This window comes from Pseudotenacibaculum haliotis, from assembly GCF_042684245.1.
Lineage (GTDB): Bacteria > Bacteroidota > Bacteroidia > Flavobacteriales > Flavobacteriaceae > Polaribacter > Polaribacter haliotis_A.
The window spans coordinates 115344-173014 of sequence record NZ_JBHULH010000004.1; the positions used below are offsets into that span (position 1 = coordinate 115344).

Annotated in this window: 44 protein-coding genes (2 of these 44 cut by a window edge); 17 read left to right on the forward strand and 27 right to left on the reverse strand. The window is 35.2% G+C overall.

Translation table 11 applies throughout. The features are described 5' to 3' along the window. Positions 1-442, reverse strand: the 5' portion of a protein-coding gene (locus ACFSRZ_RS08620) for a SulP family inorganic anion transporter (protein WP_379666145.1). The gene continues 1751 nt to the left of window position 1, outside the view; 442 of the gene's 2193 nt are visible here — the first part of the coding sequence; it begins with the start codon at positions 440-442; the stop codon falls past the left edge of the window. Continuing rightward, positions 442-1275: a universal stress protein gene (locus ACFSRZ_RS08625; RefSeq protein WP_379666146.1), complete on the reverse strand. Its 834-nt coding sequence runs from the start codon at positions 1273-1275 to the stop codon at positions 442-444. Before ACFSRZ_RS08625 ends, ACFSRZ_RS08620 begins: the two co-directional genes overlap by 1 nt. A gap of 119 nt (positions 1276-1394) precedes the next feature. Between ACFSRZ_RS08625 and ACFSRZ_RS08630 the strand changes: the two genes are divergently transcribed. Then, positions 1395-3218 carry a cation:proton antiporter gene (locus ACFSRZ_RS08630; RefSeq protein WP_379666147.1) on the forward strand — a complete coding sequence of 608 codons (1824 nt, stop codon included), beginning with the start codon at positions 1395-1397 and terminating at the stop codon, positions 3216-3218. On the opposite strand, the gene ACFSRZ_RS08635 is transcribed toward ACFSRZ_RS08630, so the two are convergent. Beyond that, positions 3213-4934 carry a DNA polymerase III subunit gamma/tau gene (locus tag ACFSRZ_RS08635; protein WP_379666148.1) on the reverse strand — a complete coding sequence of 574 codons (1722 nt, stop codon included), beginning with the start codon at positions 4932-4934 and terminating at the stop codon, positions 3213-3215. The genes ACFSRZ_RS08630 and ACFSRZ_RS08635 overlap by 6 nt on opposite strands. Positions 4935-5074: 140 nt before the next feature. Here ACFSRZ_RS08635 and msrA point away from each other — a divergent pair, with 140 nt between their 5' ends. Next, complete coding sequence (gene msrA, locus ACFSRZ_RS08640) at positions 5075-5725, forward strand: peptide-methionine (S)-S-oxide reductase MsrA (RefSeq protein WP_379666149.1); 651 nt, start codon at positions 5075-5077, stop codon at positions 5723-5725. A 26-nt stretch (positions 5726-5751) separates the two neighbouring features. Here the strand turns inward: msrA and ACFSRZ_RS08645 are convergent, their stop codons facing one another. From ACFSRZ_RS08645 to ACFSRZ_RS08680, 8 genes are all read right to left on the reverse strand, one after another. Next, complete coding sequence (locus ACFSRZ_RS08645; protein ID WP_379666150.1) at positions 5752-7221, reverse strand: hypothetical protein; 1470 nt, start codon at positions 7219-7221, stop codon at positions 5752-5754. Further along, on the reverse strand, positions 7214-8866 hold the full coding sequence (locus ACFSRZ_RS08650) for a trypsin-like peptidase domain-containing protein (protein WP_379666151.1): 1653 nt from the start codon (positions 8864-8866) through the stop codon (positions 7214-7216). Before ACFSRZ_RS08650 ends, ACFSRZ_RS08645 begins: the two co-directional genes overlap by 8 nt. 309 nt (positions 8867-9175) lie before the next feature. After that, positions 9176-9865 carry a nitroreductase family protein gene (locus ACFSRZ_RS08655; RefSeq protein ID WP_379666152.1) on the reverse strand — a complete coding sequence of 230 codons (690 nt, stop codon included), beginning with the start codon at positions 9863-9865 and terminating at the stop codon, positions 9176-9178. Between the two features lie 151 nt (positions 9866-10016). Next, complete coding sequence (locus ACFSRZ_RS08660; RefSeq protein ID WP_379666153.1) at positions 10017-10844, reverse strand: hypothetical protein; 828 nt, start codon at positions 10842-10844, stop codon at positions 10017-10019. Between the two features lie 212 nt (positions 10845-11056). Further along, the gene (locus ACFSRZ_RS08665; protein ID WP_379666154.1) at positions 11057-12067 is read right to left on the reverse strand and encodes an alpha/beta hydrolase; all 1011 of its coding nucleotides are present in this window, start codon (positions 12065-12067) and stop codon (positions 11057-11059) included. A 282-nt stretch (positions 12068-12349) separates the two neighbouring features. Further along, a complete protein-coding gene (locus tag ACFSRZ_RS08670; protein ID WP_379666155.1) occupies positions 12350-14125 on the reverse strand; it encodes an AMP-dependent synthetase/ligase in 1776 nt (591 codons plus the stop codon). 86 nt (positions 14126-14211) lie between these two features. After that, the gene (locus ACFSRZ_RS08675; RefSeq protein ID WP_379666156.1) at positions 14212-15972 is read right to left on the reverse strand and encodes an AMP-dependent synthetase/ligase; all 1761 of its coding nucleotides are present in this window, start codon (positions 15970-15972) and stop codon (positions 14212-14214) included. A 162-nt stretch (positions 15973-16134) separates the two neighbouring features. Next, positions 16135-16854 (reverse strand): pentapeptide repeat-containing protein, encoded by a 720-nt coding sequence (locus tag ACFSRZ_RS08680; protein ID WP_379666157.1) that lies wholly within the window; start codon positions 16852-16854, stop codon positions 16135-16137. A gap of 216 nt (positions 16855-17070) precedes the next feature. Between ACFSRZ_RS08680 and ACFSRZ_RS08685 the strand changes: the two genes are divergently transcribed. The 3 genes from ACFSRZ_RS08685 (at position 17071) to ACFSRZ_RS08695 (ending at position 19369) form a co-directional block, all read left to right on the forward strand. Continuing rightward, a complete protein-coding gene (locus ACFSRZ_RS08685; RefSeq protein ID WP_379666158.1) occupies positions 17071-17274 on the forward strand; it encodes a DUF1843 domain-containing protein in 204 nt (67 codons plus the stop codon). A 73-nt stretch (positions 17275-17347) separates the two neighbouring features. Then, positions 17348-18790: a radical SAM protein gene (locus ACFSRZ_RS08690; protein WP_379666159.1), complete on the forward strand. Its 1443-nt coding sequence runs from the start codon at positions 17348-17350 to the stop codon at positions 18788-18790. Further along, positions 18791-19369 (forward strand): hypothetical protein, encoded by a 579-nt coding sequence (locus tag ACFSRZ_RS08695; protein WP_379666160.1) that lies wholly within the window; start codon positions 18791-18793, stop codon positions 19367-19369. It abuts the gene before it with no gap. Positions 19370-19375: 6 nt separating this feature from the next. Here ACFSRZ_RS08695 and purL read toward each other — a convergent pair whose 3' ends face one another. The 7 genes from purL to ACFSRZ_RS08730 all read right to left on the reverse strand — a co-directional run bounded on the left by purL (position 19376) and on the right by ACFSRZ_RS08730 (position 31946). Beyond that, on the reverse strand, positions 19376-23041 hold the full coding sequence (gene purL, locus ACFSRZ_RS08700; protein ID WP_379666161.1) for a phosphoribosylformylglycinamidine synthase: 3666 nt from the start codon (positions 23039-23041) through the stop codon (positions 19376-19378). Positions 23042-23179: 138 nt separating this feature from the next. Further along, positions 23180-25312 carry an endonuclease gene (locus tag ACFSRZ_RS08705; protein WP_379666162.1) on the reverse strand — a complete coding sequence of 711 codons (2133 nt, stop codon included), beginning with the start codon at positions 25310-25312 and terminating at the stop codon, positions 23180-23182. A gap of 7 nt (positions 25313-25319) precedes the next feature. Then, on the reverse strand, positions 25320-26534 hold the full coding sequence (locus ACFSRZ_RS08710; RefSeq protein WP_379666163.1) for an RsmB/NOP family class I SAM-dependent RNA methyltransferase: 1215 nt from the start codon (positions 26532-26534) through the stop codon (positions 25320-25322). A gap of 50 nt (positions 26535-26584) precedes the next feature. Continuing rightward, positions 26585-29572, reverse strand: coding sequence for a hypothetical protein (locus tag ACFSRZ_RS08715; RefSeq protein ID WP_379666164.1), 2988 nt, complete (start codon positions 29570-29572; stop codon positions 26585-26587). A gap of 2 nt (positions 29573-29574) precedes the next feature. After that, on the reverse strand, positions 29575-30195 hold the full coding sequence (locus ACFSRZ_RS08720; RefSeq protein WP_379666165.1) for a hypothetical protein: 621 nt from the start codon (positions 30193-30195) through the stop codon (positions 29575-29577). Between the two features lie 68 nt (positions 30196-30263). Next, entirely contained in the window at positions 30264-31049 is a 786-nt protein-coding gene (locus ACFSRZ_RS08725; protein ID WP_379666166.1) for a hypothetical protein, read from the reverse strand. 33 nt (positions 31050-31082) lie between these two features. Further along, positions 31083-31946 (reverse strand): hypothetical protein, encoded by an 864-nt coding sequence (locus tag ACFSRZ_RS08730; protein ID WP_379666167.1) that lies wholly within the window; start codon positions 31944-31946, stop codon positions 31083-31085. 115 nt (positions 31947-32061) lie between these two features. Here ACFSRZ_RS08730 and recG point away from each other — a divergent pair, with 115 nt between their 5' ends. The 3 genes from recG (at position 32062) to ACFSRZ_RS08745 (ending at position 35719) form a co-directional block, all read left to right on the forward strand. Continuing rightward, positions 32062-34158, forward strand: a complete 2097-nt coding sequence (gene recG / locus ACFSRZ_RS08735) for an ATP-dependent DNA helicase RecG (protein WP_379666168.1) — start codon at positions 32062-32064, stop codon at positions 34156-34158. A 170-nt stretch (positions 34159-34328) separates the two neighbouring features. Then, on the forward strand, positions 34329-34868 hold the full coding sequence (locus ACFSRZ_RS08740) for a hypothetical protein (protein ID WP_379666169.1): 540 nt from the start codon (positions 34329-34331) through the stop codon (positions 34866-34868). A 308-nt stretch (positions 34869-35176) separates the two neighbouring features. Then, positions 35177-35719 carry a hypothetical protein gene (locus ACFSRZ_RS08745; protein ID WP_379666170.1) on the forward strand — a complete coding sequence of 181 codons (543 nt, stop codon included), beginning with the start codon at positions 35177-35179 and terminating at the stop codon, positions 35717-35719. A gap of 74 nt (positions 35720-35793) precedes the next feature. Here ACFSRZ_RS08745 and ACFSRZ_RS08750 read toward each other — a convergent pair whose 3' ends face one another. The 7 genes from ACFSRZ_RS08750 to ACFSRZ_RS08780 all read right to left on the reverse strand — a co-directional run bounded on the left by ACFSRZ_RS08750 (position 35794) and on the right by ACFSRZ_RS08780 (position 44351). Then, positions 35794-36822 (reverse strand): aminotransferase class V-fold PLP-dependent enzyme, encoded by a 1029-nt coding sequence (locus ACFSRZ_RS08750; RefSeq protein WP_379666171.1) that lies wholly within the window; start codon positions 36820-36822, stop codon positions 35794-35796. Next, on the reverse strand, positions 36815-37336 hold the full coding sequence (locus ACFSRZ_RS08755) for a GNAT family N-acetyltransferase (protein WP_379666172.1): 522 nt from the start codon (positions 37334-37336) through the stop codon (positions 36815-36817). Before ACFSRZ_RS08755 ends, ACFSRZ_RS08750 begins: the two co-directional genes overlap by 8 nt. A gap of 7 nt (positions 37337-37343) precedes the next feature. Beyond that, positions 37344-37772: a hypothetical protein gene (locus tag ACFSRZ_RS08760; RefSeq protein ID WP_379666173.1), complete on the reverse strand. Its 429-nt coding sequence runs from the start codon at positions 37770-37772 to the stop codon at positions 37344-37346. 11 nt (positions 37773-37783) lie between these two features. Further along, complete coding sequence (locus ACFSRZ_RS08765) at positions 37784-38332, reverse strand: DNA-3-methyladenine glycosylase I (RefSeq protein WP_379666174.1); 549 nt, start codon at positions 38330-38332, stop codon at positions 37784-37786. Positions 38333-38447: 115 nt separating this feature from the next. Continuing rightward, positions 38448-39551, reverse strand: a complete 1104-nt coding sequence (locus tag ACFSRZ_RS08770; protein WP_379666175.1) for a DUF2911 domain-containing protein — start codon at positions 39549-39551, stop codon at positions 38448-38450. Positions 39552-39650: 99 nt separating this feature from the next. Continuing rightward, on the reverse strand, positions 39651-40862 hold the full coding sequence (locus ACFSRZ_RS08775) for a peroxiredoxin family protein (protein ID WP_379666176.1): 1212 nt from the start codon (positions 40860-40862) through the stop codon (positions 39651-39653). 102 nt (positions 40863-40964) lie between these two features. Further along, the gene (locus ACFSRZ_RS08780; protein ID WP_379666177.1) at positions 40965-44351 is read right to left on the reverse strand and encodes an endonuclease; all 3387 of its coding nucleotides are present in this window, start codon (positions 44349-44351) and stop codon (positions 40965-40967) included. A gap of 168 nt (positions 44352-44519) precedes the next feature. Here ACFSRZ_RS08780 and pheT point away from each other — a divergent pair, with 168 nt between their 5' ends. The 7 genes from pheT (at position 44520) to ACFSRZ_RS08815 (ending at position 53529) form a co-directional block, all read left to right on the forward strand. Continuing rightward, entirely contained in the window at positions 44520-46946 is a 2427-nt protein-coding gene (gene pheT / locus ACFSRZ_RS08785) for a phenylalanine--tRNA ligase subunit beta (RefSeq protein ID WP_379666178.1), read from the forward strand. A gap of 38 nt (positions 46947-46984) precedes the next feature. After that, positions 46985-48004: a quinone-dependent dihydroorotate dehydrogenase gene (locus ACFSRZ_RS08790; RefSeq protein WP_379666179.1), complete on the forward strand. Its 1020-nt coding sequence runs from the start codon at positions 46985-46987 to the stop codon at positions 48002-48004. After that, positions 48005-48622, forward strand: coding sequence for a LysE family translocator (locus ACFSRZ_RS08795; protein WP_379666180.1), 618 nt, complete (start codon positions 48005-48007; stop codon positions 48620-48622). 4 nt (positions 48623-48626) lie between these two features. Beyond that, entirely contained in the window at positions 48627-49373 is a 747-nt protein-coding gene (locus tag ACFSRZ_RS08800) for a hypothetical protein (protein ID WP_379666181.1), read from the forward strand. A gap of 357 nt (positions 49374-49730) precedes the next feature. Beyond that, the gene (locus ACFSRZ_RS08805) at positions 49731-50249 is read left to right on the forward strand and encodes an RNA polymerase sigma factor (RefSeq protein WP_379666182.1); all 519 of its coding nucleotides are present in this window, start codon (positions 49731-49733) and stop codon (positions 50247-50249) included. A gap of 47 nt (positions 50250-50296) precedes the next feature. After that, positions 50297-51208, forward strand: a complete 912-nt coding sequence (locus tag ACFSRZ_RS08810; RefSeq protein ID WP_379666183.1) for a FecR family protein — start codon at positions 50297-50299, stop codon at positions 51206-51208. Continuing rightward, entirely contained in the window at positions 51208-53529 is a 2322-nt protein-coding gene (locus ACFSRZ_RS08815) for a TonB-dependent receptor plug domain-containing protein (protein ID WP_379666184.1), read from the forward strand. Before ACFSRZ_RS08810 ends, ACFSRZ_RS08815 begins: the two co-directional genes overlap by 1 nt. Positions 53530-53532: 3 nt before the next feature. Here ACFSRZ_RS08815 and ACFSRZ_RS08820 read toward each other — a convergent pair whose 3' ends face one another. Then, a complete protein-coding gene (locus ACFSRZ_RS08820) occupies positions 53533-53781 on the reverse strand; it encodes a hypothetical protein (protein WP_379666185.1) in 249 nt (82 codons plus the stop codon). Positions 53782-53952: 171 nt separating this feature from the next. Between ACFSRZ_RS08820 and ACFSRZ_RS08825 the strand changes: the two genes are divergently transcribed. Beyond that, complete coding sequence (locus tag ACFSRZ_RS08825; protein ID WP_379666186.1) at positions 53953-54810, forward strand: hydroxymethylglutaryl-CoA lyase; 858 nt, start codon at positions 53953-53955, stop codon at positions 54808-54810. 75 nt (positions 54811-54885) lie between these two features. Next, on the forward strand, positions 54886-56382 hold the full coding sequence (locus ACFSRZ_RS08830; protein WP_379666187.1) for a bifunctional metallophosphatase/5'-nucleotidase: 1497 nt from the start codon (positions 54886-54888) through the stop codon (positions 56380-56382). Positions 56383-56444: 62 nt separating this feature from the next. Here ACFSRZ_RS08830 and ACFSRZ_RS08835 read toward each other — a convergent pair whose 3' ends face one another. Next, positions 56445-57671, reverse strand: partial view of a TonB-dependent receptor family protein gene (locus tag ACFSRZ_RS08835; protein ID WP_379666188.1) — the 3' portion only. It continues 1008 nt past the right edge of the window; only the last 1227 of its 2235 coding nucleotides appear in the window; its start codon lies off the right edge, out of view; it ends in the stop codon at positions 56445-56447.

A 57671-nucleotide genomic window follows, 5' to 3' on the forward strand; every position in this document is an offset into this window, starting at 1 on the left:
ACATTACATGAATCTGCTTGGCGAAAATTCCAATACCAATAGCGGCCAACATTCCTTGTATAGCAGAAGAAGGGAAGAAATTACTAAGAGAACCAAGTCTTAGAATCCCCAAAATAAACATGAGAATTCCTGAGATAACAATGGCAGCAAGTGTAAATAAATACCCTTGATACATATCGCCACTACCTAAAATAGTGATAGCACTTAAGATCACAACTACCAATCCATTTCCTGGTCCGGTAATTGTAACATTAGAACCTCCTAAAAGAGCACAAACCACACCTCCAACAATAGCAGCTATGATTCCAGAAATAGGAGGAGCACCCGAAGCTAGCGCCAGTCCTAACCCTAATGGTAATGCTACAAGTGATACTACAAATCCTGAAAATAAATTTCGAGGCATTTGACCTACAAATGTTTTTACAGCGTTTTCTTTCCTCATTATTTTACAATTAAAACATCGGTGGGTAATTCAGATAAAATATATTCCAGATCATGTCTAAAAACACGATCGATCAATCTGGTTTTTTTAGGAGCATTCATCACAAGAAGATCAGCGCGTTTTACTTTGGCATAATGGCCTATAGAATAACCGCGCCTTCCAAAGATACTTTGTGTTTTTACAGTTATCCCATTTGTATCGATACCTTCCAAAATCTTTTGTACTCTGGAATCTTCACGACGTTTGATCTTTTCTTTTTGCAATGTTGCCTTTCTTAAAGAGGCATCATCAGAAACTTTTACTTCAATTTCTTTTTGGCTAACCTCTTCTACAATTGTAACTCTTTTACAATCCAAACCTTTAGAGATCAAGAAGGAGGTTTCTATAGTTTCTTTGGTTTTATGATCTTCTAATCCGTTAACTACTATTTGTTTGCATAGCACTCTTTCAACAGAAGGTTTAATTAAAAGAAGTACAGAACAAGGAGCCTTACGAGTTAGTTCCCTTGCAACAGATCCTACATAATATTTGTAAAGATTTTCTTGCTGAAGAGCTCCCAAAATAAGCAAGTCTATCTGCTCATTCTGACAAGCTTTCAGAATAACCTCTATAGGTTTTCCTTCTTGCCAAACAGCTTTGAATGATTTTTTTAACGAAGGAACTTCTGAAATAAGTTGTTGTAGTTGTTCCTCTTTCTCCTTTGTTTTTTCACCAACATGAACCCCAACTAACTCTGCATCAAACATATTAGCCAGTCGAGTAGCCTCAAAAATATTGGGTTTTAAATTGGGTGAAAAAGCGATTCCGATAAGTATCTTTTTAATGCTTCTCAAACGATTGATCTCTAATTCTTAGCGGCACAAGATAGTAACTTTAAAAAAACTGCAAAAATTTACGAGAGAATACTGAGGGAAACCGATTTTTTGTATTTTAGGTTCTTAAGTTTTCAACTATGTTAGAGCTAGCAGGAATTATTATTTTAGGGATTTTAGCACAATGGTTTGCATGGCGTTTTAAGATCCCGGCTATTTTACCGTTAATATTAATTGGACTCTTAGTAGGCCCAATTGCAGCAGAGTTTTTTACAGAAGATAAATCAAAATACATTGAACCTATATGGAACGGGAAAAAAGGATTGTTTCCAGGTGAAGGCTTGTATTACTTCGTCTCGTTAGCTATTAGTATCATTCTTTTTGAAGGAGGTTTGACCTTAAAAAGAAGCGAAATTAAAAACGTAGGCCCTGTTATAACCAAGTTGATCACTTTAGGTTCTACTGTAACCTTTCTGGGAGCCGGAATTTTAGCTCATTATATCTTTGAACTGGGTTGGGAACTGTCTTTTTTGTTTTCAGCATTGATCATCGTAACCGGTCCTACAGTAATTACACCAATCTTAAGAAATATACCTTTAAAGAAGGATGTTTCTGCTGTTTTAAAATGGGAGGGAATACTAATCGACCCTATTGGAGCCTTAGTAGCTGTATTGGTATTTGAATTTATTAGTGTAGGAGGAGGTAGTGGTTTTACCAAAACAGCCTTAACAGAATTTGGAAAAATCTTACTGTTTGGTACCTCATTTGGATTCACTTTTGCACATGCTTTGGCTTTTGTGATCAATAAGAAATGGATTCCTCATTATTTATTGAATGTAGTATCCTTATCTACAGTACTGTTAGTATTTGTAGAATCTGAGATATTTGCTCACGAATCCGGTTTATTGGCGGTTGTAGTGATGGGTATGGTATTAGGAAACGGAAAACTAAAGAACTTAAAAGAGCTACTGTATTTTAAAGAGTCTTTAAGTGTATTGTTAATCTCTATCTTATTTATTCTATTGGCGGCCAACATCAATATGAAAGACCTGATGTTGCTCTATACATGGAAAACAGCAGGATTATTTGCACTTGTTGTATTCTTAATACGACCTTTGGCAGTATTCTTAAGTACACATAAATCCAAACTAAAAACCAACGAGAAATTATTCATTAGTTGGGTAGGTCCCCGAGGTATTGTAGCAGCAGGTATTGCTTCTTTATTTGGAGAAAAACTGGTAAAGCAAGGAGTAGAAGGAGCAGAGTACATTACACCTTTGGTGTTTATGATCGTTTTAGGAACCGTATTATTAAATGCAACTACAGCTAGATTGTTTGCTAAAGTTGCCGGAGTCTTCTTAAAAAACTCAGATGGAATCCTTATTGTTGGAGCTTCTAAATCTTCTCGATTGATTGGAGATTATCTACAAAAATTTGGGAAGAGAATTGTATTGATAGATTCCAATAAGATGTTCATAGAAAAAGCCAACAATGAAGGGTTGGAAGCTTATGAAGTGAATATTTATGATGATGATCTAACAGACAATATTGAGTTAAATGATATAGGATACCTGATTGCAATGACTGGTAGTGATGCTGTAAATGAATACGCACTTAAAAACTTATCTAAAGCTTTTGGTGAACACGGAGCTTTCCGTTTGGCAACAGCTAGTGAGGTAAAAGAGCAAGACTTTGAACAAAAGAATATTTTCTTTTCGCCTAAAGACGATTATATCAATTTAAGTGAGACAGTACGTGATTATCCGGATATCTATGAAATTCCGGTAGCTTCTCAAGAAGATTATCAACAAACATTGGAGAAATTACATGCTCAAATAGAATCTGTTCCTTTATTTGTAATTACAAAGGATAAGAATATTTACTTGATCTCTGAGTTTGAATCGAAAGAACTATCGCCGGAAAAAGCGAAGTTGGTGTATGTAGGAAATAAGGTGGATTTATAGATCGAGCTGAAAAGATTCTCGTAATTTTTCAATAAGAGGATTCTTTTCCTTCAACTTATTGTATTTCTCTAGCGGAGTATAAGCAAACTTCTTTTCTACTGTTTCATTTACTACTACATCTAGTACAATACCGTAGTTGTTGAGTGATTCTCGCAGATGTTTTAACAGCTTAGGCTTTCCAAATTTTAACTGATCTTCCATAAGCTTATTGGGAAGACTGAATTGAATAGTAAAGCCTTCTTCCAAAGTAGGTTCATCAGCAGCTAAGATAGCGGCAATACTTTTCTCACCTTTCTTTTGCAGTTTTTGATGATAGATAGTCCATGCCTCAACCAGTTGTTCTTGCGTAAAAGAATCTTTTGGGTGATTGTCGAAATTCTCTTCCTCTACTTTTTTTGTAGTTTTTTTCTTTTCGTGAATGCTCTTTAGTGAAAAAGCAGAAGGTCTTCTTTGAACGTTTCTCAAAGAAGGAGTCTTAGAAACATTACTCTTAGCAGCAGTTTCTGTTTTAGGAGCTTCAGTAACCTGAGGTGTTTTTAAAACAGGTTTTTCTACAGACTTTTGTGGTTTCGTAGTTTTAGAGACCTCTTTGGCAGCCGGACTCAATGCCGTAAAGAAAGTTGCAGGAATTATGTAGTTAGCTGACTTTTTTTTTTCTCCATCAAAAGTGATAGAGGCAATTTGCATTAAAGTAAGTTCTACTAACAAACGTTGATTTTTACTAGCTCTGTAATTCAGATCACATTCATTGGCCTTATCAATAGCCTTTATCAGAAAAGGAATTCCAGCCTTTGTAGATTGATCTAAATATTTCTTCTTCGCATTGTCACCCACTTCCAATAAGTCTACAGTAGCCTTGTCTTTGGCTACTAACAGATCTCTAAAGTGAGACGCAAGACCATTGATAAAGTGATGCCCTTCAAATCCTTTGGATAAGATAGTGTTGAAATGATTTAAAACATCCGGAATTTTATTGCTCAACAAAAGGTCAGTCATTTCAAAATAAGTATCGTAATCCAATACATTTAAGTTTTGAGTTACTGCTTCTCTCGTTAGGTTATTTCCGGAAAAACTTACAACTCTATCAAAGATAGACAGTGCATCACGCATAGCTCCGTCTGCTTTTTGTGCAATTATATGCAAAGCATCGTCATCAGCTGTGATATTCTCTTTCTCACAAATGGTCTTTAAATAGTTCTTTGCATCGAGAACAGTGATCCTTTTGAAATCAAAGATTTGACAACGAGATAAGATTGTAGGAATGATCTTGTGTTTTTCTGTAGTTGCCAAAATGAAAATAGCATGAGCAGGAGGTTCTTCAAGAGTCTTTAAAAAAGCATTAAAGGCCGCTTGAGATAACATGTGAACCTCATCAATGATATACACTTTGTATTTTCCTGTTTGAGGAGGAATACGTACCTGATCAGTCAAACTTCTGATATCATCAACAGAATTATTGGATGCTGCATCCAACTCAAAGATGTTAAAAGCAAAATCTTCATCTTCTGAAGTACTGTCTTCTTGATTGATCCTTTTGGCTAAGATTCTGGCACAAGATGTCTTTCCAACTCCTCTTGGCCCGGTAAATAATAATGCCTGAGCCAGATGGTTGTTTTTAATTGCATTTTCAAGCGTATTAGTAATAGCTTGTTGTCCAACAACATCAGAAAAATTTTGAGGTCTGTATTTACGTGCAGAAACGATAAAATGCTCCATCCAGTATACTTATCTTTGTACAAACAAAAGTAAGTATCTGCAATAGGATTTACAATAAGGTTTCTCAACAAAATAATAAAGTTGTAAACAATTGTAGGGTTTTTACTTTTTTTGAGACTGATGTTAAAAATAGAGGTATTATGAAGATCTTAAAATTAGTTTTTGTGATTTTGATCACTGCTTATATCAGTGTATCATTTGCGTTTTCTGTAAAAGAGCATCGCAATTCGTTAAAAGTAAAAGAAGTTGTAGAGAAAGATAAGGTAGCTTATTTTGCTAGTGGTTGTTTTTGGTGTGTAGAAGCAATCTTTGAAAGTGTAGAAGGAGTTAGTGAGGCTATATCAGGATATGCAGGAGGTCATACAGACAATCCAACATATAAATCTATTGGAACAGGGAGAACGGGGCATGCAGAGACGGTGGCTGTTTATTACGACCCTCAAAAAGTGAGTTTTAAAACATTGGTTGATGTATTCTTTGGATCACACAACCCAACAACTAAGAACGGTCAACATCCCGATTATGGAACTCAATATAGATCTATTGCTTTTTACGATAGCGATAGAGAAAAGAGGATCATTGAAGACGCCATTAAAAAGTTAAACAAAGAAAAATACAACGGTAAAATAGTAACTGAGGTTACCAAGCACAAGAAATTTTATGAGGCAGAAGCCTATCATCAGAATTATGAAAGGCGCAACCCTAATAATAGCTATGTGAGAAATGTATCGATTCCTAGACTAAATCGATTCAAGAAAAAGTTTCCACATCTCTTAAAGAAAGACCATTAAAAAAGCCGCTTTGAGCGGCTTTTTTATTAATCATTACTTCCTGCTAGACTGGAGATAAGCTTAAATGCAACTCTAGTATCTATGACCACACCAAAATAGAATCCGGCTTGCCATTCTTTTTTGATGACCAATTCAGGCAGATCAAAGATTTCGGTGCCGAAATCAAAATCTTCTTTTCCTGCGATATAATTTCTTCTTCCATAATGCACTCCGGCAGAGATGGAACTTCCCCATGTGATGTCATATGACAATCCTAAGAAAAAGTTTTCAGTAAGTTTATCATTCACTTGAGTTCCCACCTGAATACCTATTCTATCCATAAAAGGGGTATTTCTGTCTGGTGGAAATAAAAAACTCCTTTCCCTAGGGTAAAAAGTAGCCATTAAAGTAATAGCGCCTCTAGAATTAGGGTTATCGGCTACTAAGGTTGAATCTCCAGATGCTAAGGCAATTTTTTGAATATTCTCAGGGTTTTTTAGAGTAGATGAGAATAAACCTGTTGATATAGAAACTTGATATGACTTGGCTATTTTTACTTCATGATCTAACAACTTCTCAACTTCTTTAGCATTTTCATATTTGTATAATTTTATATCAAACTTATCTGTATAGGGGCCATTAACAGAATATGTTATATCAATGATTTTTGGTTTGTTTTTTGCCCCATCTTCTTTTACTAGAGAATTCCCTTCTGTATTGGAAGTATCGTTGATATTAAATGTTGGTTTAAACTCCCCGTCTATTTGGAACTTATATTGAGCTTTATTAATGTTTCCTTGCTCAACAAGTAAGTGTAATTGATATAAATATTTTTTAGTAGCAGTAGTAGGTAAACCTGTTTTAATCAAGTTTCCATTCTCATCAATGAAAATATGAACAATATTGTCTTTGAGGTATAAATTCCTTTTCTTATCATGATATTTATTAGAATAGTTATTATCAACATAAGTTATTGCTGCTTCCATTATTTCTAGTGGACTAAAGTTCTTTCTTACCACTACTTTTTCAACAGGATTTATATCAAATGAAGAAGAGTAAGTTTTATTGGCGTCTAATAATCCATAAGATGCACCACCTGTATATTTTATAGTATAGTAAATTCTTGCTCCTTTACTTTTTAAAATTTCATTTAAGTCACTGGCTCCTGAGATTTTAAAAGATGCAGAATTATTAGAACTATCGTAATTGCTTCTAGTTTGGTCAATTAAAGAATTGAGATTAGAGATTTTAGAACTATAAATTTCTTGATTATCTGAAATGATTTTGGTGACTTCAAGTGTAAACTTATCTGATTCTGTCTCATTAGGAGTTCCTTTAATGACAAATTCGGTATCTGAAAGTTTTTCATAGTTAATATCCTCAATTATTTTTTGACTTGCATCGTTTTCAGCTTTTGTAATGTTAAATACTGAGTTTTCTTGTGCGTAAGTAAAAAAACAAGAGACTAATAGTATGACAAATACAATTCGCTTTGGTTGAAAATTAAAATTATACATGATGAATTTTTAAATTAAAGTTGATTAAAATTTCTGATATTGGAATTATGTATGATTTGAGATCATTTGAAGCAAAAACAATACCTATTACTTTTCCGTAGCTGTCTAATACAGCAGAGCCAGAATCTCCATGATTAGATATTTTTGTAACAGGAATAACATCTTTAAAATAATAGTCATACCCATTAATTGTAACCCATTTATTTGTCTTTCTTGCCACTATTTTTCCAGTTACTTTTCTGCTTTCTGTGTAACTATGAGAAAAAACAGAAATTTCATTCATTACATCATCAGTAGAAATGATTCGAATTCCTCTTTTTGGAGATCTAGTGAAGGACTTAATTTTAGGTGATAAATTAATATTCGAATCAATTTTACATAAAGCGGCATCCATATAATTATCCAAATAGCCTTGAGTTACTTCCCCTAACTTAATATCTCCTTTTTCAGAAAAGATTCCTTTTTGCCCACTCGAAGGATCAAATGTGGTTGTTTGGTTATTATTTAATTCAACACTACAGAAAACATGATAACAGCTTAGAAGATAATCTGTCTGATTGCCATCATCATCTGTTTTATATACTTTTAATCCTAATGTACCAATAGAGTTGGTGCCTTCTCTGTAAATGCCATCGCCTAATTGAATGGAAGAAGAATCTTGAGTAGGCATGTCTTCCTCTAATACATCTGTAGGGACCTTATACCCATCTACATGTATAAAATCAGGAATATCTTTGTGTTGAGTTTGAGATTGATCTTGTTTGTTTGCAACAGAGAATTGTAGACAAGGAATTTTCTTTGTTTGACCTTTTTCTACCTTAAGAGCAGCCATTACTGAGTCAGCGTTAAATTTTTTCAACCATTCGTCTTCATGCGTCTCTATTAGATTTTCAATAACATCAAGGGTTACAGGCTTTTCTTCTTTCTTTTCTCTAATATCTGTTGGAATCTGATAGGTTTTTTCTTGATAGGTATGTGAAATAAATTTAGGAATCTGTACAGAAGTATCTGATTGTTCAGCTTTTTTAGCAACGATAAAGACAATGCAGTTCATATCAAACTTATCTCCATCGGATTCTTTTTTACCTAGCTTAACATCTTCACAGTTGTATTTTTTCTTCCAATCAGCTTTATTTTTATTAATGGCATCCTGAATGGCTTCAATTGGAGTCTTCCCAAAAAATTGATTGGAATTGGCAAAGACTTTAGTAGCAACATCAACCCCTTGTTGTGTGGCTTTGGCACTAAAATAAAAGGCAGAAACCGCTACAACTAAGGTTCCTAATATGGTAAGTATATTTTCGGCTAGCTTTAATCTTTCTTTATCACCTACTGTTTGATAAAAGTAAACGGCAGTTAGTATGAATAGTACAGTTACAGCCAATGCTATAATGGCTCTAACAGATCCAACGGGCAATCCTAATGCGTGTTTGGCATCAGATTTACTTTTCAATCCTGCAAACATAGAAAAGACAAGCACCAAGACAGCTATGATAACAATGGCGTAGATAAGAGCACTATTTATAGAAAATACAGAGGTATTATGTACCTTGATAAAATTGGCCAATAGAATCCCAATCACCAAACCAATGATGATGAAAAAGGGGGCTTGATACTTCTTTAAAAAAAGAAAAAACTTGTTCACAACATTTTGATTTCCATAAAGTTATGGAGGTTCAATTTCTTGAATTTGCGCATTTCTGCAGTTTAAAATGCGTATTTCTGCACTTTTCACTGATTTTCAATATGTTGCAAATAAAATAGACCCCATTACTGGAGTCTATTTGTTAGTACTCTGTTTTCCTACCAAACAGGGAGATAGTAAGAATTGAACAAGAGTTTGAGTTTGGTTAATTGAGTACGCAAATTTATGAAATCGTATGCAGGAGAAAATGCATAAAACCACATTTAAAAATGCGGATTTATGTATCTAATTTGTTGTCTTTTAAAAGTTTTACTCGAAAAAGATGGCTACATCTTCCAATTCTTTTCGTTTAAGATCGGGAACATAAGCAGGATCTTTAGGATATCCGACAGGAAGTAATAAAAAGGCTCTTTCGTTTTTGGGGCGATCTAGAATTTTAGAAAGAAAATTCATGGGACTGGGAGTATGGGTTAAGGTAACTAAACCAGCATCATGAATAGCAGAAATAAGCATGCCACATGAAATTCCTATAGATTCATTTACATAGTAATTATTGTGCTTGGCACCAGTTTCATCAAATTCATAAACCTTTTTAAAAGCAATGATCAACCAAGGAGCAGTTTCCAAAAAAGGTTTGTGCATGTCTGTTGCCAAAGGAGCAAGATCTTTTTTCCATCGCTCACTCATTCTGTTCTCATAGTTTTCTTTTTCTTCAATTTCAGCAGCTACTCGAATTTTACTTTTTAACTCGCTATTTGATACTGCGCAAAAAGTCCAAGGTTGTTTATGAGCACCGGAAGGTGCTGTAGAAGCACTCTTGATCAAATTCTCAATAAGTTCTTTAGCAACCGGGCGGTCTGAGAAATCTCGAACTGACCTTCTACTATCGAGAAACCTAAAAAAGGCTTCACTGTTTTGTAAGGATTGTTCTTCTGAAATAAGATCACTATTGTGAATGATATGTGTATAACCGTTGATTTGAATTGAATCTGCTACCATAAAATGCCAAATATTTAAAGACCTAAAGATAAAAAAATAAAGGCGCCACGAGAGTGACGCCCTACAATCCTAATAAATATAAATATTTATGCCACACGAAAAAAACGTGTAGTTCTGTTGGTACACCTAAGGTGTACTATGTTTTAATGTTCTATTGATCTTCCAATAGAACGTACTGTACTGTCATTGTATATACTCCGGGTTCTGCATGAGCAGAATTTCCATTACCTGAAGCACCCCCAACTAATACTGAGTTTGCATTGGCAGAAGAAACGATGTTTTCTGCAACAGAAGCATCAGCATTGAAAGCATTTGGGAAAATTGCCGGGAATCCGGGTAGAATTCTATAATCCATGACAAATTCAAAATTGGTTCCGATTCCATTATCTGAGATGTAACTTCCTGCCGGCATATATCCGTTTGTGATGTCATCTGAAATACCGCTATGTCCGGCAATGTATTTTCCGGTTCTGTTAGGTGGAGTAGGCGTTCCATTTGGACTTACATACAAGCTGTTTCCTCCATTGGCTCTAAAAGGATCAGCAAAGCTTTGACTGTAATCTGGATAAAGAGCATTACTATTTGTAACACCATTGTTTACTTGACGTTGTCTTAATTCAACTAAGCTTAAAGGAATGTCTGCAACTGAATTTACAGTTGATTTGTAGCTTTCTTCCTGATCCCAAAAAGTACTTCCGTTTGGACTCTTACCAGTTGATCTTCCCACAGCATAAAGATCCCACTTTACTGTAGAAGTTACTTTAATTACCGTAGCAGCATTGTGAGTAATACCCTTGTAATACTTGCTCTTTTCGTCAAAAACAAAGTTGATCATCTCCGGAGCTGTCATGTCGATTTGAAGTATAGGCTGGAGATCCATTCCAATACTTACTCCTTGTTGATTGCTCTTCTGAGCATTTGCGAATGATACCGCACTTACCAGTGCCGTGATCGCCAAGAATTTAAAAATAGTTTTCATAATATTTAATTTTAGGATTAACATTATTTTATCGGTTCGCAGCAGGCCAAACCAATAGGGGTTTAGCCTGTACAAACCATTACAAATCTTGGGGACGTTATGTGTATTCTTTGTATTGAAGCTTTGAAAAACTCAATACAACGTCACATTTTTAGGAGGGTATGTGATCGTCATTTCCATGAACTTAAAACCTTACTTAGGAGGTAGGTCTATTAGATTTTTTCTATCCAGTTCATTATTGTTTCGGTAGCACTTTTGTCGATGTTGTATAAAACATCAGCATTCAATGTTCCCGAGGTCAGGTAGTGGTTTAAATTGTCCAATACCTTAACAGTGATTAGGGGATTTTTGATTTGTTTTAAACGATTTACTTCCGAGATGGGGTCTACATATTTATCCTTACTTCCAATAAGGTAAATAGTCGGAATCTGAAGTTGCTTGTACGCTTCTTCATAATCGTGTTTGTATAAATCTATGTGTGTGTAGCTCCAGAATTTAATGTCTTGCAATTCAAAACCTCTTTTTTTGATGGCTTGAATTCCTTTTTCTCTGAGGGCCGTATCACTAATAGAAGAATATTTATTCTGATTAGTGATGTACACTAGGGTATCAAGTAAGCTTACAAGTTCTTTTTTAGATCTGTTCTTTACTTGATAATTAGGAAGGGTTTGTATTTGATATCTTGATGCATCTGAAAAACTTTTAACAGGAGATGCAATTTGAATTAAAAAATCGATTTGGTTTTCAGGATCACTTATGATCTGATGAGTCACAATAGAGGCCATTCCACCAAGGCTATGTCCTAAGACGCCAATCTGCTTGTTCTTTAGAGTTGATAAAGATCGTAAGTGTTTGATGGCATAAGCAAGATCGTAGGTGAGGCCTGAGATAGCGGTTGTAAATTTTCCTTGTGATTTTCCAACACCACGCTCGTCAAAACGATATACAGCGATGTTATTCTTGAGAAATTCTTCCGCTAATTTATAATGGGAATTTCTGGTGTCTTTACCAGATCCGGGAAGTATGATGACAACTTTTTTGTAGGTCGATTTTGGGGCAATAAACGTCCCTGACAACTTCAAGTTATCACTCTTATTAATAAAATCAATCTCACTAAAGACATAACTGTCCTTATCCCCAATCTCTCTTTCATGAGAGAAAACGGTCTGAGCATAACTTAACGGAGCTATATACAATAGCACCATTAGCATCATGGCTTTCATTTCTTATTAAATATAATTAAGCGTTACACTATCCTTATATCTAATTTTAGGGTTGTTTACTTTGGGAGTATAGTTTCAATAATCAGTAAACTAAGGGGCGTCTACCTAAAATTTTCCTGGGGACGAAGCTCTTTTTATATAGGCTTCTGGAAATTTTGTGCAAATATAAGGAAAAATAGCACAGGGACAACACATGTTTAAAATTTAAAAATGTGTTAACTAACAAGTTAAAGATCACTACTAAGATAATAAAAAAAACGCTACAATATGTAGCGTTTTTCCTTAATCTCTGTATATCTTCTCATAAAGGTCTTTATAAATCTCTTTAATAATCTTTCGTTTCATCTTCATGGTTGGAGTTAATTGTCCACCATCAATAGACCATTCTTCCGGTGTTAGTTCAAATTTTTTAATCTGTTCCCACTTACCAAAATTCTTATTGCACTCATCAACTTCTCTTTGAATTCTGTCGATGACAATTTGTGAGGCGGCAATCTCTTCACAAGATTTTCCTATCGAATGATCTTTACGATCTATCCAATCTTGAATGAAAACAAAATTAGGTTGAATAATAGCCGCAGGCATTTTTTCACCTTCACCCACAACCATTACTTGTTCTATGAAACGAGATTGTTTTAATTCTCCTTCTAATAATGGAGGAACTACATATTTTCCTCCGGATGTTTTAAACATTTCTTTGGTACGCCCTGTGATTTTTAAGAAACCACCTTCATCAACCTCTCCTTTATCTCCGGTATGGAAATATCCATTCTTAAGAACTTCAGCTGATTTTTCAGGATCTTTATAATATCCTTGCATGATATTAGGTCCTTTAGCTAAGATCTCTCCATCTTCGGCTATTTTTACTTCAACACCATCAATAATTCTTCCAACTGTACCTATTTTAAATCCTTTGTTTCTTTGATCGTTTACTGAGATTACCGGAGAAGTTTCTGTTAATCCGTAACCTTCCATGATTGGCATTCCTGCAGCAGCAAAGAAACGAGTAAGCCTTGGTTGTAAGGCTGCACTTCCTGATACCATCAGGTCTAAACGTCCGCCTAACCCGGCTTTTATTTTTGAGAAAATAAGCTTTTGAGCAATCTTTAGCTTTCTTTCGTATAGCCAACCATTTGCACCATACGGTTTGTATTTTAAGGCAATTTCAATAGCCCAGTAGAATAATTTCTGCTTGAATCCGGAAAGTTCTTCACCACGACCATATATCTTATCAAACACTTTTTCATACAACCTAGGAACGGCTGTCATTACGTGTGGTCTTACTTCTTTTAAGTTATCACTCATCTTTTCTATCGACTCGGCAAAATGAATCTCCACACCACAGAGTTGATATAAATAGAGAATCATACGCTCAAAGATGTGACATACAGGTAAGAAACTCAAAGCCACAGCATTTCCTTGGTTTAGAGGAACTCTTTTTTCACTGGCAAGCACATTGGAAACAATATTCCAGTGAGAAAGCATTACTCCTTTAGGCCTACCGGTAGTTCCTGAGGTGTATATTAATGTAGCCAAATCATCTTTATCAACAGCATTCTTTCTCTCTTCAACTTCATTTTGATTGCTGTCATCCGATCCTAATTCAAGAACTTCTTTCCAATTCTTTTCTCCCGCTATTTCATCAAAGGTGAAAATGTCTTTTAGTTTCGTATTTCCTTTGATCTGATTTAACTTTTCAAGAATAGTCTCATCAGAAACAAAACAATAGATAGATTCTGAATGATTAAGAACATATTCATAATCCTCTTTAGAAATAGTAGGGTAGATAGGAACGTTTTGTGCTCCAATCTGTAGAATTCCTATATCTACTACATTCCATTCAGTTCTGTTATTTGTAGAGATAACTGCGATCTTATCATTCGGTTGTACACCTAATCTCAACAAAGCCCTACTTATTTTATTGGCTTTATTGATATATTCATCATTAGAAGTGGCTACCCACTTATCACCATATTTGGTAACTAGGGTTTTCTCCAAATTGTATTTTTTTTGGGCATAATAAGGAAAGTCGAATAATCGAGTGATCTCTGTAGACATATATTCTGTGTGTGTAAAATTTGTGAAATGGCAAATTACGAAAAAGCAATAGATTTCGCAATACAGAACCTAAGAGTCTTATTTCCTTATGAATTGTAAATTCTCTGATACAGATCTCGATGTTTTTCTAAGATGATCTTTCTTCTCATTTTCATGGTAGGAGTGAGGTGACCCGACTCAGTAGTCCATTCTTCTTTTGTGATCTCAAAGTCTTTTACCTGTTCCCATTTTCCAAACTTCAAATTGTATTTATCTACCTCTTTCTGTATCCTTTTTCTGAGTTTTTTACTGGTATTGACTTGCTTTATTTTATAGCCTTTTCTTTTTGCCCATTCAGAAACAAAATCAAAATTTACTTGGATGATTGCAGCCGGCATTTTTTCTCCTTCGCCAACTACCATGATCTGTTCAATGAATCGCGATTTTTTAAATTCACTTTCTATAACGGCAGGAGCAATGTACTTTCCGCCAGAGGTCTTAAAGATTTCTTTTTTTCGATCTGTAATTCTTAAAAAACCATCTTTATCTAACTCTCCAATATCTCCGGAATGTAAATACCCGTCTTTAATGGTTTCTGCTGTAAGATCTTCTCTTTTGTAATAGCCTTGCATTACACAATGCCCTTTCATCAGAATTTCGCCATCTTCAGCTATTTTAATTTCCACACCTTCCAAAGGTTTTCCAACGGTTCCGATTTTTAGTCCTTGATTTCGTAGATCGTTTAAGGTAGCACCGGGTGAAGATTCTGTCATACCATATCCTTCATAAATAGGAATTCCGGCCGCAGTAAAAACACGTATCAACCTAGGTTGAAGTGAGGCACTCCCTGACAACATAAATTCTAATTGATTCCCTAAAGCTTCTCTCCATTTTTTGAAGATAAGTTTGCGAGCAATGTTCAATTGGAAATAATACCAACCATTATTTTTTCTGTAAGGTTTGTATTTTTCTCCTAGCTCCAAAGCCCAAAAGAAAAGCTTTCTTTTAATTCCGGATAACTGACTTCCTTTGTCTACGATCTTGTCAAAGATCTTTTCTAAGAGTCTGGGAACAACAGCAAGCATATGAGGTTTAACTTCTCGTATATTTTCTCCTAATTGTTCAATACTCTCTGCAAAGTAAACTGAGAAGCCCATAAGAGTAGCGTAATAAGAAGCAGCTCTTTCAAAAACATGACTTACGGGTAAGTAGCTAATTACTTTTTTCCCGGGGTCTTCAATATTTAATCTTTTGGCAGTGGCCTTGATATTTTGGACAATATTATCATGTGAAAGCATAACTCCTTTGGGAGTTCCGGTAGTTCCAGATGTATAAATAATTGTGGCAATGTCTTTAGGTGAAATAGAATTTTTAAGTGCATCAACCTGAACCTGTAAAGAAGTATCTTCTCCCAGTTTTAAAAATGAATCCCAACCGATTTCAGAATTAGCATCAAAGCGAAATATCTCTTTTACTTTAGTTTGTGCTTGTACAGATCGAACTTTCTCATAAATATCATCTCCGGCTACAAAGCAATAAGTGGCATCTGAATGATCCAAAACATATTGATAATCACTTTCAGATAGAGTAGCGTATAGAGGTACATTCTGAGCACCTATTTGCAAGACACCTATATCCAGAAAATTCCATTTGGGTTGATTTACAGGGACAATTACAGCGATCTTATCGTTGGGTTGTACTCCAAGAGTTAAAAGAGCTCTGCTTACGGTATTAGAAATAGCTATATAATCTTGTGTAGAATAGCTTGTCCATGCTCCGTTGGTTTTCTCAACAAAGCAGTGTTGCTGTGGGAAATGTTCTTGTTGAAAGTAGGGACAATCAAACAGACGAGTGATTTGTTCCTTCATCTAGTTAGTTGTTTGTGCTTACAAGATAAAAAAATAATAGGTCTCAAAGAATGAGACCTATTAATGGTTTTGATAATGTCGTCCCCTAAAACAATATCGACCAAATTTTCGGTTGTAAAGTTAGTAAAGGGACTTGTGTCGTTTATGGGTATTTTTACCCGTTTATTGATTGTTTAGTAAATATTTTGAGAAGCTTTTCCCGTTTATTTTCGTGTATTTTGAGTCGATATCGTAAGCAACTTTCATCCCGGCAATGTCAAATTTACCTTTAACTTCTGTGTACTTGATGTTTAGGTCTTCTTCGAACTTTGCATTCTTAAAAGAAACCCCATCTTTGAACTTTGTATACTTGAAAGTAGCAGATTCTTCAAATACTGAATTGGAGAAGCTTATGAAGTTATCAAATTTTGCATATTTGAATGTTGTGTCTTCTTGGAATTGAGCTCCTTCAAAAGAGGCATTTCTTTCAAAACGAGAATACTTGAACATAGCTTTTCTCTCGAACGTACAGTTTTTGAAGATCGCATTGTCCTCAAAACTGGCAACAAAAGTATAACCACTGTCTTCACCATCAGGAATGTATGCTAAAACATCATCTTTAAAAGTACAGTTCACAAAAGAAACTTTGGTTTCAATAAGATTTTTTACTGTGTTGCTTCCACCGTTGTTCCACCATCTTCTTTTTCTTTTTGGAAGGTCTTCCAACTTATCTTCCATATAAGTAAAGTCTAAAACACCTTCTATAGTTGCATTGCTAATGGTAACATCTTTTCCGGCTTTGATATCCTTAATAATATCATTGGCGTTTATTGTTTTTTGAGCAAATCCTACAAAGGCTACAAGAGTAAAGACAAAGGTGAGTAGCGTAATTTTATTTTTCATGGTCTAAGGTTTTAATACACTCTAAAGACAAAGGTGCTATTTTTTTGTGACAGTTTTGGGTAATTATTTTTGGTTACGTATTACTACCCGTTTTAAGAAATACAAATTTCTACCTTAAAATAATGTTCTGATAATCAGGTACTTTATGCTAAGAGTTTGTGAAACCATTGCTATCCAAACTTGAAATTTAATTATTAACCCAAAAATTTTACAATTATGGGAGTCGTAGTACTTTACGCAGCAGGTATCAGAGAAGCAGTAGCTTCTAATGATATTGAAAAAATGAAAGCAGTTGCAGCACAAGCTGAGGCAACTATTAGAGCACATGGAGATTTGCATGTTGCTTACCTAGACTTAGTAAAAGCTATTCAAGGCTTTGAAGGAAAAGGTAAAAAAGGTAAAGGTGGTAAGAAAAAGTAATTCTTAGCATTTTTTTAGGTTTAAGAGAGAGTTCTCTCTCTTAAACTTTTTCTAATCATTAATTTAATTCCTCATGAAAGAAAATTCTACTAGATATCGTATAAGAGATGATTATAAAACAGCCACTCCAGTTCATGTAGTGTGGGAGATTACTTTGGCTTGTAATTTAAAGTGTTCTCATTGTGGCTCAAGAGCCGGAAAAGTAAGACCCGGAGAGTTAACTACTGAGCAGTGTTTTGAGGTCATAGATAGCTTAAAAAGGTTAGGAACCAGAGAGATCACTATTATTGGTGGTGAAGCTTTTTTACGTAAAGACTGGTTGGATATTATTAAAAGAATTGATGAAAGTGGCATGGAGTGTTCAATGCAAACAGGAGCTTACAATTTGAATGAAATGCGAATTTTTGCTGCGAAAGAAGCCGGAATTAGAAATATAGGAGTTTCTATTGATGGACTTCCGGAAACACACAACGATATTAGAGGAAGGAAAAAATCTTTTGATCATACGATGCGTTGTTTAGATCTTCTAAAAGAGTTTGATATTCCATCCAGTGTTAATACTGTGATTACTAAAAAGAATATTGATGAATTAGACGAATTGTTAGATATCTTCATCGAGAAAGGAGTAAAGAACTGGCAAATTCAATTAGCTGTGGCAATGGGAAATGCAGTTGATAATTCGGATGAACTTTTATTGCAACCGTATGAGCTAATAGACTTTTACGATAATCTTGTAAAGATCTACAGAAAAGCACTTGCTAATAGAATACTAATACAGGCAGGGAATAATATTGGATATTTTGGACCTTATGAATATATCTGGCGTCAAGGAAACGAAGGATATTTTACCGGATGTTCTGCAGGGCATACAGCCATTGGAATAGAAGCCGACGGTAGAGTGAAAGGTTGTCCTTCTTTACCAACTTCGGATTATACAGGGGGGAATGTGAAAGATATGGACATTGAAGATATTTGGAAGTATAGTGAAGAGATGTTTTTCTCCAGATATCGTAATAAAGAAGAGCTATGGGGTGGCTGTAAAGGATGCTATTACGAATCCTCGTGTTTAGCGGGTTGTACATGGACTAGTCATGTACTGTTTGGAAAAAGAGGGAACAATCCATTTTGTCATCACAGAGCATTAAAGCTCGATAAAGAAGGAAAAAGAGAACGCATTCGAAAAATACAAGAAGCAGAAGGAGTTTCCTTTGATTATGGTTTGTATGAAATAGTTGTTGAAGATAAAGAAGGAAACATCATTGAAGTGCAAACACCAACTTCAACAGAAGTAGTTGAAAGTGATTTTGGAAATCGTATACCAAGAGAACCGGAGGCATTAAAATTATGTCATGGTTGTAATAACTACATCTATGAGTCTAAAGAGGTATGTGATTTCTGTGATCAAGAAGTAGCAGAAACTGACGCTCGATATGAAGAAGCAATGCAAAAGGCAAAAGAAGCTTTAAAACGTATGGAAAAAGCCATGGAAAAACATGCTATAATGCTTGATAAATAAATGGAGTCATTCAATCACATTTCGAACTTTATTTCTACCAAGGCTTCTGAAATAGAAGAAACATTTGATCTTGGAGATCTAACTGTTAAGTATGGGCTACAGTCTTTTAGATATGGTACTTCAGATTATTTAGAAGAGTTGTTTCAAACACTAACCCTTACAGACAATACTGTTTTCTACGACTTAGGGAGCGGATATGGAAGAGTTATCTTATACGGAGCATATCATTTTCCTAAAGTTCAATTCAAAGGAATTGAGATCATAGAAGAAAGAAATGATGTCTGCGACCAATTGATAGGTGAATTAAAATTGAAAAATATCAAAACCTATTGTACAGATTTTTTCGAAGTCGACATTAATGATGGAGACATCTTCTATATTTTCAACCCATTGCATGAAGCTATGTATGAAAAGCTTCTTGAAAAACTAAAATCAGTGGCATCTAAGAAGAATATCACAATAGTCGCAGAATCCAAATGTGATGTATTTGACAAAACCGAATGGTTATCAAACTACAAAACAATTGACTACGATATAGATATTCGAAAAAAAGTAAAGTTCTATAGGTCTGTTATATAACAGAGGTTAAGAATTCTTCTCCTCAATCCATTTTCTAGCATTCACAAAAGCTTCTAGCCAAGGAGAGACTTCGTCTTTTCTTCCTTCAGGATAGTAAGCCCAGTTCCATTGGAACGTAGAACGTTCTATATGTGGCATTGTTACCAAATGACGTCCTGTTTTATCACACATCATTGCTGTGTTGAAATCAGAACCGTTAGGATTATGAGGATACCCTTCATAAGAGTATTTGGCTACAATATCATATCTATCTTCTGTATATGGAAGATCAAATTTCCCTTCTCCGTGTGATATCCACACTCCTAAAGTAGTTCCTGCCAATGTAGAAAGCATTACCGAGTTGTTCTCTTGAACTTTAACAGAGGTAAACGCACTTTCGTGTTTTCTAGAATCGTTGTAGGTCATTTTTCCATGCACCTCATGATCAGGGTTGATCAAATCCAATTCCATCCACAATTGACATCCATTACAAATCCCAACACTCAATGTATCTTCACGGTCAAAGAAGTTCTTTAATGCTTTGTTTGCTTTTTCGTTGTACAAAAATGCTCCGGCCCATCCTTTTGCTGATCCTAAAACATCTGAGTTAGAAAAACCTCCAACTGCTCCAATAAACTGAATATCTTCTAGGGTTTCACGACCAGAAATAAGATCAGTCATATGAACATCCTTCACATCAAATCCAGCCAAATACATAGCATTGGCCATTTCACGTTCAGAGTTGCTTCCTTTCTCTCTAATAATAGCTGCTTTAGGTCTTGGTTTCGTAGCATCTATTTTAGGAAGTTTTCCTGTAAAATGAGTAGGAAACTCGTAACGTAAAGGCTGATTCTTATAATTGTCATAACGCTCTCTCGGAAGATCTCCTGCTGTTTGCTTTTGATCGAGTAGGAAAGAGGTTCTGTACCAAGTATCTCTTAATTCTGAAACAGATAATGAGTAATTTACCGAGTGATTTTTGATGTTCAATCGATCTCCGTCAGTTACAGTTCCAATCTTTGCAAAATCGATATTGTTTGCAGTTAATGCAGCTTCAATATCATCGTTTTTCGATTGAATGATCACTCCTGCATTCTCTGAGAACAATAACTTGATAGAATCATTCTCTTGTAAAGAAGATAGATCAATATCTGCACCTGTTTCAATATTTGCAAAACACAATTCTAACAAAGTAGTAATCAAACCTCCGGAAGCCACATCATGACCTGCAACGATTTGTTCTTCTTTGATAAGACCTTGTAATGTGTTGAATACTGACTTTACGTAATCAGCACTCTTTACAGAAGGAACATCGTTTCCTATCTTGTTCACCACTTGCGCAAAAGAACTACCTCCTAATTTAAAGTTATCTTGAGATATATTGATATAGTAGATACTTCCTGCATTTTTTTGGAATACAGGTTCAACTACCTTGGTAATATCATTACAATTTGCCGCAGCAGAAATGATCACAGTACCCGGAGAAATAACGTCTTCATTAGGGTACTTTTGTTTCATTGACAATGAATCTTTTCCTGTAGGAACATTGATTCCTAAATCGATAGAGAATTCAGAAATAGCTTTTACAGCTTCGTATAAACGTGCATCTTCACCTTCATTTTTACAAGGCCACATCCAGTTAGCCGACAAAGAGACAGATTGCAATCCATCTTTTAAAGGAGCCCAAAGGATATTAGTTAATGATTCGGTGATAGAATTTCTACTTCCTGCTACAGGGTCGATCAATCCGGAAATAGGAGAGTGCCCAATAGAGGTAGCAATTCCTTCTTTTCCTTTATAATCCAATGCCATAACACCAACATTATTCAAAGGAATTTGTAATTGCCCAACACATTGTTGTTTGGCTACTTTTCCTCCAACACAGCGATCTACCTTATTGGTCAACCAATCTTTACAAGCCACAGCTTCTAACTGTAATACTTGAGATAGGTATGTTTCAAATAAAGCTGGATCGTAAGCTACAGCTTCGTAGTTTCTGTCTATAGTTCTATCATTCATGATGGTTTTTGGAGAAGAGCCAAACATATCGCTCAATTCCAAATCCATTGGTTTGTTTCCATTGGATGCAGATTCAAATGTAAACCTGTGATCTCCGGTTACATCTCCAACCTGATACATAGGAGAACGCTCTCTTTCTGCAATTTTTTGTAAGGTATCTATATGATCTTCGGCAATAACCAATCCCATTCTTTCTTGAGATTCGTTACCAATGATCTCTTTGTCTGATAGTGTAGGGTCACCAACAGGAAGCTTATCTAGGTCGATCTTTCCTCCGGTTTCTTCTACTAATTCTGATAAACAATTTAAATGTCCACCTGCACCATGATCGTGAATAGAAACAATAAAATTTTCATCATTTTCTACCATTCCACGTACAGCATTGGCTGCTCTTTTTTGCATTTCTGGATTGGAACGTTGTACAGCATTTAGCTCTATACCGGTAGAAAACTCACCTGTATCTGCAGATGATACTGCAGCACCTCCCATTCCAATACGATAGTTGTCTCCTCCAAGAATCACTACTTTATCGCCTTTGGAAGGAGTATCTTTTTGTGCTTGACTTTCTTTTCCGTATCCGATACCACCTGCAAGCATAATTACCTTATCGAATCCAAGTTTTCTCGCATCTTCTTCGTGTTCAAACGTAAGTACAGACCCTGTAATTAAAGGCTGCCCAAATTTATTTCCAAAATCAGAAGCTCCGTTAGAAGCTTTGATCAGAATGTCCATAGGTGTTTGATATAACCATTTACGTTCTTCCATATTTTCCCAAGGACGGTTTTCTTCTAAACGAGAATAAGAGGTCATATAAACAGCAGTTCCTGCTAACGGAAGTGAACCTTTTCCTCCGGCCAAACGATCACGAATTTCTCCACCGGAACCAGTAGCAGCACCATTAAAAGGCTCTACAGTAGTAGGGAAGTTGTGTGTTTCTGCTTTTAAGGAGATTACAGAATCAAAATCTTTGGTCTCGTAATAATCAGGAATATCAGCTCTTTTAGGAGCAAATTGCTCTACTTTAGGACCTTTGATAAAAGCTACATTGTCTTTGTAAGCCGAAACAATATCGTTTGGATTTTGTTTGGATGTTTCTTTGATCATCTTGAATAATGAAGTAGGTTGCTCTTCACCATCAATCACAAAAGTTCCGTTAAAGATCTTATGTCTACAGTGTTCTGAGTTTACCTGAGAGAATCCGAAAACTTCAGAATCTGTAAGCTTTCTTCCAATTCTTTCTGATAGTTCATTTAAATACGCAATTTCTTCATCACTCAAAGCCAAACCTTCTTGCTCATTATAAGCAGCGATATCTTCAATTTCCTGAATAGATTCAGGTTGGATATCAATAGTAAAGGTTTCTTGATGTAAACTATTGAACTTTTGAAGGATCATAGGGTCATAGTCAGAAAAATCTTCTGAAACAGTTGTAAACTCTTCAATTCTGAGAATTCCTGTGATTCCCATATTTTGCGTAATTTCTACTGCGTTTGTACTCCAAGGAGTAATCATAGCTGCTCTTGGACCAATAAAAAAGGCGTCAAGAGACGCCGCGTTTATTTTATGTTGATTTCCAAATAGCCAAGTTAATTTTGAGATGTCTTCTGAAGATAACTCTCCCTGTGCTTGAACAGCAAAAACCTTACTGTTTTGGTTTCCAAAGAAATGGATCATTCTATATGAATTTGTATCGTTGTGTTGAAGCCACAAATTTAAAATTTTCGATTGTAATAATTATATACTATATCTTGTTTTTTTTCTTTTTATGAAGCAGTTATTAACAAAAAAAGGCGTCTAATGACGCCTTTTGTTTTATCTTTTAATGATCTTTCTGGTTGTAGTTCTACTTCCATCTGAAATCTTTAAGAGGTAAATACCGCTGGTAAGATTAGATAGGTCTAACTTAGGTTGTGTTTGGGTTACCTGACCTTGTTTGATCTTTTTTCCTAGAATATTGAATACTTCAATTTCTAGTTGCTCATTATTCTTAACAAAAATATATTCGAAAGAAGTAGGGTTAGGGTAGATATTCAATCCATCCCAAACAAAACTATCTGAGCTTAATGTTGCAGAGTGAGAACCAAGATCATCTACAGTATCTTGAGGGAAAGAGTCCCATTCGTTCACTTCATCAAAGGTTGTGTTAGGCCCTGTTACAGATGATTTTCTTCTTAGCGTAACATCTTTGGCAAAATCTGCACCTCCAAAATCAAGTTCTCCAACAATATCGATCAATGTTTCATCTCTAAACAAACCAACTGGGTCATCTCCATTGAAATTTAGAGGTTCTCCAAAATTAGTTCCTGCATTATTTGGAACCACAATATCAGCTTCGGCTAATATTGTTGCATTGGTGGCATTACTATTAATAATAACAACAACATCACCAGAGGCTAGAGTTCCTGTTAAGTCATATCGAGTAGACCAAGGTCCGGTTCCGTTAGATTGACGTCTTAGGTTATAAAGTGATAGATCCACAGAAGCTCCGGTAGTGTTTGCAATTTCAATGGCTTTATTATTTCCGGAACCTTCTATATATTCAGAGATAAACAATTCTGTAGAGCTTCCAGACCCATCAGTAGTTGTTCCATTGACAGGTGTACTTTGAGCTGATTGGTTTCCAACAGCATCTTTTGCTAAAACAGTTACCGAATAGGTAGTTGTTGCTGTAAGTCCGTTTACTGTATAAGTAGTATTGGCTGTAGTGGCATTAAATGATCCGTCTAGGTAAACATCATAGGCTGTAACAGCTGTATTGTCTGTTGAAGCATCCCAAGTAACTTTAAAAGAAACATCTGTAGGGTTACTTACAACTACATTCATAGGCACAGTAGGTGCTTGAGTGTCTTCTAGTGTCATTACATTTAAAGGAGCGCTCTGAGCAGAAGAATTATCTGCTAAATCTTTTGCTAAAACAGTTAAGCTAAAAGATGTGTTTGATGCTAAACCTGTAATTGTATAGTTTGTATTTGATGTTGAACCTTCTAAGTTACCATCTACATAAATATCGTAGCTAGAAACACCAAAATTATCTGTTGATGCATCCCAAGAAAGATCTATAGAGAAAGTAGTAACATTAGAAGCAACTAGGTTTGTAGGTACAGAAGGAGCTTCAGTATCGCTTCCTGAGTAGATTCCCCATGTGTCTTCAGCTTCAGGTCCTCCCCAAATTCTTGTTGCTAATCTTGGGTTGTCTATAAAAGGATTTCTGTTTCCTTGTGCATAGGTATTTGAAGTGTTCTCGTGATACGTATTTCTCTGTCTCTCAAAATCAGAAACAGGGTCATCTACATTCCATTGTAAGAATAGATCGATCATGTCATCAGGAGTTCCTGTTGTGCTACCAACTCCTACATTGCTTGGTAAACATTGACTACCATATCTTAAATACATGTACATGATAATCCTTGCAACATCACCTTTCCACTCATCTCCAGGGTACCATCCTCCAGTTACAGCTCCAGAGTTTCCAGTTCCTGTAGCAAATAATTTATTACTTCTTGAAGAGTTTCTTTGAGGATCACAGGGTCTTAAGTTGTGAGCATCTGCATAAGGAGGTCCATCTGTACCGGCTTGGTCTAAATCTGGAGTTCCTAAAGAATTTGCATATACGTGTTCTCTGTTCCATTGTCCAACACTACCACCGTTGTTATTGATGTCTCTTTCGCGGTCGTTGGTAACATCTCCATCAGTTCCATTTTCCCAACCGTAAATAAGCAATACTTCCATACTGTTACTAGGGTTGACATCTGTTATCATACTAGCACTCCAAATACCTGGGGTGTATGTTAGGTTATTGGTATGTGTGGTTGTTATTTTTGTTGCTAGCGCATTCTTAAGCGCAATCCCTGTTAAATTCACATTTACATCATTGTAATACGCTTCTTGTGAGAAGAGATATAAAGAGAATAGGGATAGGAAGTAAAAAAGTAATTTTTTTCTCATTGTTTTCTCATTGTTTTCTTTCTAGTTGGGCCATGTAAAAACCATCGAACCCGGATTTACTCGCTAATACTTTGTTATCTTTTACAAAAGTAAATTCTTTTCCTGCTTCTGAGGTTAAGAATTTATCAACTTGTTGTTGGTTTTCAGAAGGTAGCACAGAGCAGGTAGCATATACAAGTTTTCCTCCGGGCTTAACCATTTTGGAATATTGTTGTAATATATCCTGTTGTACTTTTCTGATCTCATCTAAAAATTCCGGTTGTAATTTCCATTTAGAATCTGGATTTCTTCTTAATACACCTATACCGGAACAGGGTGCATCAATTAAGACTCTATCGGCTTTATTATATAATTTTTTGATCGGTTTTGTAGAATCGATCACTTTGGTATCTATATTATGAACTTTATTTCTTCGAGCTCTGATTTTTAGCTTTTTAAGTTTACTCTCGTAAATGTCCATTGCAATAATTTGTCCTTTGTTTTTCATCAAAGAAGCAATGTGTAGTGTTTTACCACCGGCTCCTGCACAGGTGTCTACAACTTTCATCCCGGGAGTTACTTCTAAATATTCTGCTACAAGTTGAGAGGAAGCGTCCTGAACTTCGAAAAAACCTTTCTTGAAAGCATCAGTTTTAAACACATTAGCTCTTTCTACAAGTTTTAAGGCACTTTCATAACCTTTTATAGGTTCTGTATCAATATCTTCTTTTGAAAGCTCTTTTCGGAGGTTTTCTTTTGAAATATTTAAGGTATTGGTTCTCAGAATAACTTCAGCTTGCTTATTCAAAGCAGCCATTTCCTGTGTCCACACATCTTCTCCTAGTTCTTCAACACAAATTTGGTCGATCCAATCAGGAATAGACTCTCTAAACTTTCTGGTTTTAGATAATTCGTCGAAACGTCCTTTGATACGACGGTTAGGAGTGGGTTCTATTTGTTTCCAGTCTGGAAGCTGAATTCCTTTCAACACACACCAAACAGAGAACAAACGCCACAAGTTTGGTCTGCTATAAGGTTCTTTAACTTCTGCTATTTCTGCATACAAACGTTTCCAACGAACAATGTCATAGATAGTTTCTGCTACAAACTTTCTATCTCTGCTTCCCCAACGTTTGTCTCTTTTTAAAGCTTTTTCTACGGCTTTATCTGCATAAACATCCTCATTAAAAATGTCGTGGATGCTGTCAATAACTGTAAATACTAAGTTTCTGTGGAGTCTCACTATCAAAAATTTAAGCCTACAAAGATAGGAATAGACTTTGACTTAACGCTTTATTCGTTTTTCTTTTTCGTAAAGTCTTTGAAAATAACCTTCCGCCTTTTCTCTACGATATAGAAGGAGACGTAAGCTCCATCTTGATTGTTGCGGAGTTGAACGGACAAATTATTTCGGGTAATTCTAAAACGATCTCCCAAGATTCCTTCATCCATAGTAATGGTATATTGACCAAAGGGTAGATAAAATTCAAAACGACCATTTGCATCTGTCAATGTATTGTATACTTTATCGCCTTTAACCGCACTGATCTTGATTCTTGAAAGGTCTAAGGGTTTATTATCGGTTACGGCAATCTTTTGTCTATCTACAATTACATCACCATATACTTTAATACCTCTTACAAAAGGAATATAGTTGATTCCGTCTTGATTGATCACTATAGAATCTTGTGTATTGGCAAACCATCCGTTAAGATCTTCTAATGCTAAGGTTTCAAATTTGTATTTATCTAGTTTTAAGTTCTTAATGGTAGCTTTTCCTTCAGCATCTGTAATAACTTCGTTCTTATTTACTTTTATAACTACATTCTGTACACTGGTTTCATCTTTTTCTTTGATACCGTTTCCATTAATATCTAAGAAAGAAACAAACTCAGTAGTAGCTGCAATTTTCTTGGTAAAAGGTATAGGAACTCCAAATTCTTTTCGCAAACTAAAGTTTAGGTTTAGATTACTGGTAGTTGTAGGGCCTAAATTTTGTTGGTTCGGATTGTTTGGGTCGTTAAGATCAAAAACAGAACTAAAATCACTGGTTGTAAAGATATAATTGGCACTCAAACCAAATCTCCATCCAGAGTTAGAAAAATAGTAGGCTTGAGGGAATAGTCCTACTGAATGATTTTTAAATACGTTGTTAAAGCTATAGATCAAGCTGGATTCCATTGCAAAATGTCTGTTTGCAAACAAATGCTGATTTTGAACAGATAGTCTTAAAGATTGTGGAGTTACCAAATCGTTTTGGTTTTGCTGTGATGAAATAGAGGAGAAGGTTCCTAAATTATATCGAGCTGTTACGTTCCACGTGCGGTAACGGAACAATCCACTAACTTCTAAACTAAAGTATTCTTTAGAGTCAACCTGATTCCTTGGTTTTGCATATCCGGCTCTTGTAAACAGTGAACTCAAGAAGTTTTGATCAAGATTGAAAATAGAATAACGGAAATTCAAACCTCTCAATACAAATGAATTGTTTGGGAAATTTCTGTATTCATAAAATACTCCGGGTTGGTAAGAACCTGTAGGAGTTCTCTTTGAAAAAACTAGGTTAGAGAATAGAGTTTCTTGGTTGTAAAGGAATTGATCTGTATTTCTATTAAAAACACGAGTCTTTTGATAGTTTCCGGACATGATTCCTAACCATCCGTTTTTCAACTCATAGGTCAAACGTTGGTTTAAAAAGGCTCTTTCTGTAGTACCATTACTAAAGTTACGATCGTTGTATCGTAGGTTGATATTAGCTTTTAGCTTTCTGTTTAAGACAATAGAAGAATAATTGGTACCGATGATGTAACCGTTTCTATTGACAGTTGTATTGTTCAACTCAAATTCCTGATTACTAAAACCACCAATCATAGATACTGTATGCGCATTTAAAAAGCGAACCGTAGGTTGTACGGTAGCAACGGTAGTTGTTGTGTTGATGATTTTATTGTTACTACGACCTGCTCTGGCAGTTAATCGTATATTTTCGTTGTATTTTAATCGATACCAACCTCCATAACTAATGATTCCGGTATTGAAATCTACAAAACCTGCTGAGTTGGTATAAAAAGCACCGGCTGTGTGTTGTTCATTAAATCGATAGGCAGCTTTGATTCCTTTTCCGGCTGCAGAAGTTCCAATAAGATCACCACTAATTTGTCCAACCTCAATAGATTTCTTATCATCAAAATACCCTACATACCACGGAGCATTTCTAAAAACATTATTTGTAAAAAAGCTGTTGCTGTAATTGAATTGTGTAAAATACAATAAACTTGCTTTTGGGTTTAATTGTTTAAACCCTTGTAAGTTGAGCGATAGAAAACTACGATCATCCAATATGTTTTGCGCATTCAAATCAACAATCAATGGCAAATATGGGTATCCATAAGGACTGGCTTCAATCTCGTTAGGAAGCTTTATAAAGTTTAGTTTGGTTCTTTTTTGTAATGCTGTTTTACTAATTTTTGGTTCACTACTGTTAACAACCAAAGACCTTGTAATTCGTTCTGTATTGGTAATAGGAGAGAAGTTGTTAATTGAAATCCTCTTTCTGTTTCTCTCATTAAAACTTGTAGCAATAGCTCTGTAGGTAAACTCTCTGCTTTCGCCCGGCGCTAATGTAAATGTTGTGCTTGGGTCTTTTATTTCTGTAGAGAGCGTATCTGCTAAGATCAGATCTTTTCTGGGGACTGTATAGCTAAGAAAAACATCTTGCTTATAGTTTCCGTTATTGTCTACAGAAAAGGTAAAGTCCTTTTCGTTCTCATCATTCTTAAAGTAGTAATTGGTATTGTTTTTAATTCCTAAACTCCAAGCTACTTTCTTTTTTGTAGTTAAGGTGAAGAAGTTATTTCCTATTTGTTGACCATCTGTAGAGATGATAAAAGTATTGACAACTATTTCTGTATTTCCATTGATCAATTTGGTAGGAGAGATGATAATAGGAACAATAACAGTGTCTTTTGGGCGAACACTATATACTTTATTAGCATCATCAATACGGGTCCAACCTCCCGGAAATAGAGCGTCTACTGTAAAAGTGGTTACTCTTGTATCGTGATTAACGACTTTAAGTACATTAGAAACGATATTTCCTTTTTTTAGTTCAAAAGAAGATCGGTTAAATTTTGTTGAAATATTACCAAATCGTATAAACGGAACAGTGTCTATACTTTGTTCATTGGTAACGTTTTGAGAATAGATAGATTGATTGCTAAAAAAGAGAGCAATAATAGGTATGCAAAGAAGATATTTTAAAGAGGACAATAAACTTCTCAATGTTATAAGTTTTCTTCTAAACGAAAACGAATATTTAGGTTATAAATTCCTGGATTGTACTGAAAGCCCGGATTCAAACGAATATCGATATCAAAATTGAATTCATCAAAATTGGTTAGGTAGCTTCCAGGACCATTTACATTTTGTGTACAACTTCCAGCAGGTGTTACCGGTAACATTTGAGCGATAATATCTAGAATATCAGCTGTGGTATTAAACGATCTAAATGTGTTATCTGAAGGAGAAGTAGCACAAGCATTTCTTACACGAATTTGCAATTCACTAATCTGAGGATTACTGGCATTCCCATTTCCGTAAGATGCTAATTCTTCCCATTCATCAACCGGAGTACCGGCTCCAGAGTTGTTTTCTATAAACATACGCAAGTTCCAAGAACACAAAGGGTCTGGAACATTTTGATCTTCTACGGTAATTCGAATTCTGGCAACACTGTTGATGGTTACTCCACCGTTATATTTTGTAAAGTCGTCAAAAACTACAACTTGGTTTACAGAACTGTTAGGTACAATAGCTACAGAGCCACAATGAACCTGTGCTGTTGCTTTACCGGAGAATAGAACTCCGATCAAAAAAAGTAAAGTGATTTTAACTTTAGTACTCACGTAATGTTTTAAAAAAGGGATGTAACTCATTGAGCCACATCCCAAATATAATTATTAAAAAATAAAGATTATTGATCTTCTAATAATACATACTGTACATACATAGTATATACTCCTGGCTCAGCATAACTTCCAGCTCCGTTGTCAGTTACGATGTCTTGCGCTACAGTACCGTCAGCATTACCAGCATTTGGGAAAATAGCAGGTAAACCTGGTAAAATTCTGTAGTCAATTGCATAGTAATAGTCAGATGTAATACCAGTTTGAGTTAAGTAAGAACCACCTGGCATGAAATCTTGACCAGCAGTACCTGAAGTACCAGCGTGACCAGCAATGTATTTATCAGTTGTAGACGGAGGAGTGATAGCACCACCGTTTACATATAAACTGTTAGCACGGCTTACAGTTCCGTTTGCAGAGAAAGCAGAGCTATAGTCAGTAAAAGTACCAGTTGCAGCACCGTCACCACTATTTGGCTGAGATTGTCTTAACTCTAACAAACTTAAAGGTAATTGATCAATTGCGTTAGGATTGTTGTTTCCGTAATCAATTTGTTGATCCCAGAATCCAGCAGCAGTAGCTCCAGAAGATCTACCTACAGCGTATAAATCCCAACTTACAGTAGAACTTACCTTTAAAATAGTTGCAGCATATTGTGTAATACCTGCGTAGTATTCGTTGATGTCATCGAATACAAATTCCAACTGGTTTGCAGTTGTCATGTCTAACTGTAATACAGGTTGTAAATCCAGTGTTACAGTTACATCTTTTTCATCAATTAGCTGAGCGTTAGCAGTACTCACAAGTCCTACTAACATCAGTAATGTTAAAAGTAATTTTGATTGTTTCCTCATAATAAATCGATTTTAAGGGGGTTAATATTTAGGTTAATTAATTTCAAATTCCATTCTTGCTGCCTGAATCTCATCAGAACTTTCATAATCTAATACTCCTACAGCAAGGTATTTTCCTTTGGGTAAATTGGGTAGGTTAAAGTTGAAGTCTCTAACAAGTTCCGGAACAATTGTAAAGTTTTTCACTTTTAATCGTTGTTGCTCACCTGTATCTAAATTTGTTAGATCTACATAAGATGTACAGTAAGCAATTCCGTCTCCTTGATTTTGAACTTCAATATAGAGGGCTTTTCCATTTTTTGAGTCTTTTAACTGAAAATCAGTAAACTCAACTTTATTTACTAATACATTTGGAGGGTTTTGATAAGCAAAAACTCCAAAAGCAAAAGTTGGAACAATACCTAAAGCTATGGTATTACCATCCTTTTGGGTATTTAATAAGTTATTTCTAGGTGCTTGTTGTTCGATCATTAAAATAGACCAAGCAGCTTTTCTTCCTGTGTCATCAGAAGGAATACTTACTGTGATCTTTACCTTTTTGTTTTCAAAAGGCTTTAACTGAATGAACGTAGGTGAGATGTTTACCCATTTTGCTAATGAGAACTTTCCTTTCCCGGCAGGTAAAAAACTACTTTTACCTTTTCCGTTCATATCAAAATCATAAATATTCACGTTAAACTCCTTAGGAGTAGACGTGCTATTCTTTACGGTAATGTCATAAGTTTTGACCTCACCTTGCTTTTGACTAAAATGAAAATGGGATGGAGACACCGATACTCCCACAGTTTTGGGAGTTTTACTAGGCTTACCAGATTTGTTTTGGGAATTACCTTCTGAGGTAAAACCAAAAACACAAATCAACAGTAATACTATATAATGTTTCGTCTTAGGGGACATAGATTCACTATTATATGTTTGCCAAATAAAGCAAAAAAACTTGTACTGACCAAGAAATGAAGTGAAAAAATATATGATTTAATCATTAAATTCGCCTAAAGTTTTGAGACTAAGGATGAATTTAAACTACCCTTTAACTTATATTAATGGTATAAGCAATGCCAGAGCTAGCCTGCTTTCAGGAGAATTAAACCTGAGTAGGTTACATGATTTATTGCACTTCTTTCCCTACAGATATATTGACCGAACCAAATTTTATAAAATTGCTGAATTAATTAATAATAATACTGATATTCAGCTGGTTGGTAGGGTTGTGGAAATGAAAACTATAAAGCAAAAGAGAGGTTCACGTTTGGTTGCAAAGTTCCAAGATGATACCGGTAGTATGGAATTGGTATGGTTTAAAGGGCATAAATGGATCAAAGATTCTATCAAGATCAATACTCCTTATATAATATATGGTAAGCTGAATTTTTTTAATGGAAACTTTTCCATAGCGCATCCGGAAATGGAATTGGTAGAGAACTATAAAAGAAAACGACAATCAAAATTACAACCTGTATACTCATCAACAGAGAAGTTGGTCAACAGCGGACTTAGCAATAAGATCCTAAGAGGGTATGTACAGAACTTGTTGCAACAAGTATATGAAGGTATACAAGAAACACTACCTGTACCTTTTATGGAACAATACAAGTTGATAGATAAAAAGCAGGCGTTGTTAAATATTCATTTCCCTAATTCTCCCGAATTGTTGGCAAGAGCACAACAACGATTAAAATTTGAAGAACTCTTTTTTATTCAATTACAATTATTGAGAAAGAAATTGATCCGCAAGAATAAGATCAAAGGCTATGTTTTTGAACAGGTAGGAGAGAACTTTACTACCTTTTATAATAAGCATCTTCCTTTTGCATTAACTGATGCACAGAAAAGAGTACTGAAAGAGATTCGTAAGGATGTGGGTTCTCATGCTCATATGAATCGACTTTTACAAGGTGATGTAGGGTCAGGAAAAACTATTGTAGCACTATTGACAATGTTATTAGCTATAGATAATGGTTTTCAGGCTACCATTATGGCGCCAACCGAAATCTTAGCAACGCAGCATTACAATGCTATCGATGAGTTATTAAAGAATATGGATGTTTCTGTTGAACTATTGACAGGTTCTACAAAAGCCAAGAAGAGAAAAGAGATTCATAGTTCTTTAGAAGATGGAAGTCTTAAAATACTTATTGGAACACATGCTTTGCTTGAAGATAAGGTTCAATTTCAAAATTTGGGAATAGCAATTATTGATGAGCAACATCGTTTTGGTGTAGCACAACGCTCAAAGATGTGGCAAAAGAACGAACTGCCTCCTCATATATTGGTAATGACTGCCACTCCAATTCCTAGAACTTTAGCAATGAGTGTTTATGGTGATCTAGATATTTCTGTAATTGATGAATTACCTCCCGGTAGAAAAGAAGTGAAAACAGTACATCGATATGATAGCAATAGACTGTCAGTTTTTAACTTTATGAAGCAAGAGATTCAAAAAGGAAGGCAAGTGTATGTTGTTTATCCTCTTATACAAGAATCTGAAGCCATGGATTATAAAGATCTGATGGATGGCTACGAAAGCATTTCAAGAGAATTTCCATCACCCAATTACCAAATAAGTATTGTGCATGGAAAGATGAAAGCAGAGGATAAGGAGTTTGAGATGCAGCGTTTTGTGAAAGGAGAAACACAGATCATGGTTGCTACTACTGTGATTGAAGTAGGAGTGAACGTACCTAATGCCAGTGTCATGGTTATTGAAAGTTCAGAACGTTTTGGACTTAGTCAGTTACATCAGTTACGAGGAAGAGTAGGAAGAGGAGCAGATCAAAGTTATTGTATACTATTATCCAGCTTTAAATTATCTTCAGAAGCCAAAACAAGGCTTCAAACTATGGTAGAAACTTCGGATGGATTTAAAATAGCAGAAGTCGATTTAAAATTACGTGGCCCTGGAAATATTATGGGAACACAGCAAAGTGGAGTTTTAAATTTAAAAATAGCAGATGTCGTAAAAGATACACCTATTCTTCAAAAGGCTAGGAGTGCTGCGATTGAATTGCTGCAAAATGACCCTAATTTGTCTAAGCCGGAGAATGCTGTTATTCAACGAACATATTCAGAATTATCTAAACGAACAGGAGCTTGGTCGAATATTAGTTGATATTTGTCTTAAGCAATGATATTCAGTTGTTTATTATTTTTTACGTAACTTAGCTAATATTCCCCATGACATTTTAATAATACAAATCTTGTAATTATATAGTAATAGCCATGATTTCTATGGTGTGAAAAAGTCCCTATTTACCGTAAATAGTAATTAAAAATCTTGTCATGAAAAGATTTTTATGGGCTTTATGTCTTGTTTTTATTTCACCAAATGTAGTATCACAAGAAAAAATCTCTATAGATGTTAGTTTAGACCCTAAGCTTGCTTTGATGCGTGATGACTACGGAAATACACCTTTCACTTTAAATTCATTGGTGAACTTTTCTGTACAGCTCCAGCAACTTGAGTATGGGTACTATTTTTTTGGACAATCTGTAGAATATGCAAACCTTTCAGGAGGTAAGTACTTTCGATATTCTATACTACAAGTAGGATATACCTTTAATAAATTCCCTTTTTTAGATAGGATAGAAGCTTCTATGGCACTTAATTATGGAATAGTAAAAAGGTGGACTTTTGACTTTAGTAATTTTGGCGCTATTTTCAATCTCTCATATGCTCTTACTGACAGACTGAGGATAAGTTCTTTAATGCAAGTTGTTCGTAGAACAGATATTGAAAACCCTAATGACTCAGAAGAGATCTATCGAACTAGTTTCTTCTTGGGTCTTAGATTTGATGTTTTCGGAACAAATGTTATGTAAACGTAAAAAATAAAATTTATTAGAATTAAAGATTGAATCTTGCCATTTTTTTTGTATCTTTATACTAGTCTCCTAAGTAGAACTGTAATAATTGACACACTTCGTCAATTATGTGTAAAACCCCCTAAGGGTGTATACGATTAGGATCCCCTCAATTTTAATCTTATCTACACACACCTTTACATTTTAATTAATTCTTTTATCTATTAATTAGATTAATTAATTTTTCAGGCACGTTATATCTCTAAAAAAGACTTAATTTTTTAGAAGATAATAGGTTGTGTTTAGGTAATCAAAACCCAAACATTATGAAGAAGATAATATGCTTATTATGCCTTATTTTCTATTCGACCGACTTGTTACCTCAGGAAATGTTTTCTGTTGATGTTTTTGCTGATCCCAAAATGGCTGTACAAAAAGACGACCATGGGAATTCACCATTTACTTTAAATGTTCTAATGAATTGTTCTGTGCAATTCAAACAAAGAGAATATGGATATTATTCTTTAGGGCAATCCATAGAATATGCCGACTTAGATGGAGGAAGATACATGAGATATTCTTTCATTCAAGTAGGGTATACGTTTAATAGATTCGGGTTTACAGATAAACTCGAAGCATCTGTAGCTTTAAACTACGGACTTATTAGACGTTGGTCTAGAGGATTTTGTAACTATGGAAGTAATTTCGATATCTCTTACTCCTTTTCAGATCGTTTAAAATTTACTTCACTCCTTCAAGTAGTAAGGAGGCTAGATATTGAAAGCCCGGTAGAGAAAAATGCCATTTTTAGGGCTAGTGTCTTTTTTGGACTTAAATTCAATATTTCCCCGATCAACAATATGATTTGATCAAAAACTATTTTAAGAAAAGAGCTCCATTTCTTAGAAATAGAGCTCTTTTTTATTATGTATGTATCTCATTTTTATGAGGAGATGGCTTGCGATATTTCTTTTTTTAGGCTGCTTACAGCAAAATCTATTTGATCATAGTTATGATTCCCAAATAAAGTAAGTTGCAACCAATTTCGTTTTAATAAATACTTACTCTGATAGCTCAAAGAAAGACCTATCTTATTAAGGTGAGAAGAAAGATCCTGACTGTTTATTTTCTTTTGAATAATTGTGAATACTCTTGAGCTTTTAGTAGCAAACGGAATGACTCCAAGAGAATATAATGCATCATGAACTTTACGAGCATAGGCATCCTTTTGATTCCAATAATCAGTATTCATTGTTTGCTGTATAGAAATACTCAAAGCTTTGAGCTGATTTGAGGATAATGTAAAGGGAATACCTTTTTTGCTTTTGTAATAGAAAAGATCTAAATACCTGGGGATTTTTGAACTCTTTGCTATGTTGATATTTGAAAAAACCAAGGCAATTCCGGAAAGAGAACACAACCCTTTTCCAGACGAACCTGTAGCCATAGATATATTGGATAAATCTATTTGAATAGTTCCTATAGTACTCATACAGTCAACAAATACTTTACAATTGTACTTTTGAGAGATGCTTGCGATTGCTTTTATGTTATTAACTACACCGGTTGATGTTTCGCAATGGCAGAAAAGAATCCATTTAAGATTGTGCGTTTGTATTAAGGTTTCAATTGTACCTAAACAAAATTCATTGCCCCAAGAAGTTTTATGTTTGAGATAATTCAGGCCTATTTTTTTAGACTGTTTGATAAGGCGATTTCCAAATTCACCATTAGACAAAATAATGCCTTTGCTTTTTAGCATTTTAATTTGCCAAAGCATGGCCTCGTTTGCCAATGTGCCACTACCTTGAAGTATAAATGTTTGCTTAGCTTGAAGTTGTTCACATAATTTATTTACAACTTCTTGATGCATTGTTTGGAATTCTACAGATCTGTGAGAAATAGGTTCAGAAATGAGCGCCTGATAAACAGGTTTGTCAAGTGATATAGGACCTGTAGTGAGATTAATCATCTTTAAATTCTTTTTTTAAATTCTCAATAAAAATATACATGGGTTGGTAATAGGCATTCTTTTTTCCAATTACTTCTCCAAAGGTTTGAAATCCTATTTTAGTATAAAATTTAAATTCTCTAGTGGTGGCTGAAATAAGCCCCATAGACACACCATTTCTTTTTAGCTCTTTTATGAGTTGTTGTAAGAGACGAAATGTGACTGTAGTTTTTCTCCATTTTTTTTCTACTGCAAGTAGTCGTATTTCTGCAACTTTGCAGCCCAACGGGATATGATCATCTATTTTGACTTGCTTTTCCTCAAGTGAAAAGGGTCTTATTGTGTTATAGCAAACCATCCCAATAACCTTATTGCCTTTTACAGCAATTAAATAATTATTTTTTGAATGAAATCGATCTATTAACTTTCTATCTGCTCTTTCTTTATGTTGAGGAATTTCCTCTACAAATGTGCTGTAATTTAGCTGATGGAGTTGTTCAAATTCACTTGCCGTAGATGGTACTTTGATAATCATGTTAGTTTTAAAAACGCCATCTAAGATTTAGTCCAAAACTATCGATACCTAGATCTGTATTGCTTACAATTCTAAAATAAGGTCTCCAGTCTACACCAATGACCAAAGGAATTTCGTTGAATTTGTATTCCAAACCAACTTCACCTACAGCTCCTAAAGCAAAAGGATCTCCTAAAAATGTATAAGGACCAGCACCTACATACCAATGGAGGGCTTCTTCGCCTAATGGCTCATAAATAAAATCCCAAAGCAGATCGATTCCTAAACCATCACCAAAAGAAATATCGGCATGTACTCGTGTGGTTTCTCCCATAGGTAATATAGCATCAATAGCAACATTTCCACCGGTTACATCGCCAAAACGCATACCTATTTCCTGAGCGTTGATCTGTGTGATACTAAAGGCAAAAAGGAAAGTGATTAAAATTTTTTTCATCATAGAGTTTTTTATTGATTCCATTTAGGACTTGTTTTAAGTATTTCTTTATAAATATGACAGCTTTCACTATGAGCACCCTTTAAATAGCCCGAACTCATTAAAAATTCGTTGGTAATCTCACCTCCGGTAAACTTAAATGTTTTCTTGAAGAGTTTTACCCATTCGTCTTTTGTTTTTGGATGCTGATGATCTAACCAAGATTGAAAAGAACCAAATTCTTTTTGTAAGCCCAAAATAACATTGGCATTGTGAATTGCAGCATTTACTTTGAGTTTATTTCTAATAATTCCGGCATCGCTTAGCAAACGAGCTCTTTCATTTTCATCATAGTTTGCAACTGCATGAATACTAAAGTTAGAATATGCTTTTCTAAAGTTCTCTTGCTTTTTTAATATGGTATCCCATGACAATCCGGCTTGATTAATCTCAAGAATTAACCTTCCAAACAATTCATCATCAGAATCAATAGGGAAGCCATATTGAGTATCATGGTAAATTTTGTGGACATTTTCTTCTTCCAAATTTTTTGTGTAATCGCAATAAGTGTTGTTGGCCATAACGAATTTTGTCTATAACAAAACTACGAAATAAGATGCCTTTTAGCATATGAACAAGAATAAAAAAGAAGGTCTGCATTTGCAGACCTTCACCCTAACCAAGCAGTAAAACACCTTAATTGATGTCTTCCCCTTTTTCTAACTTAGCAATGTTTGCTTGTACTCTTCCTTTGCTGGCAGCATTAGGTGCATTTGCCAAAGCTTTCTTTAAATGCTTTAAAGCTGTTTTGTATTCTCCTTTTGCAGAATAACCTCTAGCTAATCCATAGTGCACAGGCCAAGTATTCTTATTCTTTTTAGCATTCATCTTAAATACTTCTAAAGCTTTGTCTTTCATTCCAAGAGTAATCAATTGTCTTCCGTATTGATGTGCTTCAAGAATGGTTGCTTTTGGCATATAAGAATCTAGAGCCGCGATAGCTTCATCTTTTTTACCCATCTTATTCAAAATACCTGCTTTGATATTGGTATTATTGAATGTTTGTTGGCTAAAGAACTGACCGGCTATAGCGCCATTGATCCAGTTGAGTGCCTCATTCAAATCGCCACCGTTGTTCATGGCATAGGCAGCAGCTTGCTCCCAAGATTGACGATTGAAACCAGGTTGATTTTGTAATTTCTTACGAACATCTGCTAATACAATATTGGTTACGTCAACTTCAATTTTAAAAGGGAATTGTTTCTTTTCCCAATTTAATGAAGCAACAGCAGAATTGGCAGTTACATCGTTAAACTCATAAGCCAATTGTTCTTTAAAAGGAATTGTTTTTGTTTTGATATTTACACGAACTACATCTTCGCTAGGTTCATAGAAGTAGCTACCCCATGCAGTGTAATTCTTGTTAAAGATGATAGTAGCAGTGTCATCAGCATTTACAATAATGTGCAGGCCGTATTTTCCGGCTTTTATTTCTTTTCCTTCAATTTTTACATCGCTTGTAAACTTAATAATTGTGTTTTCGTTTGCTCCGGCTCTCCATGGAGACTCCTTTGCAGTACCAAAACCTAGGTTGTTCATTCCGTACGGAACTAGTTTTCCCCATATTTCTCTTTTGTTTACGCTAGGTCTAGAGTATTTAATGTATACATCTGTAATACCAATGCGTTGAGAAATGGTAGCCATCTGGCTTCCTCTTGGTAGGTTTAACTGGGGAAAAACTTGAAAACTCACAGTTAAAAACAAACACAAGACAAGTTTAGTTAAGTTGTTTTTTTTCATGATGTAAAGGTTTAAATTGATTCAGTTTCAATTTATTTACATCTGAAATCTCAGTCTGTTAAGTTCTTGTTAAACGTACTTTTTTTGGGAATGAATTAACTATTCTTTAAGAAGCATATCTACAAAAGCTTCGAATTCACTTTTGAAATCAAGATATTTCTGACCTGTGGCTGGCCCATTAAACCCTGTATGAATTTTACGAACTTCTCCCTTTTTATCTATGAAAATACTGGTAGGGTAGGACAATACATGATTTAACATAGGAAGTTTTTCTTGCGCTTTCTTTTTGTCTGATGTTCCGTATTGTGCCAAGAGTATTGGATATTCAATTCCAATTCGATCCTGTAGTCTTTTGATCCTATGAAAGGCTGCTTCCTTAGTTTTAGCCACTTCAAAAGCCAAGGCTACAAATTCGATACCTTCATCTCGGTGATCTTGATAGAATTGAGAGTAGTATTTACTTTCATCCAAGCAGTTTGGACACCAAGTACCCATGATTTGTACGATTACCACTTTGTCTTTAAAGCGATCATCATCTAATGAAACTTGATTTCCTTTATCATCCGGGAAACTAAAGGCTAATTTTTCATATCCTTCTTTGATAAAAGTCAAATCATCTTCATGAGGTAACTCGTAAGTATTATTCTTTTTGGCTACAAATGGTTCTTTCCAATGGTTTCCAGAATAGAAATTTCCCACTAAAGTAGAATCGGTGACTTTTCCTGTAAACAGAAAAGCGTGCGCACCATCAAAAGTAGAAAGCTTAAAGGTATCTCCATCAACAACACCTTCTAAATAGCGATAATCTCCTGTTGTTGTTCTGAATGTTCCTGTTAATTGGTTTCCTGTTTGCTCAAAAATTCCTTTGGCAATGTATCGGTCTTTACCACCATTCGGGCTAAAAACAGTTTCCCAAACTCCAGACATGTCAACAGGTTTGGTTTCATTTTCTACATCAAAACGTACTTCGTTATTCTTTTCTGCTTTGATGGGGACAATCCTGCCTAAGCTTTCTTTAATAAAGCTTCCTTCAAAACCTTCATTAGTAATTTTTGCGGCAATATAGCCTTCAAAAACAGGTGTTTGTATGTAAACAGAATCTTTGTTATATCGTACTTCATCAACCTGTATGATTTCTTCGGCATTGTAAACTTCTAGGGTTGTAGGAGAAGTTACATTGATCACAAAAGGAAGTTCTTGCTGATCTTGTACTTGCAAAGCAACTCTATAAAAGCCATTGTCTAAAGTTTTAGAAGTTTTTTGACAAGAGGCCAAGAGAGTAATAAAAAGTAAGACAAGTATTTTCTTCATATATACAATACTGAGGAATTTAGTACGAAGAAACGATTAAATACTTACATAAAAAAAGCCTTGAAGATTTCTTCAAGGCTTTTTACAACTTTTTGATATTCGTTATTTTTTGACAAACTTCTTCACGATTTTTTCATCTTCAACAGCAACCTCAAGCAAGTAAATTCCAGCTTTTAAATTTGCAACATTAATAGAAGATTCAGAAACAGTACCTTTTCGTAATACTTGTCCTAATAGAGAAAGTACTCTGTAATTTACAGTTTTGTCTTCCTCATCATTAAGTTGAATGTTCATAATATCACCATCAACAGGGTTAGGATATAATGTAAACTCTTCTATACCTGTATCTAAACTTCTTAAATGTGTAAGGTTGCTACCGGAGATAGGCCCTCTAGAAGACCCTGTATTTTTTCCGGTAATAATTACTTCATCAATATAGATATGATCTGCATTTGCAGAAGCATCGCATTGGAATCTGAACTTTCCGTTGCTTACAAAATTGTAAGAAGAAGCATCCATTGTTACGGTAGCAGAGTAGAAGTTGTTGTTAGAAATTCCAGATCCTGCAACCCAAGCTTGTACCGTTTGCCAAGAAGAACCATCATGGTAACGGAACCAGAAATCTTCTCCTGTTTCCATACTGTAAACATAGAAAGAGAATGATACTTCTACAGTGTCGTAAGAAGTGATATCAAACTCAGGAGAAGTCATAGAAGAGGCTGTACTTGAGTTATCGCGAATACGGATAGAATAACTTCCTTCAGCAGAACGAGATCCTGAATAACGAGCACAATCTCCACCACCATCTACCCAGTTGTCCCAACCGGTTTCAAAATATGATTCCATAAGTACAGTAGAAGAAGGCCCGGCTCCGTCCATCGTATGACTTCCTAAGCCATCAAAAGTATCAGAAGCAAAAGAATCCCATTCTCCAACTGTATATGTTGTATTTGGATTTGTTACCGAAGACATTCTTCTCAAAGTAGTATTTGCTGCAAAATCACTACTGCTGTTAGGATTTCCAATCACATCAATCAATGTTCCGTTTTTAAATAATGCTACAGCATCGTTTCCATTAAACGTTACAATTCCAGATCCTGTAGTAACATTAGCCACGCTAGTTATAGAAGATGATGCACTACTATTTGCAATAACAAATACATCGCCATTAGCCAAAGTACCTGATAATTGATATGTGCTACCCCAAGAACCAGAACCATTGGTGGCTTTTCTTAGGTCATAGGCAGAAAGGTCTACAGAACTTCCTGTAAAGTTGGCAATTTCTAATGCCTTATTGTTTGAAGAACCTTCTACATATTCTGAAAATAATAATTCTGTTGTAGTACCACCGCCTCCAGAAGAAGCATTGGTAGTTACATTAACCGTATTGCTACTTGCAGATTCGTTTCCTGCTGCATCTTTCGCCTTTACAGAGAAAGTGTATGAGGTACTGGCAGTTAAACCTGTTACATTATAAGTTGTATTTGCAGTAGAACCTACCAAAGAAGCTCCGTTGTATACATCATATGCTGTAACACTTACATTATCAGACGAAGCAGACCATGACAGGTCAACACTTGTTTGTGTAACATTTGAACTTGCTAATGAAGTAGGAGCAGAAGGAGCTGTTAGATCTACTGTAGTAACATTTGCAGTATTGCTACTTGCTGACTCATTTCCGGCTGCATCTTTTGCTTTTACTGTAAAACTATAAGAAGTGGCTACTGATAATCCGGTTACATTGTAGGTTGTATTGGTAGTTGAGCCTACTAGAGATGCTCCGTTATAAATATCGTAACCTGTTACACCAACATTGTCTGTTGAAGCACTCCAAGAAAGGTCTACAGTTGTTTCTGTAATATTAGAAGAGGATAAAGATCCTGGAGCTGTTGGAGCTTGCGTATCTGATGAAGAGCCTCCATCCATTGTATGACTTCCTAAGTCATCAAAAGTATCAGTAGCAAATGAATCCCACTCAGAAGTTGTGTAAGTTGAATTTGGACTACTTACTGTAGATTTTCTCCTTAAAGTTGTATTGGCAGCAAAATCAGAACTACTACTAGGGTTTCCAAGTACATCAATTAAAGTTCCGTTTTTAAATAAAGCTATGGCATCATTCCCGTTAAATGTTACAATTCCAGACCCTGTAGTAACATCTGCTACACTTGTAACTGCAGAAACAGCACTACTGTTTGCAATGACAAACACATCGCCATTAGTCAAGGTTCCTGATAATTGATATGTACTTCCCCAAGAACCAGAACCATTAGTAGCTTTTCTTAAATCATAAACAGAAAGATCTATAGAGCTACCTGTGAAGTTTGCAACCTCTAAAGCTTTATTATTGGATGAACCTTCTACATATTCTGAAATGAAAAGTTCGGAAGCAGTTCCGCCAGAAGAAGCATTGGTTGTTACATTAACTGAGTTGCTCGCTGTAGATTCATTTCCGGCTGCATCTTTAGCTTTTACTGTAAAAGTATACGAAGTACTAGCACTTAATCCGGTAACATTGTAAGCAGTTGTAGCTGATGAGCCTACTAAAGAGGCTCCATTGTAAATATCATAAGAGCTTACAGCAACATTATCAGTAGAAGCAGTCCACGACAATGTAGTTCCTGAACTAGTTGTGTTATTAGCTGTTAAGTTTGTTGGAGCAGAAGGAGCTTCGGTATCAGGAGTTCCCCCTCCAAATAAATCTTCAGCTTGAGGGCCGCCCCAAATTTGGGTAGCGAAAGCAGGATTGTCTATAAAAGGGTTTCTGTTTCCTTGTAATCCTTCTAAGACAGGGTTTCTTTGCTTTTCCAAGTCAGAAACAGGATCTTCTGCATTCCATTCTAGGAATAACATAATCATATTACTATCTGAAGCTACCGGAGTACCAACACCTACAGCGGTAGGTAAGGTTTGACTTCCATAACGTAAATACATGTACATCATCATTCTAGCTACATCACCTTTCCATTCATCACCAGGGTACCAATACCCTTCAGCAGTAATGTAGGAAGCTGTTCCGCTACCGTCAGCAAATTTTCTATTGCTTCGAGAGGTGTTTCTTGTTCTATCAGCAGGTCTCAGGTTGTGAGCGTCTGTACCGGGGCCGGCACTGCTAGTTACTAGAACAGGACTCGCGAGAGACTTAGAAAATACATGCTCTCTGTTCCAAACAAAAGTAGCACCACTTCCTGTGTCTTGAAGTGTTTTATCTCTTGTTCTATCATTAGTGATGTCAGTATCACTATCATTCCATCCATAGATCAAAACCACATTGTTAGAATTGGTAGGATCTAGATCGGCCAATCGTAAGGCATCCCATACACCAGGAGTGTAGGATAGGTCGGTTGTATGAGTCACTATAATTTTATTAGACAACTCATTTTTTAATGCTGTTCCCGTTAATGTAAGATTTACATTGTTGTAATAAGAAGGAATTTGTGCAAATACTACTACAGACCATAGCAGCATGAAAAACAGTAATGTTTTCTTCATGAGAGGGTTAGTTTAAGTTAGTTAATTTCCAGTAGCAAACTACTACAAATTTTCATTAACATATGTAAATAAATGATTAATTATCAAATAGATATTAACACTTGCTATTAGGGCGGAAAAATCAACAAAAATGGTTACATTTGCGGCTAAATCCAGAACAAAAAATTAATGAAGATATCATACAATTGGCTAAAGCAATTTTTGCAAGTTGAATGGGAAGCAGAAAAAACAGGGGAATTATTAACCGACTTAGGTTTAGAGGTTGAAGGAATTGAAACCAAAGAATCTATAAAAGGTAGTTTGGCAGGAGTTGTTGTAGGTGAAGTTTTAACATGCGAGCAACATCCTAACGCTGATCGTTTAAAAGTAACTACTGTGAACTTAGGAAACGGTGAACCGGTACAGATTGTTTGTGGAGCACCCAATGTAGCTGCCGGACAAAAAGTACCTGTAGCAACGGTGGGAACAATGTTGTATGATGAGAAAGGAGATGGATTTAAGATCAAAAAAGGAAAAATAAGAGGAGAAGTAAGTCATGGAATGATCTGTGCTGAAGATGAACTTGGATTAGGTTCCAGTCATGATGGTATTATGATCCTAGAAGAAGAATTAGAAGTAGGAACTCCTGCTTCTGAGGTATTCAATATAGAAAACGATCAGGTATTTGAAATTGGATTGACTCCTAACAGAGCAGATGCAATGAGTCATTACGGAGTGGCAAGAGATTTAAGAGCCGGATTGATTCAACATGGTATTAACTTAGAATTGATTTCTCCTTCTGTGAGTAATTTTCATGTTGATGAAAGAACGCTACGAATTGAAGTTCAGGTAGACAATAAAGAGCAAGCTCCTCGCTATTGTGGAATCTCTATCACAGACATAGAAGTAAAAGATTCTCCTGAGTGGATTCAAAATAAATTAAAAGCCATAGGATTAACTCCTAAGAACAATATTGTAGACATTACAAACTACGTAATGCACGAGTTGGGGCAGCCATTACATGCTTTTGATGCACAACAGATCAAAGGAAACAAAGTAGTGGTGCAAACTTTACCAAAGGGAACCAAGTTTACAACTTTAGATGAGGTAGAAAGAGAACTTCATGAAGAAGATATCATGATCTGTGATGCAGAGAACAATCCGTTATGTATTGCAGGTGTATTTGGAGGAATTGGATCCGGAGTTACAGAAAAGACAACATCAGTATTCTTAGAGAGCGCTTACTTTAACCCTATTTCTGTACGTAAAACAGCAAAAAGACATGCTTTGAATACAGATGCATCTTTCCGTTTTGAACGTGGTATCGACATTAACTTTACCGAGTATGCTTTAAAGAGAGCTGCGTTACTAATTGAAGAGTATGCAGGAGGAAAAATCGCTTCTGATGTAATGGATTTTTATCCTGAAAAAGCAGAAGATTTTCAAGTATTCTTATCGTATGACAATGCTTACCGATTAATTGGACAAGAGATCGATAAAGAAACCATCAAGAACATTTTGGCTTCTTTAGAAATAAGAATTAGTAGTGAAACTGAAGGAGGATTAGGGTTAACTATTCCGTCTTACAGAGTAGATGTACAAAGAGAAGCAGATATTATTGAAGAGATTTTACGTGTGTATGGATACAACAATATCAATTTCTCTCACAAGTTAAATACTTCCATTTCTTTTGATTCGAATCATGAAGTAAAGGTTGAAAACATTATTGCTGATCAATTAACCTCTTTAGGGTTTTATGAAACGATGGCAAATTCTTTAACCAAAGAAGATTATGTCTCATTGTCTGAAAACTTAAAATCTGAGCACAATGTAGAAATGCTAAACCCTTTGAGTAACGATTTAAAGGTAATGCGTCAATCTTTGTTGTTTAGCGGTTTAGAGTCAGTTTCGTATAACATCAACAGGAAGAACAGTTCGTTGAAATTATATGAATTTGGAAAAACGTATCACAAATATGAAAGTGGTTACCAAGAATCTAAACACTTAACATTGTTTGTAACAGGAGAGAAGGTAAAAGAGAGTTGGAAAGTAGCTACACAAGCATCAGATTTCTTCTATTTAAAAGGAATCGTGAGTTTAGTTCTTGAAAGGTTAGGTTTGTCTAACGTAAAGACAACACCTACTAAATCTGACACTTTTTCCGAAGGGATTGTTTTTAGTCTTGGAAAAACAAGATTGGTTGAATTTGGAGTTATCAGAAAGAAAGTACTTAAAGAGTTTGGAATCAAACAAGAAGTTTTATTCGCTGATTTTGATTGGACAACTATTTTACAATTAACAGGTAAGAAGAAGATCAAAGTAAGTGAATTGGCAAAATTTCCGGCTGTTAAGAGAGATTTAGCTCTATTATTAGACGATTCTGTGTCCTTTAAAGAGATTTATAATTTAGCTTTTCAATCAGAAAGAAAACTATTAAAAGAAGTTGATCTGTTTGATGTTTATGAAGGAGAAAATCTACCGGAAGGTAAAAAGTCTTATGCCGTAAGTTTTGTTTTGCAAGATGATAGCAAAACCTTAGCTGATAAGCAAATAGATAAGATCATGCAAAAACTACAACAGACATTTGAAAAGAACTTAAATGCTGTTTTAAGATAATATCAGGCTCCATTAAGGAGCCTTTTTTATATTTGATTATGTACAAAATATTTCTTCGACCTATTTTATTCCTGTTTGACCCTGAGAAAGTACACTATTTTACTTTTTCTATGGTTCGATTCTTATCAAGAATTCCTTTATTTCCTAATTTGTTCAGAAGCCTGTATTTGGTTAAAGACAAAAAGTTGGAAAGAGAATTATTTGGCTTAACCTTTAAGAACCCTGTAGGACTGGCTGCCGGATTTGATAAAGACGCAAAACTCTATAATGAGTTATCTAATTTTGGTTTTGGATTTATAGAGATCGGTACCATTACTCCGAAACCTCAGGAAGGAAACCCGAAGAAAAGATTGTTCCGCTTGAAAGAAGACAGCGCTATTATCAACAGAATGGGATTCAACAACGGAGGAATTGAAGAAGCTGTTGAAAGATTAAAAAAGAACAAAGGTGTTTTAATTGGTGGAAACATAGGGAAGAACAAGGTAACACCTAATGAAAATGCTGTGAATGATTACGAGATCTGTTTTCATGCATTGTTTGATCATGTTGATTATTTTGTGGTGAATGTAAGCTCACCAAACACGCCTAATTTAAGAGCCTTACAAGACAAAGAGCCGTTGACTCAATTACTGAATACACTACAGAAATTAAATTCAGAAAAGCCAACTCAGAAACCAATCTTATTGAAGATCGCTCCGGATCTAACAGACGAGCAGTTAGTGGATATTATTGAGATCGTTTCTGAAACAAAGATATCAGGAGTTATTGCTACAAACACAACCATATCTAGAGAAGGTCTTTCTTCTTCTAATAAGGAAGAAATGGGTGGTTTAAGCGGTAAACCTTTAACAAATCGTTCTACGGAAGTAATTCGTTTTCTGGCACAAAAATCTAACAAAGCTTTCCCAATTATTGGAGTAGGAGGAATTCACTCAGCAAAAGACGCTTTAGAAAAAATAGAAGCAGGAGCAGATTTGGTGCAACTGTATACAGGATTTATTTATGAAGGTCCAAAACTGATCAAACAGATCAATAAAGCTATTTTAAAGCAATCTTAAATGAATACAGAGATCCTATTTTCTTTCGTGGCTTCAGTAGCTGCTTTGGCCATTTCACCGGGGCCTGACAATATTTTTGTATTGATGCAAAGTGTTGTGTATGGAAAGAAATATGGATTGGCTACCGTAGCAGGATTAATGACAGGATGTATTATTCATACAACCTTGGTTGCTTTTGGGGTATCTGCAGTCATTACCAATACTCCGGCCATCTTTTACGGAATCAAAGTTTTAGGAGCAGCTTACCTGATTTATTTGGCGTATAAAGTCTTTAAGAGCAGTGCCGATATTGCTATGGATAGTGAAAGCTTGGAGAAGAAATCTCCAATGCAACTTTTCAAAACAGGCTTTTTAATGAATGTATTAAACCCTAAAGTAACTATCTTCTTTTTAGCGCTATTCCCTGGGTTTCTTTTTTCAGATTCACTTTCCAATGTTATTCAGTTTTATGTCTTAGGAGGATTGTTTATAGCTACTTCTTTTGTGATCTTTTCTTCCATTGCTTTGTTAGGTGGAACCATTTCAGAGAAGATTCAAAACAACAACAGCATTGGTGTTTGGTTAAAATGGCTGCAAATTGTTGTATTCGTAGCAATTGCCATTTTTATCTTAGTTTAGCTAGGTGATCAAATACGAGTTTATCTTACCGTTTTCAATACGAATTGTTATCTCATTTATCTTCTTTACAGTTGTAGGAACATTAACTCATGAGTTAGGCCATATAACCGTGGCCAAATATTATGGTTATGATACAACACTTCACTATGGAAGCATGAAATATTTTTATGCAGAAAGAGCAAAAGATGACTTATTTATAGAATATAATAAGATCTTAGAAGAGAATATAGAGGCAATAAAAGAAGGCAATGATTTCAGAGAAAAGGAAAGATATTTGGAGCTATTAAAGTTATTAAAAGAGAAATACCCTTACTCAAAAACCAGATCGTTATGGATTGCTTTAGGAGGTCCGTTGCAAACTCTGTTTACAAGCTTTTTTGGGCTTTGTGTTCTTTACTTTAGAAGATCTAAATGCAAACAGTACTTTGTTTTTTTAGATTGGTTAGGAACTTTTATGGCACTGTTTGCTTTACGAGAAGTCTTCAACTTTGTTACAGGAGCGTATTCATCTTTGTTGTATGGGAAAGAGAATTTTCATGGAGATGAATTTCGAATATCGAGATATTTAGGGATGAGCGAATGGGTTGTTCCATCCGTTGCATTTGTATTAGGAATGGTAATTTCTCTTTATGTGATTTTTAGAGTAATTCCTCTTAGATATCGATTTACGTTTATAATTTCCGGACTTGTTGGAGGTATTACAGGTTTTCTCTTATGGTTTGGCTATTTCGGGAAGTTGGTACTTCCTTAAAAGTAATACTTCAACCCAAGTCGAACTAATTACATTCTAATGAAATTATCACACAGATTTTTCAAATAATATGTTGTTTTTATCCTATCAAGGAGACCTCAGCGAATCTGAGGGGTATATTTTAAAAACGCAGAGGTCTGCCTTGTCAGGTTTATATGTTGTAAGATCAACCTAAAGATTATAATAGCTACTACTTTAGAACTGCACAACAACCTTTCTAAAGAAAGTAGTAAAGAATAAGACACTCTAACTTTCATAGAAGTAGGCTTGTCTGTTGTGATATATAGAAAACAAGAAAATAAAATTTTACCCTACTTTTCCGAAAAAAAAACTAAGTTTGTCCAATAGCATCAATTAATGAGTAAACCTTTACATTCAGTTTGCGAGGAACGAGTTTTTGAGAAGGTCTTTCGTGATTATTCGAAAGCCGTTAGAAACTTCATTCTCTTTAAGTGTGGAAACCCTGATCAAGCAGATGATTTAACGCAAGATGCTTTTGTAAAACTTTGGAAGAACTGTGCTAAAGTCCCATTAGAAAAAGCAAAGTCTTATTTATTCACGATCGTAAAGAACGATTTCTTTAACGAAGTAGAACACCAAAAGGTAATTTTAAAATACCAACAAGTAAAAAGAGATACAGTGAATAAAGAAACTCCGGAGTTTGTTTTGCGAGAAAAAGAATTTCAACAAGAGTTAAACGACGCGATTAACTCGTTGTCAGAGAAACAACGAGAGGTTTTTTTACTGAATAGAATAGAGAAGAAAAAGTACAAGGAAATAGCAGAAATGCTGGGGATATCGCAAAAAGCGGTAGAGAAAAGAATGCACCAGGCGATGCTACATTTGCGTACTAAAATTAAAAATTATAAAATTTAGGTAGGGTTTATAGAAAGGAAACTGTTCTATACCTGAAAACCATTATTATGGAACAACACTACGATGATACTTTTTTAGCACGGTGGCTTGCCAACGAACTAACAGCTGAAGAACTCAGTGGGTTTAAAAACTCAGAAGAGTACGAAAAGTATGCTCAAATTGTTGAAATGCTGGATACTGCTGAAATAGCAAATTTTGATGTAGAATCTAATCTACAAGCAACATTAGAGAAACTAAATTCGAAGGCTGAAACAAAAAAGAGAAGAGTACTTCCTTTATGGAGTTACGCAGCAGCCGCTTCTGTAGCTCTTATATTTTTTATGTATAGCTTCTTTTTTACAACTACAACTTATACAACCCAATTAGCAGAAAAGATAGAATTTGATCTTCCGGATGGGTCTCATGTTGATTTGAATGCCGGATCTTCTTTGAGTTTCAAAAAAGGAGACTGGAAAGATGAACGTTCTCTAGAATTAGATGGAGAAGCATTTTTTAAAGTAGAAAAAGGATCAACCTTTACTGTAAATACAGATGAAGGTAAAGTAACTGTGTTAGGAACTCAGTTTGTTGTAAACTCTAGGGAAGATTTTTACAATGTTATTTGCTACGAAGGAAAAGTAAAAGTAATTACTGAAAACAACGAATCAGTAATTCTTACCAAAGGAAAAGCTTTTGCAATCAACAAGAGCGTAAAAAAAGAATACAATGTAGAAGCTCTTGAGCCAAGCTGGGTAAAAGGAGCTAGTACTTTTAAATCTACATCTATAGAACTTGTCTTAAAAGAGCTTGAAAGACAGTTCAATATAACTATTAATGAAAAGGAAAATGTTAAACCTGGATTATTTACAGGTAGTTTTTCGCATAAAGATGTTAAATTAGCGGTGAAAACCGTTTTCACAGCCATGGAAATATCATATAAAATGGATGCTGATGGAAACGTTGTTATCCAAAAGCCCTAATGAAGAAACATTTTTGTCTGATTCTTTTTTTTATCACATTTCTGTCCTATGGGCAGAAATTGTCTTTTCACTATAAGGATACTCCCTTAGTAGAGATTATTAACGATTTGGAAGATCGTTTTGATCTCCGCTTTTCTTATAAAAGTGATCTTTTAGGAAAGGAAGTGTTTACCTATAATGGAGAAGCTGACCTAAAAACATTTTTGAATAGTATTTCCGAAGAGAAAAGCCTTGAATTTATATTCATTGGTGATGAAAATGTTGTTATCAAATCTTCATTCGACCTCACTTACGATTCCAATAAATTAAATGAAGTGGTCTTGGTTACGGAATACCTGACTTCCGGATTCGACCAAAATAAGAAGGATGGATCAATAACAATGAAACCTACCAAATTGGGAGTTTTACCTGGGTTAACAGAGCCTGATGTTCTTCAAAGTTTACAATTGTTACCAGGAATCACAAGCCCAACAGAATCGGCTTCAAATTTGCATATTAGAGGAGGAACCCCCGATCAAAACTTAATTCTTTATGATGGAATTAAGATCTATCATCAAGGACATTTGTTTGGAATGATTTCACCTTTTAATCCTTATGTGGTAGAATCTGTAAATGTATCCCGTAGTGGTACAAAACCTGAGTTTGGTGATCGTATTGCTGGAGTTGTAGATATCAATTCGTTAACCGAGGTTCCTACTGAGACTTCAGGAGGTTTTGGCGCTAACTTTTTGCATGGAGATGTGTATGTGAAAACTCCGATTAAGAGCGATAAAATAGGTTTTCTGTTTTCTGCACGTAGATCTATCAATGATATCTTTAACCTTCCAACTTTCAACTCATTTAGTGATAAGGTTTTTCAAAACACAAAGATTGAGGAAACCAACGATGTGATTGAAGAAGAAGAACTAGAAGTATTAAGAGATAAGTTCAATTTCTTAGATATCAATGCCAAGTTGGTGTTTCAGCCCAATGAAAAGAATAAAATAAGTGTTAGTAGTTTGTTGGTAGACAATTCTTTGGATTATGCCAATGTAGATGCTGAGGACTTTGGAACAAGAGACAAACTAAATCTTAATAATAAAGGACTAAGTGCTCAATGGGATTACCAGTCTAAGAGGCCATGGAGTTATAGGTCATCATTTAGTTATTCAGAATTTAATTCCGATTATCAATTTACCCAACTTACACCTTTTGGAAGTTTAAACACAGCAACCAATAGTAATAAGGTACAAGACTTCGGACTTCAATTGCAAGCAAGAAAACGTATCAATACCAAAGGTAATTTAAAGTTTGGGTACGAGTTGATCAATTATTTGGTAGGTTATAAATTGGCATTTAATAATGATGCAATTACCATTGAAGATGTAAGAACCAATCTGTCTATACATAATGCATATGCTGAGTCGGAATATCAGTTTGATAAGTTATTTCTACGAGGAGGTTTTAGAACCAGCTATTACCCGCAGATCAAAGAGTTCTTTGTAGAACCAAGAATTTATTCGCATTACAACATTACAGATCACTTTAAGTTAAAAGCTTCTATGGAGATTAAGAATCAAGGAATCAGTCAACTAGTTTCCTTTGGATTTAATGACTTAGGAGTAGGAGAGGCTGTTTGGGTATTGGCAGATCAAGAACAAGGTGTTCCTGTGTTGAACAATCGACAAATGACCTTTGGATTCTTTTTTGATAAAGATGGATGGAAAATAGATGTAGAGTCGTATCATAAGAAAGTAAAAGGACTAACTACCTTGACTTCTAGTTTTGCTACCAATCCATTTTCTGAAATCTATGCATCGGGAAATAGCTCGATCTTTGGAGTAGATGTACTGTTGAAGAAAAAGATCAACCGATTCAGAACTTGGTTAGGGTATTCATATAGTAAGAACGACTTTAATTTCCCTGATCTTCAAACAGGAAGATTCCCGGGAAATTTTGATCAACGTCACGTAATATCCTTTACAAACTCTTTTAAATACAAGCAGTTTCAATTCTCTCTAGGATGGCAATTTGCATCCGGAAGACCTTATTCAGAAGGAACTCTTGTCAATGGAGAAGTAGTTTTTCAAGAACAGAATACCGAAAGACTTTTGAGTTATCACAAGATGGACTTGAGTGCTTTTTATGACTTCTATTTTGATTCAAAAAGTAAGATCAAAGCTAGGTTGGGAGCATCTATTATCAATTTATACAATAGAGATAACGAGATCAACACCACTTTTGGTACCACAACGGGTAATGGTGGAAATGTTGTCTTGTCTGAACTTACAAGTGTAGGTTTGGGAATTACGCCAAATGTTGTTTTTAGAGTTTATTTCTAAATTTCACCCCCAATAATAATTTGAAGCTGTAGCATTCATATTCTTCAACTCTTGTTGAAGTAGCATCTCTATTTCATCTTTATCTTTAAAATCTGCTTCAATCGTAACAGTAAACCATTCAGGACCTGTTTCTCCATTTGTATACCAAAACCCTGAATTTTCAAATGTGTCTTTAACTACCGGATATTTTTTAAGCACTCTTGCTAACTTGCTGCAAACCTCTTCTTTAGCCGTTATGATATATTTTGACATGATTACTTTTTTGCCCTGTTAAGTTAATTATATTCAATAGAAAAGTCAATGAATGAAAAGATTTTGGAATTTATTTTGATATCGAAAAGTTAAACGAAGAGATAGTTTTCTCTACTTGAAACGACAAACAATTTGAAAAACAAAACATCTAATTGTCGTATATTTGAGCCAATGAACCAAGTCAAGATCATTGAATGTCCTCGAGATGCTATGCAGGGCATAAAAAGCCACTTTATTCCAACCGAAGCCAAAGCTCAGTATATCAATTCGTTATTGAGAGTAGGTTTCGATACTATTGATTTTGGAAGCTTTGTTTCTCCTAAAGCGATTCCGCAAATGAGAGATACAGCAGAGGTGTTGGCTAAGTTAGATTTGTCAAAAACAATCAGTAAGCTTTTAGCCATTGTTGCCAATGTAAGAGGTGCCAATGATGCTTCTCAATTTGAAGAAATCAATTATTTAGGGTACCCGTTTTCTATCTCTGAAAATTTTCAGATGAGAAATACACATAAAACTATAGCACAATCCATAGAAACATTACAAGAGATCTTGGCTATAGCTAATAGAACTAACAAAGAGGTCGTAGCCTATCTTTCTATGGGATTCGGAAACCCTTATGGAGATCCGTGGAATGTTGAAATAGTAGGAGAGTGGACAGAAAAACTATCTAAAATGGGGGTAAAAATATTATCGCTATCTGATACTATTGGTAGTTCTACTCCCGAAGTGATCGATTACTTGTTCTCTAACTTAATTCCTAAATACCCTGAAATAGAGTTTGGAGCTCATTTGCACACAACTCCAGATACCTGGCATGAAAAAGTAGATGCAGCATATAAAGCCGGTTGCAGACGCTTTGATGGAGCTATTAAAGGCTATGGCGGATGTCCTATGGCTAAAGATGAATTGACAGGTAATATGCCTACAGAAAAGTTAGTATCCTACTTTACAGAGCAAAAGGCAGATACCGGAGTGCGCCCTATGAGTTTTGAAAGTGCCTACAATCAAGCTCTACAGGTTTTCTCCTAGATCGTAAGAAATTACGCATATTTACGTACAAGTTTCTAAAATTTTGGGTGTAGATTTGTTACAAATCAAAATACCATGAAACAGATCAAACTTCTCGTAGCTTTTTTAGCCCTTACACTTTTTATTTCTTGTCAGAGTGATGACGGGAAAATCGATTTCACATTGTTGCAAGTAAACGATGTATATGAAATTGCTCCTATTCAAGGAGGTAAATACGGAGGGATGGCCAGACTGGAAACAGTGCGTCAGGAATTATTGAAGGAAAATCCGAATACAATGCTGGTTATGGCAGGTGATTTTTTAAACCCTTCTCTTTTAGGTACAATGAAGTATGATGGAGATCGAATTAGAGGAAGGCAAATGGTAGAAGTGATGAATGCTATGGATTTTGAAGTAGCAGCTTTTGGAAATCATGAATTTGATTTGAGCAATAAAGACCTTGAAAAAAGAATTAATGAAAGTGAGTTTCCATGGATCATAGGGAATGCTATGAATGTAAAAGGAGACAGCTTGGTTCCGTTCTATCAAAATTCAAATCCTATCAAAGGATCACACATCAAAGAGATCATAGATAAAGATGGCACAAAAATTAAGGTTGGATTTATTAGTGTATGTATCCCATCCAATCCTAGGAGTTATGTGAAATATTCTGATATGTATAAAGAAATACAAAGAGAATACAACGAGATAAAAGACAAAGTAGATGTGGTTTTTGGTTTAACGCATGTAAAAGTTGAAGAGGATAAAAAAATCGCGGAGTTATTGCCAAACATTCCATTGATCATGGGAGGGCATGAACATACCCATAAAGATGAAAAAGTAGGGGAGGTAATGATTAGAAAAGCAGATGCCAATGCAAAATCTGCTTACATCCATAAGATCTCTTATGATAAAAAAACAGGGAAAGCATCTGTTTCTTCAACATTAAAAGAAATAACAGATCAAATTGCCAGTGAAGAGAACGTAAAAGCAGTTGTTGATAAATGGCAGGCTATCATGGATCGTCAGATCTCTCAAATTGTTGAAAATCCATATGAGGTAATCTATACAACTGAAGTTCCCTTAGACGGTAGAGATACCCCTATTCGTTCTACACAAACTAATTTAGGTGAGATCGTAACCAAATCCATGGCATTTTCTTACGACAATAAAGTAGATTGTGCTATCGTAAATGGAGGTTCAATCCGAATTGATGATGAATTGATGGGAGATATCAATAGCGTTGATATTTTTAGAGTTTTACCATACGGAGGAGCTGTATTTAAAGTTCAGATGAAAGGGAGTTTACTACAAGAAGTATTAGAGTTTGGAAAAAATGCTGCAGGAACCGGAGCTTATTTACAAAGAGATGGAATTCAAAATGAAGAAGGAGTGTGGAAAGTAAAGAATCAAAAGATCAATCCAAATAAAACCTATACAGTAGCGGTTAGTGACTTCTTAATGAAAGGCTTAGATATTCCTTTTTTAACTGAAGATAACAAAGGAATCGTCTCAGTTTCCAAGCCTACAGAGAAAGAAATTGCGTATGATATTAGAAAAGGAGTGATAGCTTATATGAAAACCTTGAAATAATAACTGTAGATAACTAAAAAAGGGAGCTGTTAGGCTCCCTTTTTTAGTGTTATGAAGTTTTATTAAAACTTGTATTGTAACCCGGCATAAGCTCCAAACGGATGACCAGGTCTTAATCCTGCTGGCACTCTTGAAGCAGCATAAGTTTCATCAAATAAATTGATGATATTTCCTGTTAAGCTTAGGCTTTTGTTGAAATGATATTTTCCGGAAAAATCAATAATGAAATTAGAATCTACCAATTCATTAGCAGGGATGGTTCCTCTTCCTGCTTGAGTTCTAAACTTACCATTAAACCTACCATTGAAGTTTAATTCAAATTTATTATGCTCTAAAGAAAATCCTACATTGAATTGATGCTTAGAGATGTATGGTAATTCATCACCAGCTGTAACAGTACCCCAAAGATCATCATCACTTCCAAAACTATTTTCAAACTCAGTATTTGTGTATGTATAACCGAAAGAGAAAGGGAGTTTAATATTATTATCAGTTTTAGAGAAATCGTAGTTTAATAATAACTCAAACCCGTTAATGGTTACTTCTCCCGCATTAAATTGATCTAAGCTTCCTGTACCTCCAGTTGCAGCTAAATCACTTCCTAATAGATTGCTGTAATCGTTATAGAATCCGATAAACTCTCCTCTAATTCCTGCTAAGTTAAAGCGTGTTCCTAGCTCATAGTTGATGCTTTCTTCAGGTTTCTCATCAGGTTGATTTCCTGGAGGTGAAAATCCTTTGTGCACACCACCAAATACAGAAACATTGTTGTTAAACTTATAGTTTGTACCAATACCAGGAATAAACACGTCTACACTATTTTCTCTTGTAGAAAGATTTGCACCTGTTCTATTAGGATCGCTTCCTCCGAAGTTCTCTCTTTCTAAATTGATGTTTTCATAACGAATTCCAGGAGTGAAAGTCCAATTGTTTACTTTTACTTTGTATGTAGCAAAGGCTGCAAAAGCTCTAGCACTACTAATTCTGTTAGCGTTAGATCCTGGAGTTCCTGCGTTAGCTAAAGTTAACTCTCCATTATTGATAGCGTAGTCGTCAATCCATTGGAATCTATCCTCTTCATCATAGTGATAACGTAAACCAACTTCAATATCATGAAATACATCGCCTTGATACCAATGGTAGTCAAATTTAGTTTGAATTCCTCTTGATTTATATGTTCTGTTATTAGCTCTTAAGTTGATAGTGTCATCTCCATCAGAATTAATATCTCCTTTCACTAACGAGATGTAATCTGCATAAGTTGTTGGATTTCCAAATACTGTTCCTAT

Coding starts and splice junctions, on each gene's coding strand:
- ACFSRZ_RS08630 (WP_379666147.1), top strand. CDS start 1,395: ATGTTAGAGCTAGCAGGAATTATTATTTTAGGGATTTTAGCACAATGG.
- ACFSRZ_RS08635 (WP_379666148.1), bottom strand. CDS start 4,934: ATGGAGCATTTTATCGTTTCTGCACGTAAATACAGACCTCAAAATTTT.
- msrA (WP_379666149.1), top strand. CDS start 5,075: ATGAAGATCTTAAAATTAGTTTTTGTGATTTTGATCACTGCTTATATC.
- ACFSRZ_RS08645 (WP_379666150.1), bottom strand. CDS start 7,221: ATGTATAATTTTAATTTTCAACCAAAGCGAATTGTATTTGTCATACTA.
- ACFSRZ_RS08655 (WP_379666152.1), bottom strand. CDS start 9,865: ATGGTAGCAGATTCAATTCAAATCAACGGTTATACACATATCATTCAC.
- ACFSRZ_RS08660 (WP_379666153.1), bottom strand. CDS start 10,844: ATGAAAACTATTTTTAAATTCTTGGCGATCACGGCACTGGTAAGTGCG.
- ACFSRZ_RS08665 (WP_379666154.1), bottom strand. CDS start 12,067: ATGAAAGCCATGATGCTAATGGTGCTATTGTATATAGCTCCGTTAAGT.
- ACFSRZ_RS08670 (WP_379666155.1), bottom strand. CDS start 14,125: ATGTCTACAGAGATCACTCGATTATTCGACTTTCCTTATTATGCCCAA.
- ACFSRZ_RS08675 (WP_379666156.1), bottom strand. CDS start 15,972: ATGAAGGAACAAATCACTCGTCTGTTTGATTGTCCCTACTTTCAACAA.
- ACFSRZ_RS08680 (WP_379666157.1), bottom strand. CDS start 16,854: ATGAAAAATAAAATTACGCTACTCACCTTTGTCTTTACTCTTGTAGCC.
- ACFSRZ_RS08685 (WP_379666158.1), top strand. CDS start 17,071: ATGGGAGTCGTAGTACTTTACGCAGCAGGTATCAGAGAAGCAGTAGCT.
- ACFSRZ_RS08690 (WP_379666159.1), top strand. CDS start 17,348: ATGAAAGAAAATTCTACTAGATATCGTATAAGAGATGATTATAAAACA.
- ACFSRZ_RS08695 (WP_379666160.1), top strand. CDS start 18,791: ATGGAGTCATTCAATCACATTTCGAACTTTATTTCTACCAAGGCTTCT.
- purL (WP_379666161.1), bottom strand. CDS start 23,041: ATGATCCATTTCTTTGGAAACCAAAACAGTAAGGTTTTTGCTGTTCAA.
- ACFSRZ_RS08705 (WP_379666162.1), bottom strand. CDS start 25,312: ATGAGAAAAAAATTACTTTTTTACTTCCTATCCCTATTCTCTTTATAT.
- ACFSRZ_RS08725 (WP_379666166.1), bottom strand. CDS start 31,049: ATGAGGAAACAATCAAAATTACTTTTAACATTACTGATGTTAGTAGGA.
- ACFSRZ_RS08730 (WP_379666167.1), bottom strand. CDS start 31,946: ATGTCCCCTAAGACGAAACATTATATAGTATTACTGTTGATTTGTGTT.
- recG (WP_379666168.1), top strand. CDS start 32,062: ATGAATTTAAACTACCCTTTAACTTATATTAATGGTATAAGCAATGCC.
- ACFSRZ_RS08740 (WP_379666169.1), top strand. CDS start 34,329: ATGAAAAGATTTTTATGGGCTTTATGTCTTGTTTTTATTTCACCAAAT.
- ACFSRZ_RS08745 (WP_379666170.1), top strand. CDS start 35,177: ATGAAGAAGATAATATGCTTATTATGCCTTATTTTCTATTCGACCGAC.
- ACFSRZ_RS08750 (WP_379666171.1), bottom strand. CDS start 36,822: ATGATTAATCTCACTACAGGTCCTATATCACTTGACAAACCTGTTTAT.
- ACFSRZ_RS08755 (WP_379666172.1), bottom strand. CDS start 37,336: ATGATTATCAAAGTACCATCTACGGCAAGTGAATTTGAACAACTCCAT.
- ACFSRZ_RS08760 (WP_379666173.1), bottom strand. CDS start 37,772: ATGAAAAAAATTTTAATCACTTTCCTTTTTGCCTTTAGTATCACACAG.
- ACFSRZ_RS08765 (WP_379666174.1), bottom strand. CDS start 38,332: ATGGCCAACAACACTTATTGCGATTACACAAAAAATTTGGAAGAAGAA.
- ACFSRZ_RS08770 (WP_379666175.1), bottom strand. CDS start 39,551: ATGAAAAAAAACAACTTAACTAAACTTGTCTTGTGTTTGTTTTTAACT.
- ACFSRZ_RS08775 (WP_379666176.1), bottom strand. CDS start 40,862: ATGAAGAAAATACTTGTCTTACTTTTTATTACTCTCTTGGCCTCTTGT.
- ACFSRZ_RS08780 (WP_379666177.1), bottom strand. CDS start 44,351: ATGAAGAAAACATTACTGTTTTTCATGCTGCTATGGTCTGTAGTAGTA.
- pheT (WP_379666178.1), top strand. CDS start 44,520: ATGAAGATATCATACAATTGGCTAAAGCAATTTTTGCAAGTTGAATGG.
- ACFSRZ_RS08790 (WP_379666179.1), top strand. CDS start 46,985: ATGTACAAAATATTTCTTCGACCTATTTTATTCCTGTTTGACCCTGAG.
- ACFSRZ_RS08795 (WP_379666180.1), top strand. CDS start 48,005: ATGAATACAGAGATCCTATTTTCTTTCGTGGCTTCAGTAGCTGCTTTG.
- ACFSRZ_RS08805 (WP_379666182.1), top strand. CDS start 49,731: ATGAGTAAACCTTTACATTCAGTTTGCGAGGAACGAGTTTTTGAGAAG.
- ACFSRZ_RS08810 (WP_379666183.1), top strand. CDS start 50,297: ATGGAACAACACTACGATGATACTTTTTTAGCACGGTGGCTTGCCAAC.
- ACFSRZ_RS08815 (WP_379666184.1), top strand. CDS start 51,208: ATGAAGAAACATTTTTGTCTGATTCTTTTTTTTATCACATTTCTGTCC.
- ACFSRZ_RS08820 (WP_379666185.1), bottom strand. CDS start 53,781: ATGTCAAAATATATCATAACGGCTAAAGAAGAGGTTTGCAGCAAGTTA.
- ACFSRZ_RS08825 (WP_379666186.1), top strand. CDS start 53,953: ATGAACCAAGTCAAGATCATTGAATGTCCTCGAGATGCTATGCAGGGC.
- ACFSRZ_RS08830 (WP_379666187.1), top strand. CDS start 54,886: ATGAAACAGATCAAACTTCTCGTAGCTTTTTTAGCCCTTACACTTTTT.